Origin of the sequence: Mycobacterium ostraviense (assembly GCF_002705925.1) — a bacterium.
Classification (GTDB): domain Bacteria; phylum Actinomycetota; class Actinomycetes; order Mycobacteriales; family Mycobacteriaceae; genus Mycobacterium; species Mycobacterium ostraviense.
Map to the genome: position 1 here is coordinate 2,788,758 of NZ_NKRE01000001.1, position 57,671 is coordinate 2,846,428.

Sequence of the window (57,671 nt, forward strand, 5' to 3'; positions counted from 1 at the left end):
CGACGGTTGGCGGACTACCGGCCCACATATTGCTCAACCATCTGGTCGTCGTGCTGGGTCCGCTGACGGCGATCCTGGCGATCACGTGCGCGCTGTGGCCAGCTGCCCGCCAACGACTGGTCTGGCTGACTCTGGTCCTGGCCGTCAGCACGCTCATCGTGACCCCGTTGACCGCGGACTCGGGCGAGTGGTTGGCCGGCAAGCTAGGCCAGTCGCCGGCGATCGACAGCCACGCGAACCTCGGCCAAACCCTGTCCTACTTCGCGGCTGCACTGGCGGCGGCGGTGGTCGCGCAGGCGGTCGTCCACCTTCGCTGGGCACGGGGACGCGCGGTCAAACCCGCTGTGCACCTGCTGGTCACACTGCTGGTGGTGGTCGCCGCTGCGGCCACCTTGGTCCAGACATACCGGGTGGGCGACTCCGGCGCGCGAGCCGCGTGGGGTTCGGTCACGTAACCGTCTTACCCGGACCCGCCGAACCGGGTGGCGACCGCGCGACGGTCGAGCGAACCTTTCGCGGTGTGCGGCAGCTCGCTCGCCAGCTCGAAGCTGGCAGGAATCTCGAAGGCCGCCAGGCGTTCCCGACAGAACTCGGCGAGCTCTTCAGGAGTCGGCGCTGGCTGACGAGGCACGATCACCGCCGCGACGGCTTCGCCGTAGAGCGGGTGGGGCACTCCGAAGACGGCTGGTTCCAACACGTTGGGATGGGTGGCCAGCACGTGCTCGACACGCTCCGGCGAAATCTTCTCGCCGCCCCGGTTGATCAGCTCTTTGATCCGGCCACGGATGCTGAGGTCGCCGTCGGCAGACAATGTCCCCAAATCGCCGGTGCGCAACCAACCGTCGATGAAGTTCGCTTCGGTGATCTTCGGGTCGCCGAGGTAGCCACGCACCACCGTGGGGCCGCGCAGCCAAACCTCGCCGACCTCGCCGGGGCCGACGGGCACTCCGCCGGACCCGACGATCCGGATCTCGGGCCCGGTCGACTTGCCCACCAGACCGGTTGACACTGCCGGGTTTTCGTCGTCGTCGGGGCTTGTGGTGGCCACCTGGTGGGTGGCCTCGGTCATCCCGAACGCACACACCACCGGTGCGCTGAACTCTGCGTGCAGCGCCTGCGCCGTCTCCGGGGTGAGTGGGGCGCTGCAGCTGCGGATGAAACGCAGGGCGGCCTTGGTGCCGGACGGTTCAGTTTTGGCACGCTCCAACAGGATCTGGTGAATGGTCGGCACCGCCGTGTACCAGGTGGCCCGCACGGCGTCGGTGTCGTCCCAGAAGCTGTGGGCCGAGAACTTGCCGCGCGCCGGCAGCAACACCGCGCCCCCGGATGCCAGGGTCGACAGCAACGCGGCCATCAAGCCGTGACCGTGGTACAGCGGCATCACCGCGACCGTCGCATCCTGCGGACCCAGCCGATACCCGGCGATGATCGCCCGGATCGAACTGGCGATGGTTCCGTGCGTCCACGGAACCATTTTCGGCAGTCCCGTCGTCCCGCCGGTGAACATGATCATGGCGTCGTCGGGCCGCAGCCCCTCAGGTGCGGACGTGACCGGCTTCGGTTCCCCGGCAGCGTCCAAACGGACCGACAGGGCGCCGTCATCGCGGCCCACGCTCACCGCCACCGGCCACCACCGGATCGCCGGATCTTCGCCGTTGTCGTGGCCGTTGCCGTCAACCAGCACCACGCGCGCTCCGGAAGCCTCGGCGCGGGCGCACTGGTCGCTGACGGGCAATGCCGGATCCAACGGGACCACAACAAGATCGGCGCGCGACGCGGCCAACAGCGCGACAACGAATTCGGCGTTGCTGCCTGAGCGCAGCGCCACCCGGTCGCCCGGCAAGAGACCGGCCCTGGTCAGCTGCCCGGCCAGGTCGTCGGCCAACCGGATCACGTCACGGTAGCTGATCGCGACGCGGTCGGCGGTCACGACGAGCGCGACGGCCTCCGGCCGCCGGGTTGCCGCCACCATCACCAGATCGGCGATCCGCGGACTCGACGACTCGGTGGAACCATCGGCCGCGAACTGTTGCGCCACCGCCTTGGTGATCGATGACATCGCACGCTCCTCTCGGGTGTTGCCGGTGCCGGATCGGCTCCTGATGGCCACCCTGCCGGTGACAACGTTGCTTGTCCAATACCGATCCGCTACCGCTCGATAGCCGGAACCTATTGAATGCACCCCGGCCGTCGCCGACCAGTCGATAGACAACGTAAATCACCGAATAGCGACCCGGTCTTGGACACCGCCCCGGTGCTGGAACAAAGTGATGACCGAGACATCCGCGGCCGGGAGCACTCCGGTCCCCCTCAGACACGAGGAGTCGCCACCATGACCACGCAATCGGCATCTCCCGGCGCAGCGGCGGCTGGACCGGCCACAGATCGCCTGACCGACGGGTTTCACCTGATGGTGGATGCCCTCAAGGCCAACGACGTCGACACCATCTACGGGATCGTCGGCATCCCGATCACCGACCTCGCCCGCACCGCGCAGGCCGCTGGTATCCGTTACCTCGGCTTCCGCCATGAGGGCTCGGCCGGCAATGCGGCTGCGGCCGCCGGTTTCCTTACGGCGCGTCCCGGCGTCTGCCTGACGACGTCGGGCCCCGGTTTTCTCAACGGCCTGCCCGCGCTGGCCAACGCAACCGCAAACTGCTTCCCGATGATCCAGATCTCGGGTTCGAGCCGGCGGTCCATCGTGGATCTGCAGCGCGGCGACTACCAGGAGATCGACCAGCTCAACGCCGCCCGGCCATTCGCCAAGGCGGCCTACCGGATCAACCGGGTCCAGGACATCGGGCTCGGGGTCGCGCGCGCCATTCGCACCGCCATTTCGGGCCGGCCGGGCGGTGTCTACCTCGACATCCCCGGCGAGGTGCTCGGCCAGGCACTGGAGGTCTCCGTTGCCGCCGACAGCATCTGGCGGCTGGTCGACCCGGCACCGCGACAACTTCCCGCGGCCGAGGCGATCGACCGCGCCCTGCAGCTACTCGCCGCGGCCCGGCGGCCGCTGATCGTGCTCGGCAAAGGCGCGGCATATGCCCGGGCCGACAACGTGATTCGCGAGTTCGTCGAGACCACCGGAATTCCGTTCCTGCCCATGTCGATGGCCAAGGGGCTACTGCCGGACTCGCATCCGCAGTCCGCCGGCGCGGCCCGCTCGCTGGCCATCGCGCGCGCCGACACCGTGGTGCTGGTCGGGGCCCGGCTGAATTGGCTGCTGGGCCACGGCGAGTCGCCGCAGTGGGCGGCCGACGCCAAGTTCATCCAGGTCGATATCGCGGCGTCGGAGTTCGACAGCAACCGGCCGGTGGCGGCTCCGCTGACCGGTGACATCGGCTCGGTGATGTCGGCGCTGCTGGACGGTCTGGCCGGACGTCCCATCGTGGCGCCGGCGGAATGGACCGGCGAGCTGTCGGATCGCAAGGCGCGCAACGACGCCAAGATGCGCGAGCGGTTGGCCGAAGACCCGCACCCGATGCGGTTCTACAACGCGCTCGGCGCTATTCGCGCTGTGCTGCAACGCAATCCCGATGTGTATGTGGTCAACGAAGGCGCCAACGCACTGGACTTGGCCCGCAACGTCATCGACATGCAGTTGCCGCGACACCGGCTCGACACCGGAACCTGGGGGGTGATGGGCATCGGCCTGGGCTACTCGATCGCGGCCGCGGTGGAGACCGGGCGACCGGTGATCGCGATCGAAGGTGACAGCGCATTCGGCTTTTCCGGCATGGAAATCGAGACCATCTGCCGGTACCGCCTTCCGGTGACCGTGGTCATCCTCAACAACGGCGGCGTCTACCGCGGTGACGAGACGTCGGCGTCCGGCAGCGATCCGGCGCCTACCGTGCTGAACGCTCGCGCGCGTCACGAGCTGATCGCAGAGGCGTTCAGCGGCAAGGGATATCACGTCACCACCCCGTCGGAGCTGTCCGCGGCACTGACCGAGGCGCTGGCGTCGGGGGGACCGTCGATCATCGACTGCGAGCTCAGCCCGGCCGCCGGTGTGGAGAGCGGACACCTGGCGAGCCTGAACCCCACCAGCGCGGCCACCGCCCCGCCGGCACCGGTCAGCGCCGGCGGCTGATTCCCGACATCCGCGCTTCGAAGAACTCGCCCAGGTCCAACTCCTGCGCGCATGCCACGAGCGCGCGAGCGACGGGCGATCCTGGGCCGGCGGAGTTGGTGGCCAAACCGATCTGAGCCTTGCGAATGGGATCGACCAACGGGACGGGACGAATCTCGCCGCCGGTCGGTGTCGTCCATAACCAGGTGTGCGGAACGATGGATGCCCAGTTGCCGGTGGCCACCTGAGCGATGAGCGAAGCGACGGAGTCCGTCTCGACCTGGGGGCTGACCGTGATTGCGTGCTCGGCGAAGGCGGCATCGATGATCTGGCGGTCCCGCATGTCCGGCGAGAGCAGCGCCAGCGGCAGTTGCGCGGCGTCTGGCCACCGCAGCGTCGACGCGCCTGGGGGCACCATGTCGGGCGGCACGAGCAGCACATAGCGCTCCTCGTAGAGCGGCACCACATCCACGTCGCGGCTGTCTTCCGTTGTCGGATGCACGATGATCGCGTCGAGTTCGAAGTCACGCAGCCGGCGGTACAGCTCGGTTGAGGCCAGCCGGGAGCAGATTTGAGCCTTGACCAATGGGTGCGCCGAGCAGAAACCTGACAGCACCAGCGACGCCGTCGTCGACGCGGACGGAACGGTGCCCAGCCGCAGCGTCCCGGTGACACCGGAGCGCACCGCGTCCACCTCGGCCTTGAACGCGTCGTGCTCGGCCAGAATCCGCTTGGCCCACACCACCAACCGCTCCCCCTCGGGAGTAAGGCCCTCGAAGCTATGGCCGCGGTTGATCAGGGTGACGTTGAGTTCACGTTCGAGCTTGGCGATCGCCGACGACAGCGCGGGTTGTGAGACGTAGCACTTCTCGGCCGCCCGGGCGAAGTGCCGCTCCTGGGCGACCGCCACGAAATACTCCAGCTGACGAAAGAGCACTTACACCTCCTCGGCGGTGGAGCACGATTTCGCTGAGGCTAACGTGTCGTCGGCCGGTCAGCCAGTCTGATCAGGTCGTGGGCCGGCTACTGCGGCGGGTTCCAGCCGCGCCGCGGCTCGGGCAAGACGGACGACGAACCGCTACCATGACCACCGGAGCAAAGCCGGACCGCCAGTCCGAGATGTTTGCTGCAGCACGTAGCGGGTACACAGCCACTAGAATGCGGTTGTGTTGATTGCGCCGTCCCGAAGGGTGACTGTCATGCGCCATGCAGTTCGTTATTTGTTCGTTATGGTTGCAATCACGACGATGGCCCTGGCCGGGTCGGGCGCCCTGGCGAGCGCCGCGGTGCCCCTGCCGCAGCCCGTGCCCGGAGTCGCATCGGTGTTGCCCGCCAGCGGCGCAGTGGTGGGCGTGGCACACCCGGTGGTGGTGACCTTCACGGCGCCGGTCGTCGATCACCGCGCCGCCGAACGGACCATTCGTGTCACCTCTCCCCGCAACATGACCGGACATTTCGAGTGGGTCGACAGCTTCGTCGTGCAGTGGATTCCCGACCACTACTGGCCGGCCCACAGCCACATTTCGGTGGGTGTGCAGGAGCTGACGGACGGCTTCGAAACCGGCGACGAGCTGATCGGGGTGGCCAGCATCTCCGCGCACACGTTCACCGTCAGCCGAAACGGGGAGATCCTGCGCACCATGCCGGCGTCGATGGGCAAGCCCAGCCGTCCGACGCCGATCGGCACCTTCAGCGCGCTGTCGAAAGAGCGCACCGTGGTGATGGATTCACGCACCATCGGTATTCCGCTGAACTCTTCCGACGGCTATCTGATCACCGCCTCCTACGCGGTTCGGGTCACCTGGAGCGGCGTGTACGTGCACTCGGCGCCGTGGTCAGTCAACTCACAGGGCTACGCCAACGTCAGCCATGGCTGCATCAACCTCAGCCCGGACAATGCCGCCTGGTACTTCAACACCGTCAACGTCGGCGATCCGATCGAAGTGGTTGGCTAAGCCGGTGCTGATGTAGTCACCGCGCTGCGCGTAGTCCTAGGTAAGGCAACCACATCTCTCACGCACACCCCAGGCTGAGCCCGGTGCGCCTCGACTCGTGAAAATGCCCGTCTCACTTGGAGATTCATGGTGAATGGGCGGGCCCGCTGGTTTTGGGCCTCGGCGATGCTGACCTGGCGGTTGCGATTCGGCCGGCTGACAACGGCTCCGGAAACTTCTAGGCCCCTTTGCTAAAAACTGTTGTGATGGCAGGTGTTCGGGGACGACGGAGAAGGCTCAGGTGCTCACCGAGTCGGCTGCCATGCCGCCGCATCGAGTGTGCGGTGACGGCTTTGACTGTGTATGTAGGGCGGGAATATCCACGATCGGCCGCCCTGACGGCACACTCGGCGCCACCAACGCACACTCGAAACGGACATCGGAGCGACGTCAGAGTCTCCGATGGGCCCGCGCGGCCCCTATGGCAGGTAGTGAACGCGCGACGGGGTCGCCGAAACACCTTTTCAGCCTCAACCCAGACCACGGCGAACGCAACCACGCAACCAACCGCACCAGCACGCGATTTCCATCCCCCCACACAGTGCCGCGTGTCGTGATCCCGATCAGCCCAGGCCGGCCTCGACGACCTTGACGACGACCAGCACTACGGCCACCACCAGATAGCCGCGCAGGGTGAACAGGCCCGCACGACGGGCCGGTGACATGGTCGGGCGGGTGATGGTGGCCAGATCGGGGGTACGCCAGTTCGCCCGGTCCTGCCGGCGAATAGCACGCCGCTCGGCCCGGGTCAGCAGCGAGCTGTCGTCGAGTTCGTCGACATCTTGCGGATCCAGGCCGCCACCGAATGCCCGCGAAATCGTCTCCGCCTTAAGCCGGTCGCCCGTGCGCCGGCCGGCGATCATCACGGCGGCACCGCCCATGATGCCGGTCGCCGCTCCGGCCGCGAGCCCGGCCACCAGGGTGGTGGTCGACAGGTGCGGGAAGAACGTCGCCACCGTCAACGCGAGCGACAGCAACACCAGACACCACACCGTAGACCAGGCAACGATGTTCTGGCGCAACGTGTTTGCCCATGGCCCCAGAACCGCGCGGTCATTGCACAGCAGGACCAGGAAGACGGTCGCCGAGGGCAACAGGATACCGGCGAGCGCCTGCACGCCCTGGGTCACCAGGCCCAGGACCTGATCAGGACTGAACGCAATTGCGGCCGACACCGCAAGGAGGACGGCGTAGCCGCCGTAGAACAGCGGCGCTTCACTGACTTTCCAGTGCAGCGAGTGGCGCTTGCCCATCGCGTCACCGACGGCATAGGTGGTGGCCAGGCCGATCGCGTTCGCCCCGATCAACGACGCGTCGAGCAGGATGATCGCGAACAGCATGCCCACCGTGCCGCTGAAGTGGTTGGCCAGCCCCGTTGCCACCGCTCCCGCATCGGTGAAGTGCCCGGCGTCCACGGTGCCGGACAATCCGAACGCGGTCACCGCCATCAGCGCTGTCGCGCCGACCATCACGACGACGATGCCGAGCACCAAATCCGCTCGCGCATAAGAGATCCACTGTGTGGTGATGCGCTTGTCGACCACGTTGGACTGCTGGAAGAACAGCTGCCATGGTGCGACGGTGGTGCCGACGATCGCGACGATCAGCAACAGCACGGTGGCGTCGAGTCCGCCTGGGAACTGTGGCCGCAATCCGTCGACGGTCCCGGTGAGGGTCGGGTGCACCAGCAGCGCCATGGGAATGATCACCACGTTCACCGCGATCAGCAGGAACATCATCGCTTCCCAGCGGCGGAACGAGCCGCCGGCCACCACGGCGAACAACAGCACCGCAGCGGCCGGAACGGCAATGACCTTGGGACAACCCAGGAATCCGAGTGCCATTGATAAGCCGATGAATTCGGTGACGATCGTCAGTGCGTTGAGAATCAACAGATCGCCGACGCTGAATGCACCCCAGAACTTGCCGAAGCGTTCGAATATCAACCGCGCGTGCCCAACCCGCGCGACGGCACCGAGTCGCAGCACCATTTCCTGGTTTACATACAACACCGGGATCAGCAACGTCAGCGTCCACAACAGCTTCATCCCGTAGTCCTGCCCGGCCTGTGCGTACGTCGCGACACCGCCGGCGTCGTTGTCGCCAACCATCACGATCAGGCCGGGGCCGCTGATGATCATCAAGGTCCGCAGGCGCGCCCAGCGTCCGCGGGTTGCGCCGTTGCTGTCGCGAGGAATCCGCCCGAAAGCACCGACGATGTCACCACTATGTGCCGTGTCCGCCACCGCGGTGTCGGCTACGACGGGAGTGGGCGGGGTTTGGGCGGGTGCGCGACCGGGCGGGCCGCCGTGGCGCCCGGTGGTGATGGAAGTCATCGGATTACTCGCTATCTCAGTGAAGTTGGCATAGTGGGCGGGCCGACACAGCGGGCGGGCGCCCGATCGGCGCCTGCCCACTGAATGGGCAGTGACACGTTGTCGCTTAGTGCAGGTCGGTGATCACCGCGACGGGCATCCGCGCCAGATACGCGTCGGCTCGCTGCTGCGGGGTCATGGTGAAGGACGCGCTCAGCGTGCCCGACAGCCTACGGCCGGCACGCAGCAGAGACCGGCCCCGACCCTTGGTCACCTGGGTAAACCGTTGTGGCACCGCAAAGTTCGTGGTCATCGTGGTCATTGGTTTCTCCTGCCGGCAGCCCGATCGACTTGCGTCACTTAGCCGGCGATGCGAGCGCCCGGTCATGTGCCGCGTGCAAATGCGCACGCGGCAACAACAGTCCGGGAAAGCTCAGGCGGCAGGAATGCCGGAGCCGGATCGGGACAAGACGGATTTCGGATACGGACTATCGCCCGGACTACTCATCTCGCCCTCACCTCCTCACGGCCAGGACACACGGGGGTGTCACGACAGTCACCTGTACGAGGAGGGCTCGCCCGGCGCCAATCGCTGGGCGCACCCCTCTCGTCGGAGCTTCGGCACTGCACGGCGTATCCGGACCTCGCCGGAAGCCACTTGGGCTCAACCCTTAAGCCGGGAGGAGCTGTCCTGACCCGGGGCGTCTCTCGACGTTCGGGGTCAGTGGCCTGTATCCATGCAGACGCCTCACCTACCGAGGTGCTTGCGAATGTAATGCTTACACCGGTACCGGCGGCGCGTCAAACGAGGTTTCACCGAAGCCCGACAAGGTGAGTTTGTGCGACGTGATCGGGCTTCGCTTAAATGACGATGAAGCTGGAAGCTATGGCGTCGGCGGCGCATGTTCTGGCGAATCAGGCCGACGAGTTGCAAGAGGAGTTGGACAGCATCACCTGTGACTGGTGCGAGCTGTCGTCGACGTGGACCGGTGTTGCGGCCTCGGCTTTCGAACCACCCTGGGAGGAATGGCATGCCGGTGATGTGAAGTCGGCGGAAATCTTGTCGGAACACTCGCAGCTACTGATGCAGTCGCTGGACCTGATGCTTGACCATGAAAGCGCCGCGGTGAAGGCTTTCGAGGCCCTGTATCGGAAGGGGCCAGCGGTTTGAGTCGGCCGCTATACGGTCGATTTGGATGCTCTCTCGGCCTTTGCCGATCGGCTGGCAAAGTTCACTGCGCGTGCTGAACAGATCGCTACCGCCGTAGATCAATGTGTGGCCGAGCTGCATGGCAGCTGGCTTGGCCAGGGCGCGGACGCCGAACTGGAATACCACCAAAGGTGGATGGCTGCCGACAAGCAGATGCGTGGAAGGTCTCGATGACCTACGAAGAAACGCTGAAGTGGCCCACCGCAATTACACCGGGGTGGCGCAGCTCAATACGACGATGTGGCCATGACTCAAGACGTCGATCCTGAGATCGTCGCCGAGGCCGGACGGGTCTATGGCAAGGTCTACGACGCCGCCGCGGCTGCGGTGCACCACCTATCAGGGGTGCTAAAGGGGTCTGCCGGCATGGGCGGCACCGACAATGCCGGCCACTCTTGGAGTCTCAAGTACGACGCGCTAGTTGGCGGACGCGCTGGTGGAGCCGGACTCATGGAAGCGGCGACCGCCACGATCATGGGTGCAGCCCAATGTTCGGACCTATTGGCCACCACGGCGGTTAACCACCAAAATGCTGATCAGCAGTCGGCCATGAATAACGCTGGTGCACCGGCGTTTCCGCCCACCGCCAAGCCGATGTTCTTAGTGCCGGCGATCCCTTCGGCGGAGGGAGGGCACGATGATGTGCCGGGCTGGTGGCACACCATTCAGGCATACGTGCAGGGTGAAATGTGGCCAAACGGCCACCAGGACAAGCTGCGCGCGGCCGCTGACGCCTGGCATGCGGCGGCCCGTGAACTGCGCTCGGCGGCCGATATCGCCAACGACGGTGTTATCGAGTCGGTGCGGGCGCAACAGTCACCCGAGTTCCCGGTAGCGGCCACCAACTGCACCATGGCGCGCGATTCGCTCAAAGCCGTCGCCGACGGGTTTGATGCCGCAGGTAAGGCGTGTTCGGACTACGCGCAAGCAATCGATGACGCGCACTCGAAGATCCTGCACGAGATGGCGGTGCTCGGGGCGACTGTCGCGGTTACCGAGGTCGTTGCGGCGGTCTTGATTCCGTTTACCGCGACCATAAGCGAGGGTGTGTCGAAGGTCGTCGACGTAGCACGTTTGACGGCCACCGGAGCACGGATCGCGACGATCATTCGAGAGTTCCGGGTGGCGGCCGAAGCCTCTAGCCTGCCGACCGTTAGCGCCCTCGGCAACGCCGCGCGGGCTGTGGGTGAACTCTCCCCACTGCTGGCCGCCCGCGCGCAGCTATTCTTGGCCGAGGGAACGGTCCCCGGACTGTTGGGCACCGAGGGACTGGATCTGCTATCGCGCCCCTACATCAGGGTCGGAACGCGACAAGCTGTCGAGGCAGCAGCCAGGAAGACACCTGACGGCAAGTATTACGTCAGTGCCACCGATGAGACAGTACGAGGATGCGATCTTGAACCTACCGAAGAGCGCGGACGGCAAGTATTACCTCGGCGCCGACGGCGTCCGCTATCCGGTCGATCCCACCTACCATCTCGGCCACGTCGGCGGTCAGGAGTGGTGGCGCATTCGCGACATGGCGATCCAGCGGCACTGGACACGCCAGCAGCTCATCGAGTACTGCAACCGTCCCGAGCTTTATCAACTCGAAGACGCACCAGGAAACCTCAGCCACGCATTCGAACTACCAAGGGAGGCAGGATGAACACAAACGATCGTGACCGCGCGGGCCGAACGCCGCTGCACTACGCCGTCATTGACGCGCCGGTGGGCCTGGACCATACGACGGCACTCAAGGATCCCTCGTTGAAAGCCGAAAACCACCGCAAGATAGTGGAATTCATCCTGGCTAACTCTCGCAGGCTGTTAGACGCCGGCGCCGACGTCAACGCCATCGACGAGCAAGGTTGCACACCGCTGCATTTTGCAGCCAAAGGAGAAAGCGACGAAATAGTGCGGCTCTTGCTGGATGCCGGCGCTGATGTCAACGCCAGGAACGACAAGGACGAAACGCCGCTATACAACGCCGTTCGCAACACCACGCCCGCCGCGCTGGACATCATGCGGCTACTCCGCGAGCGCGGGGCCGATCCCACCATCGAAACAGCTAACGGATCGACCGCACTTCGATTCGTCAGCCGCTACGGCAAGCCCGAGGAAAAGGAAGTATTCGCCGATCTGCTCTAGGCCAATCCGCGGCCGGCCCCCATTCACAGATTGCCGGGCCCGACACGTAGGACCTCCGCAACAGCTGCCGCACACCTGACTACCTAAGCGACTCCTCGAGCCAAGGTAACAGCCACTTCACGCCTTCCGGAGTAAGGTGGACGCCGTCGCTGCGCACCTGGATGCCGTCCACCTTGGCGGTGTAAACCCCATCCGGACACAGCTTCTTGTTCAAGTCGATGATCCCCACGTTCGGGTGATCACGAACCGCGTTGCGCAACATGGTGTTCCATTGGTTGACCCGGTCGGGTTGGTCCTCCGGATAGAGGCGGCCGTCGGGCTTTTCACCGCCGCGGCTGTAGGGGACGGTGGCCACCATCACCCGGACACCGCTAGAGCCGACAATATTGAGGGCCCGCTGCAGCTCGAAATTGAGGTATTCGTCGAAGGTCGGGTCACCGATGTGGGTCCATTTTCCTTCGTTGACCCGGTCCACGGTCTCCCACCGGCCGATGATCAGCAGCGCGACATCGGGTTGGTCCTGGCTGATCTGCGTGGACCACCTGCTGGGCCAGCCGTCGCATTCCGGCCTTTGCTCCAGGGTCTGGCCGATGTACCGATACGGCGTGCCGCGCACCAGGCTGCACCCGATGACCGTGTGGTCGACGAATCGGAATCCGGGAGTGGGCGGCAGGTAATGCATCATGGTCCAGCCGATCGAATCACCGAACACCGAAACGGTGAACGGCCGGTTGCGATCCCGCGGGCCCGGATTCGGACCCGAATGGCCCGCGCCCGGCGGCGACGGGGAGACCGCCGCGACCGCCGAAACGCCCGGCGGCAGACCAACTTCGCGCAGACCGGGTCCGGTTGCGACGGGGACGACCAGCATCGTCGCCGCGGCCGCGGTCGCCACGGTCGCCGCGGCCAGCGGCAGCAGCGGAACACCTGAAGGTCGCCAGCGCCGGATGGGTTGTTCGATCAACCACCATGAGGCGGCGGCCAAGGCCACGGTGGCGGCGCAACGCACGCCGAACAGTTGGAATCCGGTCCATCCGGTGCGTTCGCCGTTGAGCGTCAGGAAGATCGGCCAGTGCCACAGATAGATGCCGTACGAGATGGTGCCCAGCCAGACCAACGGCCGCCACGCCAGCAGCCGCGCCACCGCTCCACGTTGCTCGAGCGCCACCGGGGCGACCACCAAGACGGCGGCTACGGCCACGGCCAGCAGCAGACCGTGCCGGAATTCGACGATGCTGCCGGTCGCGAAGTGCGTCATCGCCGCCAGCCCGGCCAACCCGATGACCGGAAGCAGCCGGGCCATTCGCCGCCCCCACCGGCTGCGGACCAGACACCAGCCGCGGTTCAGTGCGGCCCAATCCCCAACCAGCAGAGCCGATGCCGCAGCGCCGATCAACAGGGCCTGGGCGCGCGTATCGGTGCCGAAATAGATCCGGTCACGCGTCGCCGCGGAGACGAAGACAATGGCCGCCGCGGCCGAGACCAACGCACCCAGGGTGGCTATCACGAAGGCGGCGAACCGAACGTGGCCCACCGTGGTCTTGGCGAAGTAGCGTTTGGCCCGGGCCGCCAGCAGCAACGCCACCGCGATCAGCAGCAGCGGCCAGGCGATGTAGTACTGCTCCTCCACCCCCAGTGACCAGGTGTGCTGCAGCGGTGACGGCGGGGCGCCCTGAGTGAAGTAATCGGTCTTCTGCGCCACGAACCGCCAGTTCGCCATCCACAGGAAAGCGGCGATCGCGTCGCTGCGCAGACCGGTAAGCGCTTGGTAGGGAAGGAATTCGCGTACCGCGGTGACGGTGAGCACCATTAAGACCAGGGCCGGCAGCAGCCGCCGGGCACGGCGAATCCAGAACGCGGTCAAGCTGATGCGGCCGGTGTGTCGCAGCTCGTTGAGCAGCAGCGACGTGATCAGGAACCCACTGAGGACGAAAAAGATGTCGACGCCGATGAACCCGCCACCCATGCCGGGAATGCCGCCATGCCCGGCGAGGACCAGTGCAACCGCGATCGCGCGCAACCCGTCCAGCGCCGGGATACCGCCGTGTCGCTCGGGCCGATCCGGGACGGCTCGCCGCCCGGCACGGCGCACCGGGGCCACCCAACGGCGTCGTGCTGCCGAACGTGCCGGTACGGAATGTTTCCCGTCCGGCTCAGTGCTCGCTGTTAGCGCGCCCTGACCGCATTGCCGCCCGGCGCCGTCGTTGCTGCCGATACGTCGCTGCCCCTCCTCTTGATCCCAGCCAGCTTAGCTACGGGTGCGCCGAAATCCTTCGAAGACACGCGAGGACGGGCTCATTCAGCGATGTCGGCCTCGACGACGCCCAGTCCGAGTTCGTCGAGCACCTCGGCGGTATGTGCGCCAAGTTCGGGGGCCGGGCCGGCGACCCGACCGGGCGTTCGGGAAAACCAGGTCGGCACACCGGGAAAGCGCACCGGACCATCGGGCGTGGCCACCGTCTCGAAGAAGCCCACGGCATTGAGGTGCGGGTCGTCGAACAATGCTGCGGGACTGGACAACGGCGACGCCGGTATCTCCAGCTCGCGGAACAGCTCGAGCCATTCCCGGGTGGTGCGCTGGGCAATCGTTTGGGCCAATAGCGCATACACTGTGTCGATCTCGCGCGCGCGTCCTTCCAGGGTGGCGTAACAACTGGCGGCCCAGGGCGGTCGCACCGCGTTGACGAACGCCGCCCAGTGCTTGTCGTTGTAGATCAGCGCGGCGATGTAGCCGTCGCTGGTTCGGTACGGCCGTCGGTTGGGAGCGACCGTGCGTGGATAGACCGCCGGACCCAGTGGCGGATCGAACATGGCGCCGTTGGCATGCTCCACCAGCATGAAGGAGGCGATCGTTTCGAACATGCCGACTTCCACTTCTTGCCCTTCGCCGGTGCGTTCCCGGTGGAACAGCGCCATCATCGTGGCGTAGAGGGCGGTCAGACCCGCGACCTTGTCGGCCAAAATCGTTCCCACATAATTAGCCTCACCGGTCAGCTGCTCCTGGACGAACGGCAATCCGCAGGCGGCCTGGATGGTGTCGTCGTAAGCCGGCAGATCCCGGTTGGGTCCGCGTCGGCCGTATCCATAGCAGTTGGTGTAGACGATGTCGGGATTGATGGCGGCCACCTCGGCGTAGCCGAATCCGAGCCGGGTGATCGCCTTGGCCCGCATCGAGTGGATGAAGACGTCGGCCTGTTCGACCAGCGCCCGCAGCGCGGCCTTGCCGGACTCGGACCGCAAGTCGGCAGTGATGGCACGTTTGCCCCGGTTGACGTTGACGAACACACCGCTCATGCCGTGGGCCGGACCGACCGAAATGTAGCGGGTGTCATCGCCGTCCGGCGGTTCCACCTTGATGACGTCGGCGCCCATGTCGGCCATGATCTGGGTGCAGTAGGGCCCCATCACCATTGCGGTGAGGTCGACGACACGCACCCCGACCAGTGGGCCCGCACTGTTGCTAGGCATCTGGCAGACCTATACTGCGCGTGGCCATTTCGAAGCTGTACCGGAGATGTTCGCCGTGACCGTCGGGCACCACCGGAAACACTAGCGGCTCGGCGACGTCGCGGATGTCGTCGAGGTGTTCGGCCACGTCCTCGATCGACCACGACGGACGGTGCACGCCTGGGGATTCGGCCACCACCGCCCTGGCGACCCGGCCGGCGACGGCGACCAGCATCTCACCGGTGATCGGGCACGATTCGTGAGCCAGCAGCCCGACGACCGGAGCCACCAGCTCGACACCCATCGGCGGGTACGTCGGAATATCCAACCCGTCAGCCATTCTCGTCACCGCTGCGGGGACGATCACGTTGCAGAGCACTCCGTCCGGGGCGCCTTCGAGCGCCACGGCATTGGACAGGCCGACCAGGCCCGCTTTGGCGGCAGCATAATTGGCCACTCCGTAATTGCCGTACAGGCCGCCGATCGATGACGTCAGCACGATGCGGCCGTAGTGCGCTTCGCACATCAGCGGAAACGCCGGCCGGACCACATGGAAGGCTCCGCGCAAGTGCACGTCGATGACCGAATCGAAGTCCCGGTAACTGATCTCCTTCAACGAGGCCCGCCGCACCGTGCCGGCGTTGTGGACGAGAATGTCCATCCGGCCGTGGCGTTCCAACGCCGTCCGGATGATCGCCCGGCCGCCCGCAGCGGTGGCCACCGACTCGACGCACGCGACAGCGTCGCCACCGGCCGCCCGGATCTCGGCCACCACCTCATGTGCCGGGCCGGGGTCCAAACCCACGCCGGTCATGCTGGAGCCGGTATCGTTGACGACGACGGAAGCGCCCCGGGAAGCCAGCAGCAGGGCATAGGCGCGCCCCAGTCCACGGCCGGCCCCGGTGACCACGGCCACCCGGTCGTCGAATCTGAGTTGAGTCATCAGGATTCCAGGGCGAGGCCGTCCAGGCCGCCTTGAGCGCGCCAGGCGGCCAGCAGATCGCTGAACACGTAGAAGCCCGGCCCATACGGCTCGCCCAGATGCGATCGGATCCCTTCGCTGCCGCCGCCCTCGTTGTTGTAATAGCCCGGCGTGCATTCCAGGTCGAACGCACTGTTGTCGATCGCCGTCTCCCGGATGGTCCGGCACCAATTGTTTTGTGCCTCTTGGGTCGGCTCCACTGTCGTCGCACCCCGGGCCAGGGCCTGCGAGATGATGTAGGCAATGTGCTCGCCCTGCAGCTCGTAGTTGGCGGCGATGTTCGCCGAAATACCGACCTGGGTGAAGCCGGTGAAGAACTGGTTGGGAAAGCCACGGCTGGTGAACCCGTGAAAAGTCCGATAGCCGTTGCGCCAGTGGTCGAAAAGCGAACGCCCGTCCCGGCCTTCGATCGTGTCGATCGAATAGCGGCGGCTGATCTCGGTGGTGATCTCGAAGCCGCTGGCATAGATGATGCAGTCGACCCGGTACTCAATATCATTGGCTACCACGCCCTTTTCGGTGGCCAGCTGCACCCCTTTGGTCGTCGACACGTCGACCAGCGTCACATTGGGACGGTTGAAGGTCTGCAGGTATTCGTCGTTGGTGCACGGCCGCTTGCACAGGAACCGGTAATACGGTTTGAGCGCCTCGGCGGTTTCCGGGTCCTCGACGATGCTCGCGACCCGGCGCCGCAGCCGCTCCATGACCTTGTAGTCCTCCTCCTCCCGGATCGCCATGAACTGCTCCGGGGTCATCGACGCCGGGTCCTCGAGCGCGAGCACCCGCGCGGCGGTGTTGCGGCCGAGCTCGGTCCAGAAGTCGCAGACGTAGTCGGGCTGGCCGAGGGCCATTCCCTCGAACGTCCAGGCGTGGAAGTTGCGTTGGCGTTCCTTCTGCCAGCCCGGCTTGAGCGTCTTCACCCACTCCGGATCGGTGGGCAGGTTGTTGCGCGGCCCCACCGACGACGGTGTGCGCTGAAAGACGTAGAGCTGCTTGGCATACCGGCCCAGGTACGGCACGATCTGGACGGCGGTTGCCCCGGTGCCCACCACCGCGACGCGCTTGTCGCTCAGCTTGACCAGGCCACCGTTGCTGTCTCCGCCGGTGTAGTCGTAGTCCCAGCGGGAACTGTGGAAGCTGTGGCCCGTGAAGTCCTTGATGCCCGGAATGCCGGGCAGTTTGGGCCGGTGGAAAGGCCCGGACGCCATGACCACGAACCGGGCCCGCAAGTCGTCGTCGCGGTTGGTGCCGACCCGCCAGCGCTTGATCGACTCATCCCACCGCAAGGCACGCACCTGGGTGGAGAAGATCGCCGAATCGTAGAGCCCGTAGTGCTTTCCGATGCGCCGGCAATGCTCGTAGATCTCGGTGCCGTCGGCGAACTTCTTGCTGGGCATGTAGTTGAGTTCTTCCAGCAACGGTATATAGCAATAGGATTCGTTGTCGCACTGCAGCCCGGGATAACGGTTCCAGTACCAGACACCGCCGAAGTCACCGCCCAACTCGATGATCCGGACGTCGTCGACCCCGGCATTTTTCAGATACGCGCCGCACAGCAGCCCGCCGAAGCCGCCGCCCAGCACGACGACGTCGACGTCCGCCGAGATCGGATCGCGAACCAGCGGCGGCGAATACGGGTCGGTTTCGTAATACCCCGCAAACTCGTCGACGAGTTCGATGTACTGCTGCGAGCCTTCCGGCCGCAGCCGCTTTTCCCGCTCACGGCGGTACCTTTCGCGCAGCGCGGGCAGGTCGATATCCTGCGGCGTCTGCGTCGGCGGGCAGTCGGGTGCCGTCATGCCAGCGCGTTTTCCGGCAGCGCCGCCGGATGCAACGGCGCCGTCATCTCGTGCGCCGCGGGCAGCACCTCCGCAGCGAACAGTCGCGTGCTGGCCATCGCCTCGTCGTAGGGCATGGTGCCGAACTGCGGGACAATGGTCAGCTCGCAGAACGAACACGCCTGCTGAGCGGCGCGCAGCCGCTTGAAGATTTCCTCCGGCGTGCCGATCAGCAGGTTGGAGGCGTGATAGCCGGGCGTCTTGGGAGCGCTCTTGGCGTCGCTCGGCGAGGGGCCGGTCACCGACGAGGCCAACACGGCGGTGGCGCTGGCCTCGCGGGCCGCATAGGCTTCGTAGCCTTTGACGCCCTTGAAGTTCGACGCATCGGCGAATCCGTAGTGCACCGTGACATCCCGGTTCGCCGTCCAGATCCACTCCTCGGACTTGGCGGCGTCTTCGGGCCTGGCAGTGCAGTACATGAACATGACGTTTTTGGGCTGACACGGCGGCAGGCCCTCTTCTTTGCGGAAGATGTTGATCTGCTGGACTTCCCGGCCGGCGTCCTCGATCGGCTTGTTGCCCACGAACAGCGGCACCATGCCTCGGCGCGCGAGGATCTCCAGTGACTCGGCCGTCGACGACGAACTGTAGATCCGGGAGAAAAGATCACGGGTTTGCGGCTCGGGGCGCAGCGACATCTCCGGGACCGTGAAGACCTCGCCTTCGTAGGCGAACCGCTCCCCGGACAATGCCAACTGCAGGATGTCGAGGGTTTCGTTGAAACGCTGGCGGCTTTCCTCACGCGGGACGCCGACGGCGGAGAACTCTCCCTTCGACACCCCGCGCCCGATCCCGATCGTGGTGTAGCGGCCGTTGGAAAGGATGTCGAGATAGGCGATCTGGTGTGCCAGCCGGACCGGATGCCACCAGGGCGCCACGACCACGAAGGTCCCCAGTCCGATCCGCTCGGTGCGTCCGGCGAAGTAGCTGAGCGCCTGAATCGGGTTGGGTGTCATGCCATACGGGGTGCCGCAGTGCTCCGGCAGCCAGATTCCGTCGAACCCGAGCGGTTCGGCCAGATCCCCGAGCGCGAGCGTGGCCTGGACGCACTGCCAGTCCGGGGTGGTGGGTGGCTGGCCGAAATCTCCGGCCAGCACACGTTCCCAGTCGTGGGAGTTGTGCGCTCCCAGCCCGATATTGACTTTCATTGCTTTGTTTCCGTTGGCAATTGGCGTGGCGCACCGGTGCCCATATACATAGCGAGATTGCGGTGCAGGTTGGCGGTGCTGCGCTCCATGTAGGGGTTGGGCTTGGGACCGAGGAAGCCCAGCGATTTCATGCCCTGCTGGACCGCGGCCATGTTGGAGAAGTCCTGCGGCAGCACATTGCGCCATCCCGGGTCGTCGGGCGGCGCATACACCCATTCGGTGTGTGGCTCTGCACCTTTCGGGTACAGCTCGTAGCAGGCCGCTTCGAAAATGCATTGGTCGGGGTGGTAGCCGTGCGGCCGGGCGCTGTAGCACAGCGCCGTCGTAAGGCCCTGCCCGATCTGGAAGTTCGGAAAGATCTGCCAGGCGGTGCCGCTGCCGGCCAGATGTTCGGGATCGATGGCCGGCCAGATCACGCCGCGGGCGGCATCGTCACGTCGCGCGGAGCTCAGCCAGTGATCGAGCACCTGACCGGCGGGCGTGCCCTCGGGTAGTTCGTCGACCAATCGGAGCGCCGCGTCCACCAACGTCTTGGTGGTGGTCGCGTTGGTCTCTTCCAGGGTGTAGCGCTGCATTTCGGCCGTGGACACCCGCGGGTCGGCACCGGTGCCGAGCCGGATCTTGGATTGGGTTTCTTCCAGGCCTTCCGGTGCGTCATAGCCGATGTTGCTGTGCTTTCCGTGCGCCCTGGCCCAGCCGCGGAAGTTGCCGAACTTGTTGAATTGCGGATGGGTGGTCGCGACGTGATAGGTCTCGTTGAAGGCCTCCATCGCGACCTTCCAATTGCACTGGAAATGCAGCCACTTTTGCCATTTGCAGCGCATGTCCTGCAGGTTGAACGGGTCGAGCATGGTGGCGGCGGGCTCGAGATAGTCGCGTAACGGCTCGGCGGCGGGATCCATGTTGATCCAGATCCAGCCGCCCCAGGTGTCGACATGCACGGGCGCAAGATGGGTGTTCTCGGAAGTCAGTGCGCCCTGCCAATCCTGTTGTTCGGGGATGTGGATGCAGTTGCCGTCCCGGTCGTAGGTCCAGCCGTGAAACCCGCAGACGAACGACTTCTTCTGGCCGCATACGCGTTTGGCGCCCGCGGGAACATCCACGAGCCGGCGGCCGCGGTGCATGCAGACGTTGTGGTGTGCTTTGAGGGTGTCGGGTGCGGTGCGCACCACCACGATCGAGTCATCGAGAATGTCGTAGGTGAGGTAGCTGCCGACCTTCGGAAGATCTTCGACACGCCCGACTTGCTGCCATACCTTGCGCCACAGCTTGTCCCGTTCGGCACGGGCGTAGTCTTCGCAGATGTAGGCGTCGACGCCGATCGTGACCGGCGCGCTCAGCTCAGCATCGGTTTCGGCCGGGTCCATCGAAATCTCCATCCAGCTCAGGCCTCCCAGCGCTTGATCGCCGCGCGAAACGAGTCGTCCTTGAGAAACAGCGAAGTGTTGTCGGCGCCCAGATGTCCCCACTTGAGGCTCAGGCCGCCGTCGACCAGCAGTGTTTGTCCGGTGATGTAGCTCGACAGGTCCGACAGCAGAAAGAGGATGGCGCCGGCCACCTCCTCCGGCCGTCCGCGCCGTCCCATCGCAATGGCACGGCGGTCGCGGTCAGGGTCCTCGTCGGTGTAGGTCCGCGACGCCGGCGTCTCGGTGATTCCGGGTGCCACCGCGTTGACGCGGATGGCGGTTCCGCTTGCGTCGCAAGCGAGTTCGAGGGCCATCGTGCGGGTCGCCGCCACGATCGCCGCTTTGGCGGTGCCGTAGGCGATATGGAACGGCGCGGTATTCATTCCGCTGATCGAGGAGAGGGAAACGATTGAACCCGAATGCTTTTGGCGCTTCAACTCCGCGGCCACCGCCTGGCTCATGAAGAACATCGTCTCCAGATTGCGGGTGAACAGCTCGCGCCAGTCACTGCGGGTTACCCGGGTCGAGGGCATCCAGGTCGACGGGTCGGCGCCGCCGACGACATTGACCAGACCGTGCAGATCGCCGTCGGTGCGCCGGACCACCTCCATGGTGGCGTCGATGCCCTCGTCGGTGGAGATATCGGCCGCCACCTTCACCACCGGCAGCCCCTCGGCGATCAACGGGTCCAGGTGTTTGTCGAGATTGTCCTGCCCGCGGCTCACCGCGATCACCGTCGCCCCCGCCTGGGCAACCAGACGCGTCACGGTGGTGCCGATACCGCCGCCCGCCGCACCGGCGATCACCACAACCCGTCCGGCCACACTCAACAGATCGTCACACATCTAATTGTTTGGACAAGGTAACGGCGTGCATCCATAGAAGAACATGATTCTCGCTAGAGGTGAGGCGCGTCAAGGCGGTCTCGGATTGCGGTAGCGATATTGTCTGGACCAGCGAGCAATTGCTATGGTCCGAGCAGTGACAGCCGGAACCGGATCGAGACAACACAGCGGCTCTTCTCAGGGCCGCTACCCGGCCGCGCGGCCGCCGAGCGTCGCCGAAGGCTGGAGCCTGACCCGGCTCACTGCCCCCAGCCGGCTGTACGGCGCCAACGGTCTGCGCACCGGTCCGGATGGCCGGGTGTATATCGCGCAGGTGACCGGCAGCCAGATCAGTGCGCTCGACGTGGCGACCGGGCACCTCGACATCATCGGTCCCAAGGGAGGCGACATCGTCGCACCCGACGACATCGCCTTCGACTCGGACGGCAACCTTTACGCGACCGAGGTGATGGACGGGCGGGTCAGCCTGCGGGACAAGGCCGGCCGCACCCGGGTGCTTCGGGACGACGTGCCGTCCGCGAACGGGATCACCTTTCATCGGGGCCGGTTGTTCGTCGGCGAATGCCGCGAAGCCGGACGCCTGCTGGAACTCGACCTCAACGGTGGTGAGCCGCGGGTCCTGCTGGAAAACGCGCCGTTACCCAACGCCATGGAGGTCGGGCCGGACGGGTTGTTGTACTTCCCGGTCATGGGCGCCAACGAGATTTGGCGCATCGATCCCGACGGCGGCGTCCCGGAATGCGTGGCCGGCGAGCTCGGCGTGCCCGACGCGGTGAAATTCGATCCCGACGGCAACCTCGTCTCCACCCAAGTGCACACCGGTCAGGTGCTGCGAATCGATCCCCGCAGCGGGGACCGCACGGTGCTGGCGACGCTGAAACCCGGCCTGGACAACCTGACGTTCGCCGGTGAGCGGCTGCTCGTCTCGAATTTCACCGGCGCGATCACCGAAATCTGCGGCGACGGAACCACCAGCGCCGTGCTGGACGGTGGGTTGAACTGGCCGCTGGATCTGGCGGTCGGCGCCAACGGCAACCTCTACATCGCCGACGGGACATACTTCTACCTATTGTCAGGGGACGGCACGCTGCGGACCGTTGGAATGCTGTTCACCCCAGGATATCCCGGCTTCCTGCGCGGTGTGACGGCCGTTGGCCCAAGAGAATTCGTGATCACCACGTCCAACGGCGAAGTGGCCCGCTACCGTCCCGCAGACGGCGAAAGCGACGTTATGGCAAGCGGTTTCGACCAACTCTACGGTGTGGCGGTAGCTCCGTCCGGCACCGTGGTGGTGGCCGAACTGGGAACCGGACGGGTGCTGTCGATCGGTGACGACCGGGTCGAGGTGCTGGCATCGGGGCTGAGCGAGCCGGTTGGGGTGGCGATCGCGGCTGACGGCACCTGCCTGGTCTCCGAAGCCGGCGCCGGTCGGGTGCTCGGTATCGGTGGCACCGGCACACTGCTGGACGGGCTGCAACGTCCCCAGGGCATCCTGGCGCTCGACCGGCACGTCTACGTCGTCGACGCCGGCGCTCGGGAACTCGTCCGTTTCGACCTGGACGGCGGCGCCCGGCACACCATCGCGTCCGATCTGCCGGTCGGCGCTCCGCCGGGGGTCATACCCAAACCGCTGCGCGGGATGCCGCCGTTCTCCGGACCACAGGGTCCGTTCGCCGGCATCGCCGCCGGGCCTGACGGCACCCTGTATGTGTCTGCGGACGCCGACGGCAGCGTACTGGCCTTGCGCCCAATGCGCCCGGAATCCTGAAGGGCGCCAACATTGTCCGAACCCAAAGTGATCGACCACCGTTACCTGCAGGTCGCACGCACGTTACGCAAAGAGATCGTCGACGGCGTGTATCCCGTGGGGTCGCAGTTGCCGACCGAGCACGAGCTGTGTGAGCGGTTCGCGGTGAGCCGCTACACCGTGCGCGAGGCTTTGCGCCGCCTGCGCGACGACAACCTGGTGTCGTCGCGGCCACGCACCGGGACGCTCGTCATGCCGCCGCCGTCGGCGGATTCCTATGTCCAGCACGTCATGTCGATCAACGACCTACTCGCGTTCGCCACCGGCACCAGATTCGCGATCGACTCCATCGCCATGGTCACCGTCGACGACGAGTTGGCGGCCGGCACCGGTCTGGCCGCCGGCGAGCAATGGCTGGCCGTCCGCGGATTCCGGCTGAACGAGCCCGCCGAGGCAGCGCTGTGCCGCACCGAGTACTACATCAACCGGGCGTTCGCCGCGGTCGGCAGGCTGCTGCAGCGCCACCACGGTCCCATTTTCCCGCTGATCGAAGACCTGTTCGGGCTCAGCATCGTCGAGGTTCATCAAGAGATTGCCGCGGTCCTCATTTCACCGGCGCTGGCCGACGGTCTCGACGTCGAACCGGGTTCGCCTGCCCTGCGGGTGCGCCGTACCTACACCGCGTCCGACGGGCGGGTCGCCCAGGTCACGCTCAACACCCATCCTGCGTCGCGGTTTCGGCATTCGATGACGATGCGGCGAATGCGCGGCTGACCATGGCCGCAGACCGGAAGCTGCTCGGCGGCCGATGGATCCGCTGGGATGACGAACGCGCCGCCGAGGCGTACGCACGCGGCTGGTGGGTCAGAGAAACGCTGGCCGATGCACTGCGCCGGGCCGCGCGGAACACTCCACACCGGGTGGCGCTGGTCGACGGCGATCAGCGCCTGGATTGCGAAAGCCTGCACCACCGGGCGACCACGCTGGCACACGAGCTAAACGCGCGGCTGCCGCCGCAGAGTGTGGTGTCGTTCATGCTGCCCAACTGGCATGAAGCCGCGGTGATCTACCTGGCCGCAACGCTGGCGGGGATGGTGGCCAACCCGATCCTGCCGTCCCTGCGGGATCGCGAGCTGCGGTTCATCCTCGACGACTCCGGCAGCCGAATGGTCTTCGTCCCTTCGTGTTTCGGACACCAGGACTACCTTTCGATGTTGCGCCGGGTGGCCGCCGAGCTGGCGTCGCCGCCCGATGTCGTGGTGCTGCGCGGCGATTGCGATGCCACTCAGATTCCCTTCCGGTCGCTATTCACCGATTCTGCGCCGGAAACCCGGCTGCCCGAATTGGATCCCGACGCCGTACGGATGATTCTGTACACCTCGGGAACCACCGGACTCGCGAAAGGCGTGCTGCACACTCATAACTCGATCCACGCGCTGATCCGTCAAATCGGTGAGCACTGGCTGATCGAGCAGGGCGACGCGTTCCTGGTTCCGTCACCGATCGCCCACATCGGCGGCTCCATCTATGCGTTCGAATGCCCGCTGCTGCTGGGTACGACCGCGGTATTGATGGACGGCTGGAACGCCGAGCGCGCGCTGCGGCTGCTGCACGCCGAACGCTGCACCCATATGGCCGGCGCCACCCCTTTTGTGGAGCAACTGCTCACTGCCGCGCAACGAGCCGACACCAGGCTGCCCGACCTGAAGCTGTTGGTGTGCGGCGGCGCGTCCGTCTCCCCGTCGCTGATCCGCAGCGCCGCCGCGTATTTCGACCCTGCCGTCGTTACCCGGGTATACGGCTCGACAGAGGCGCCGGTCACCACCGTAGGCTCACCGGATGACCCCGACCACGCCGCCGACACCGACGGCCGGGTCGGCCTCGCCGACGTCAAGCTGGTGTCCGGGGAGATCCTGGTGCGCGGCCCGCAGATGCTGGCCGGCTACCAGCACCCCGACGACGAGGCCAGATCCTTCGACGCCGAGGGCTATTTCCGCACCGGAGACCTCGGACGCTGGGTCGACGACGACTACCTGGTGGTCACCGGGCGGGCCAAGGACATCATCATCCGCAACGGCGAGAACATCTCGCCCAAGGAAATCGAGGACATCCTGGTCAACCATCCCGGCATCGCCGAGATCGCGATCGTCGGACTGCCCGACGAGCGCACTGGGGAACGGGCCTGCGCGGTCGTCGTACCCACCCACGCGCCGGGGCCGGATGTCACCGGATTGCGCAGTTTCCTCGAGGCCGCCGGCGTGGCCCGGTTCAAGGTCCCCGAACAGGTGGTGGTCTGGGATGTCCTGCCGAAGAACGATGCGGGGAAGGTCCTCAAGCATCAGATCAAGGCGGCACTGATGAAAAGCGAGCAGTGAGATGCAGGTGGCCATCGTCACGGGCGCAACAGGCGGAATCGGGTTCGGTTGCGCGACAAGGCTTGCCGAGATCGGTATGGCGGTGGTGGCGACGGGACGCAATGCGGACAAGCTCGCCGCGCTGGCATACACCATCGGCGATCCGGACCGGGTGACCACCTGTGCCGTCGACTTGACCGATGACGACGCCCCCCGGCGGATCACCGACGCCGCGGTAACCCGTTGGGGCCATGTCGATTTCCTGGTCAACGCCGCCGGGGTGGGCAGCCCGAAGCCGCTGCACGAGACGGACGACGAGGCGCTGGACTACTTCCTGAACTTGATGTTGCGCGCGCCGTTCCGGCTGATTCGGGAGGTGCTGCCGCACCTGCCCGCCGGCTCCGGGATCGTCAACATCACCTCGACGTTCGCTGTCGTCGGCGGCATGCGCGGCGGAGCCTATTCGGCGGCCAAGGGTGGCCTCACCGCGTTGACCACCCACATCGCCTGCCAATACGGGGCGCAGGGAATACGTTGCAACGCCGTGGCTCCCGGGGTCATTCAGACACCCATGACCGAGCACCGACTGCAGGACGAGCGGTTCCGGCGGATCAATGTCGAGATGACGCCGCATACCCGGCTGGGGACCGTCGACGACGTCGCCAACACCGTGGCGTTCCTGTGCTCCCAGGGTGGGTCCTTCATCAACGGTCAGACGATCGTCGTCGACGGCGGCTGGAGCTCTACGAAATATCTCTCCGAATCGGCGCTGACCGCGCAGTGGAAAACCGAATAGACTGTCGGGACGTCGGCGATGGCAACCGCCGGATGGGTCAGCACCGGCCCCGGTCATGACCACGGCAGCGCTTCTTGGTCGGCGCCATCGCCGCCGATAAGCCCTCGGTCCACCAGTCATAGCAACCAGACTCGGAAGTGCCCTTCTGTCTTTGGACCTGTTGCGTGTGGTAACCACAGTTTCCCTTGCAACAGAAGGGCTTTCCGTTATTCACAACCTCGCGTCGGGGCGAACTACTCCGAAATACGGACTAGCAGTGAGCTCGTGGCTGACGGAGCTACTCCGTTTCGTCGTCGTCTCCGTCGCGGAGCAGTTTTTCGGGGTGATGGAACGTGTTGGTGTGGGGTTGGCCGCGATCTCGGTGGGCCGGGGGAATCCATTCGGTATCGCCGTGGGTGTTTTTGCGGGTGCTCCAGCCTGGGTCGGCCAGTTTGTGGTGGGGGCCGCAGGCGAAGGTCAGCTGATTGATGTCGGTGGTGGGGAACTCGGCGAACGGAGTCACGTGGTGGACTTCATCGTTGACATCAAGCCGCGCCAGACATAGTGTTAGGCAAGCAGAGTAGTACGTCTGGCGTCGTAAAGCGTTGCCAGAGTGTCTATCTCGAGCGCACTGTGTTGGAAGAAGATCGGGATTGGCCCAGGTCCTTCCCAGCTAGCTCCTTGACTTTCGTCATCATCGACGCCGCCGTGGCCGCAGACTAACCGGGTGCACTGACATTTACGGTTTGCGGCTCTTGAATCCGAGAGCCTTGAAGGCAAGACTCCAAAGCTCGCCAATTCCAATAACCTTCGGCTATTGAGGCAGTCGCGCAAAGCCGGTGAACCAAGAGATGAATGCCGGGGCCTACTTCTAACCTCGGGCGTTGATGAGCGCGCGAGCATCTTTGATCAGTAGCAGCAGGTGTAACGGATCGGTCGGGGACGACTCAAAGTCAAAGTGCATATAGAACGCGCGCGCATCCTCATGCAGCGCGTGCACGAGCAGCGCCCGCACCCCGATCACTTCTGCCGCCCCGACACTTCGCGTGATAGCATCACGCAGCAAGTGCTTGCCCAGCCCCTTGCCCTGCTCCTTGCGGTCAATCGCTAGGCGTGACAACAGGATTACCGGCACCGGGTCAGGCATGTTGCGCCGAACCTTACCTGGAGCAGCGCGCCGTTCCACCGACGCCGACGCGAGCGCGTAGAAACCCACCACTCTCCCGTCACGGCATGTCACGAAGCAGCGCGATGCGCCTTCTAGGTGGTTCGCAAACGCTCGCGTACGGAGGTACTCATCCAGGCTCGGTTCGTCGCTGTCAAAGGTCGCGACATCGTCGCCCTCACTGATCGGTCGCGGGGCGCTGTAACCGCTCACGTCTCAGCGGCGAAAATAGACCGCTCCGCGAATAGCTCTTCCAGATGCGGCTTATGTGACACCGGCCGGTCCAGTACCGCCAGAAACTCGCTCCACGCTGCGTCATCGAGCAGGAACAGTCGGCGATCGGCCAATACGTCGCGCGCATGCGCCAATGTCGCCGTCACCGTGAAATTGGTGAGGTCAGTCCCCTCTACCTCAGCGGCACGACGAATTAGTGCATCCTGCTCAGGTGTCAGACGCACCGCGAAACGCTCGGTCTTCCGCGACATAGATCCCATTGTGTGCCTAATAGGCACACAAGTCAATGCGTCGGCCGAGGCTTCTACTTGGTTGATTGGCACATGTGGTATGAAGGGCCCCTTCGCGGCCCGGGGGCGAACCCCGAGATATGCCGGGCAGAACCGGGCCAGGCCGGTGCGCCGTGTACATGGGTCCCAGGGATAAGGGTCGCCCAGCCAGACATCGTCCGCGCCATACTGAATGATCCGAACTAGCGCACGCACGTGCGCCAATCTCGATTGGCGCCACAGCGTCGACGCCGGCCCTGCGCTGCGTGGGTGATGACCGTTTCTACTACAACGTGCACGCCTGTCATTCCAGCGTCAAGCGAATTGACTTGCCGCAGTTCTACTCTCGTGCGGCTATCTGTTGAGATCAGCTAGTCGTGACGCGCCGTGCTCTGACATCGGGAAGGTGTCGCTGTGCCAGTTCGTAGTCGGCGTCGTCATGAAGGACCACCAGTCCGCTCGCTGCGGCGGTGCCGCAGATGAGCAAATCGACCACTGAAAGGGCCCGTACCGCACCTGCGCCCGCGAGCCGGTACTGCGCTGAATCTATCCATCGCCACACGGATTTCGGTACCGGCACGTCAGGGAAAATGTCACCAAACGTCCGGTTCATCTGATCGAACTCGTCAGTGTTGCGCGCTGATCGACGGAACTCGGCTCGTTGTGGTTCACACGACCCAACGGCCCCGCTGAGTAGCGCCGCGGTCCACGCCGTGGCGAGGTCGGGCTGTCGCATCAGCCGCCAGACCGCGGAGGAATCCGCGAGGAAGCCGATCAAGCTCCCGCAGCCTTCTCATCAGCTCGAGCGTCCAGCCAACCCTCATAATCCCAGCTCTGTGCCTGCTCCCGGGACCTGGCCAGCGCGTCTATCCGCCGGAAGCGAGCGACGTAGTCGCGCATGGCGAGGTTTACGGCCTCTTTCTTGGTGTGTACGCCCGCAATCCGCATCACCTCGGCCAGCGCGTCGTCATCGAGGTCGATCTGAGTCACCGACATGACAAGCCTCCTATGTTGGACATATACATGTTATAGATACGTTGCCAACATTGCCGGAACTAGCGTACGTACATGCGCCGATGTCGATTGGCGCAAAGGTGTCGACGGCGGCAGCGCGGTGCGTAGGTCATGACCGTTTCTGACGTGGTGCGCAAGCCTCTCAATTCAGCGCTAACAGCTAACCCGCCACCGGGTGCTCGCCTATCCCGCCGTGCCGCATTCGAAGTGGCGGCGGATGCCGGCCAGCATTGCCCGATGCGCCTTGACCGCCTCGCGGATGGTGAACGCGGCCAGGGGCCGTGGCGCGGTGATCCGGATCCGCTCGGTGAGCCGGGTGCCCGCGTCAATCGCCTCGAAACTCACGGTTGTGCGTACGTGGACCCCGGGCGACTGGTCGGCCTCGGTGCTCACGTCGCCGTCGTCGGGGACCTGTACCCGCGACCGATAGCGGATCTGGATAGCAAACGGCCCCAATGGAATTCGATCTATTACTCGATAGCTCTGCAGATAACCCTGCGCGGTGTCGCGGCGGGCCGTCGGCTGCACGGACACGATCAGCGGGTGCACGAGCTTGATGTTGTCCAGGTTCACGTAGAAATCGCGGACCCGATCCGGTGGCGCCGGTACCGATTCGGCCAACGTCCGCTCGGCGCACGCAACCCACCAGCTCATGCCGAAAATTCCGCAAGCAGACTGGCGGTGCGCCACCAGATCAGGCTGACCAACACAATCAGCAGGATGACCGTCGCAGCGACTTGGACCGCGTTCCGGTGTTCCCGCGGCGGGTAGACGTAGGCCGCCGCGACCAGCCCACCGGTGACCAGCCCGCCCACGTGTCCCTGCCAGCTGATCAGTTGTGAGCTGACCGCCGGAACGACGAAAGTGAAGACCAAGTTGATCACAATCACCGCGACGACCCAGCGAACGTCGAGGGCCAGCCGTTTTCCCACCACGAAGGTGGCACCGAACAGGCCGAAGATTGCTCCCGATGCGCCCGCGGTCGCCGTGTTCAGCGGCGACAGCAAGTAGACCAGCACCGACCCGCCAAGCCCGCTCAGCGCGTATAGCGCGCCGAAACGCAATCGCCCCAGCCACATTTCGAGTGGTGGGCCTACGACATACAGCGCCCACATGTTCAGCAGCAGATGCGTCGCGCCGTAATGCAGGAACGCCGAGGTCACCAGGCGGTACAGCTGGCCGTCGGCCACCGCGGGCGACCACAGGGTCAGCTGCTTTTCCAAGGCCCCCGACGACATCTGCGCGACGAAGGCCGCCACGTTGATCACCATCAGCGCGTAGGTGACCACCGGCGTGGCCGACCGCTGCCGGCCGCCGAAGCGGGTCTGCGGCTGTCGAACGGTCCGAGCACCCGCCTGAACGCACTGCACACATTGGTGTCCGACGGCGGCGTCGCGCATGCAGTCCGCGCAGATATACCGTTCGCACCGGTTGCAGCGCACGTACGCCCGACGGCCCGGATGCCGGTAACAGGTCGGCGATTCCGGTGCGCTGGGGCTACTCATCGCACCATTCTTGCCCGGGTCGCCGCCGCGGGTGCGGTGGGTTGGGCGAACGCATATTTCTTGGCCCAGCGCGTTGCCTTACCGTTTTTTCGTGGAGTCAAGGGCATGACCGATACCGGCACCGGAGTCGTCGAGCGCTATCTGACCTGTCTGGCCGCTCATGATTGGGACGGCCTGGCCGCCGCCATCGCCGACGACGGCCTGACCCGGGAGGGCCCGTTCTGCGACGTCATCGAGGGCAAACAGCACTACGTCGCCTACCTGCGCAAGGTGCTCACCAGCCTCAAAGACCACCAGCTGCGGGTGCAGCGGGTCTCGAGGGTGGATGCGCGGCTGTCCTACGTCGAATTGACCGAGACCTTCGAGATCGACGGTGCTCAGGCCGAATGGCCCGAATGCATCCTCTTCGAGCAGAACGACGACGGTCTGATCTCCCGCGTCAGCGTGTTCTTCAAGCAACGCCGAACTGACGCCGGCTAGCTTGCCCCAGCAGCACCGTCGGAGCCATAGACGGTGCCGCCCTTGCCGCCGGCACCTCCCGGCCCGCCGAAAATGCCGTCCCCCCCGTCGCCACCGTCGCCGATCCACCGGGCGTTACCGCCATTGCCGCCGGCGGCGGGCTGTCCGATGCTCGTGCCGGCATTACCACCGGCGCCGCCCCAGCCGATGAACCCCGCGGTGCCGCCGTCACCACCGCCCCCTCCGCTGATGCCGCCGAGGCCGGGCCCCCCGGTGCAGCCGGCTCCGCCCTGGCCGAACAGACCGATCGCGTTGCCACCGTTACCGCCTTTGCCGGCCGGGCCACCCATTCCGCCCGTGCCGCCGTTGCCGCCGTTGCCGATGACGATGCCGCCGTTACCGCCGACACCACCGGCCGACGAGGTGCCCGCGGTCCCGAACTGCCCGTCGCCGCCGGCGCCGCCGTTACCGAAGAATCCGGCGTCGCCACCGTTGCCGGCAGGTCCTCCATTCGAGCCGATGCCGCCATCCCCGCCGATGCCGCCATCGCCGAGCAATCCACCGCCCCTTCCGCCGATGCCGCCGGCACCGCCGTCGCCGTTGACACTGCCCGCAAAGCCGCCGATCCCGCCGGCGCCACCGGTATCTATCAGGCCGCCGTTGCCGCCGTTGCCGCCGCCACCGCCGTTGTCGTTACTGCCAAAGCCGCCAGCCCCGCCGTTGCCGATCAGTCCGGCCGACTCTCCGTTGCCGCCAAGCTGACCCGGTCCGCCGGAGCCGCCGTTGCCGCCGTTGCCGTACAGCAGGCCGCCCGGCCCGCCGTCCTGACCGGTGTTGGGTAAACCGTTGGTGCCGTTGCCGATCAGCGGTCGGCCCAGCAGGGCCTGAGCGGGCGCATTGACCGCGTTGAGCAGGCTTTGCTCCAGGGTCTGTAGCGCCTGAAGCGGTGACGCGTTGGCTGCTTCGGCCGCCGCGTAGGAGGCCGCACCCGCGCCGAGCGCCCCGACGAATTGGTCGTGGAAAGCGACCGCCTGCGCACTCAACGCCTGATACGTCTGCGCGTGCGCATCGAACAGCGGCGATGACTGCCGGCACCTCGTCGGCGCCGGCGGCCAACATACCCGTGGTCGGGATGGCGGCGGCGGCGTTGGCCGAGCTGATCGCCGCGCGGATGCCCGCGAGATCCGTCGTGGCCGCGGCAACCATTTCGGGCGACGCGATCACAAAAGCCATCGCTACCTCTCCCGTCGGAGCGCCACCGAGAAAGTCGGCGAGAATTCAGCGTAACGGGGATTCGACAGCCCCCGGGCAGGAATGTTCCGCTCCCATCGATCTGAATCCGCACTGGCTACCAAACTGGATGCCTGGTCCCGCCACGAGCCGGAACGCCGGAACTCAGGGTCGACTGCCCACCGGCACCCGGCCAGGTCCGGACGTCGCGCCAACATTGCGGGTGTTCCCTGGTGAACTGAATTGGCTTACTGTGTGTTGCGTGGAGGCACACGGAACCCCTGAATTGGTGGCCGTCGAAAATTTGCACTCTGGTGACCCGATCACCGATATCAACGGTGGTGGTCAAAGGTACATAGTTCTCGAATCGAAGGCCGTCGGTGATGGCTGCGTGGTTCTCGAACTCGAGTCCAGGGTCGACCATCGGCTGCAGGTCATCGAGAAGTCATTCCCCACCGGCTATCACGTTGGCCGGGCGAACCACCGCATTCTGTAGCGGCGAATTTCGCCCGACTGTCCGAGTCCGTTCGGCGGCTACTGGTTGACTCAGCTGTCGCGCGGCGGCCTTATGTCGTTGGGATCGTCGGGGTCCGGCTCACCGAACCAGCGCGACGGCTCGTGCCGGCCGTATTCGTCATGCCAGTTCCACCACTCGTACGGGGCGGACCGCGGATAGTCTGCCGGGGAGTCCTCCCACTCCTCCTGACGCCCGAGCGCCGTCATGTCGAGGAAGCTCCACGTAGTGCCCAGCGCCTCGTCGCCGCGATTGTTGATGAAGTACGTGCGGAACACCCGGTTGCCGTCATGAATGAAGGCGTTGGTGCCATGCCATTGGTCGACGCCGAAGTCAGCCTGAAAATCTCCGAAGCCGTCGGTGATGGTGTACCACGGCATCTGCCAGCCCATCCGGGCCTTGAGGCGCTCGATATCGGGCTGCGGCGCACGCGAGGCGAACACCAGCGTGGTATCGCGGGCGTTGAGGTGGGCGAGATGGCCGATGTGGTCGGCGATCATCGAGCAGCCGCGGCAGGCATGGTCAGGCCAGCCGTGCACGCCGGGCTCGAAGAAGGCACGGTAGACGATCAGCTGGCGGCGGCCGTCGAACAGGCCCAGCAGGTTCGTCGTGCCCTCGGGCCCGTCGAACCGGTAGTCCTTGTCCACCAGCAGCCACGGCATGCGCCGGCGCATCGCGGCCAACGCATCTCGAGCTCGGGTCAGCTCCTTTTCCTTGACCAGCAGTTGCCGGTGTGCGGCCTGCCATTCCTCGGCCGACACGATCGGGGGTGTTTGCATTGCCATCTCCGCCTTCCTATATCCCAGTCGATCTCTTCAGTCAGCGCAGCGGCGAACGGCCCGCCGCCGTAAGCAAGTACGCATCACAGTCCCGCCGCAGACCGCCGGCGATCTCCAGCACGGATCGCCCGACCTGCGCTTCGGCCAGCACGGGCCCCGACGACCGCACGAAGGTGTCGACGTCGAGGCCCTGCCACCCCGCGTAGGCCGCCACCGCTTCGGCGCCCAGATCGGTCACCGACTGGCCCCGGTCACGACGGCCGTGGTGCCGACGAGACCGTCGACCTGGGTTCACATGGGCTGGTTCATGGAGCCCGAGGACGCCGGGCGCCGCGAATTGCTCGATCGCTACTGCGCGGCGTTCGAGAACGCCGACATGGCCGCTCTCACCGAGCTGTTGCAAGCCGACGTCAAGCTCGAACGGCCGCCGGTGCCCGTGTGGTTCACCGGCCGAGATGCCGTGCTGCGCTTTCTTGCCGCGCTGGCTTTCACCAGAGCCGGCGACATCGCCATGGTCCTGACGGCCGCCAACGGGCAACCTGCGGCCGCGGAGTACCGTCGCGGTGAAGATGACGTGATGCGGGCTCATTCCGTGCATATCCTGACCCTGGGTGCCACCGGGATCGCTGCGATGACCGTCTTTCTCGATCCGAGCCTGTTTAGCTCATTCGGTTTGCCGTCAACTCGGTAGCCGGGCCTACCGCACGCCGTGTGGACAGGTCCTCGACATGCCGCGAGTATTAGGGCGCGCGGTAGGCCCCGGCAAGGCACGGTGGGCCGCGATAAGCACTGAGAGGTGACGGAATGAAGGTTCCGGGTGTGGCCGACGTCGTCGGCGGGATCACCGGGGGGGCGGCCCAGGCGTTGCGGGCCGGGGTGAGTGGTGTGGCCGGCGCTGTGGGCGCGGTGGAGATGCTGGCCAGCCCGATGCTGGAGCTGATCGTTCCGGTGGTGGAGGCGGCGGCTCAGTCGACCGGACATGCGCTCGGCATGAAGAATTCCGCTACCGAAGGGGCCGGGCACCTCGCGCCGCCGATGCGTTGGCACAGCGGGCGGCGAGTACACCTGGACCTGGATCCGTTGCTGCCGTTTCCCCGATGGCACGAACACGCGGCGGTGCTCGAGGAGCCGGTTCGCCGGATTCCCGGAATCGACAAGGCACACGTGGAAGGCGCCTTGGGCCGCTTGGTATTCGAACTCTCACCCGATGCCGACAGCGACGCCGTCGTGGACCAGGTGCGCGAAACGGTGTGTGCCGTCGCCGCGGACCTCACCTCCACGGTGTCGGCGCCTCGCACCGCGCCCTTCGCCGACCCGGGTAACCCGTTGGCCATTCTGGTGCCGCTGACCGCGGCGGCCATGGACGTGGTAGCCCTCGGGGCGTCGGTGACCGGTTGGTTCACCCGCCTTCCCGTGGCGCCGCGAAGCGCGCGCGCGGCGGCCGCGCTGCTGAACAACCAGCCGCGCGTGGTGGCGGTGCTGGAGTCGCGGCTGGGTCGGGTCGGCACCGACCTTGCGCTGAGCGCCTCGACAGCGGTGGCGTCCGGGTTGAGCCAATCGGTCGGTACCCCGCTGTTGAACCTGGCCCAGCGCGGCCTGCAACTGTCCGAGGCGGCGGCGCATCGGCAACGATGGCGTGCCCGCGAGCCCGAGCTCGCCTCACCCGGCCGGCCCCAGGCGCCGGTGGTCCCGGTCATCTCGTCGTCGGGTCCCGATTCGCACGCGCCCCGGCACAACTGGGCCGCCACGGCCGCCGGCGATGCCTCGCACATCGTCGTCGACGGTGCGATCGATGCCGCGATCGACACCGCCAAGGGCTCGATGGCCGGGCCGGTCGAAACCTACGTGGACCAAGCCGCCAACGGCTCGGCGATCGCCGCGGTGGGCGCGCTACTGGCCGGCGGCGGACCCGCCGAGGCCGGCGAGGCGATCCTGGCCGGAGTGCCGAAGGCGGCCCACCTGGGCCGGCAGGCGTTCGCCGCGATCCTGGGTCGCGGCCTGGCCAACTCCGGGCAACTGATCCTCGACCCGGGTGCGCTGCGGCGCCTCGACCGGGTGAAAGTGGTTGTCATCGACGGCGCCGCGCTGCGCGGTGATCACCGTGCCGTCTTGCGGGCGCGCGGCGACGAGCCCGGCTGGGATGACGACCGCGTCTACGAGGTGGCCGACGCGCTGCTGCACGGCGAGGAGGCACCCGAGCCTGACCCCGATGAACTGCCCGCGACCGGCGCACGGTTGAAATGGGTTCGGGCGCAAGGGCCGTCGGCGGCTCCGGCGCAGGGCCTCGAACGTGCCGACCTGCTGGTCGACGGCGAGTCCGTGGGCAGCGTCGACGTCGGATGGGAGGTCGACCCCTACGCGATCGCGTTGCTGCAGACCGCGCACCGAACCGGAGCGCGGGTGGTCTTGCGTCATGTCGCCGGCACCGAGGATCTGGCCGCCAGCGTCGGCGCGACACATCCGCCCGGTACGCCGCTGCTGAGGTTGGTGCGCGAACTGCGCGCAGATCGCGGCCCGGTGCTGCTGATCACCGCATTGCACCGGGATTTCGCCTCCACCGATACGTTGGCCGCGCTGGCCATCGCCGACGTCGGGGTGGCCCTCGATGATCCCCGCGCGGCCACACCATGGACAGCGGACATCATCACCGGCACCGATCTGGCCGACGCGGTGCGAATCCTGTCGGCGCTGCCGGTGGCGCGGTCGGCCAGCGAATCCGCGGTGCGCCTCGCTCAGGGCGGCACCACCCTGGCCGGCCTGCTGCTGGTCACCGGTGATCCACGCCGGACCACCAATCCACTTTCGTTGCGACGCTGGTTCAACCCCGTCAATGCCGCTGCCACAACCGCTTTGGTGTCGGGCGTGCTTTCGGCCGGCAAGGTGCTGCGGCTGCCCGACCCCACCCCGCAACCGTTGACCGCCTGGCATGCCCTGGACCCCGAGATCGTCTATTCACGCCTGGCCGGCGGATCCCGGCCGTTGGCGGCCGAGCCTGGAACCCCGGAATGGCGGCGCCGGCTGGCCGACCTGTCCTACAGCCCGGTGCTGGCGCCGCTGCGCACACCGGCCAGGAACCTGGTGAAGCTGGCGACCGCCACCCGGCACGAGCTCGCCGATCCGCTGACGCCGATCCTGGCCGTCGGCGCGGCGGCCTCGGCGATCGTCGGCAGCAACGTCGATGCGCTGCTGGTCGCGGGCGTCATGACGATCAACGCGATCACCGGTGGGGCGCAACGGTTGCGGGCCGAGGCCGCGGCCGCAGAGCTGTTCGCCGAGCAGGACCAATTGGTGCGCCGCGTCGTGGTCCCGGCGGTCGCGACGACCCGGCGCCGGCTGGAGGCGGCCCGCACCGCGACCCGGACCGTCACGGTGTCGGCGAAGTCGCTGCGCCCCGGCGATGTCATCGACCTGGCCGCGCCGGAGGTGGTCCCGGCGGACGCCCGGGTCTTGGTCGCCGAGGACCTCGAAGTCGACGAATCCCTGCTCACCGGGGAGTCATTGCCGGTGGGAAAGCAGGTGGATCCGGTCGCCGTCAACGACGACGACCGGGCCAGCATGCTGTTCGAGGGCAGCACCATCGTGGCCGGGCGCGCCCGGGCCATAGTGGTGGCAACCGGTGTCGGGACCGCCGCGCACCGGGCAATCTCGGCGGTCGCCGACGTCGAGACCTCGGCCGGGGTGCAGGCCCGGCTAAGGGAGCTGACCAGCAAGGTTCTTCCGATGACGCTCGCCGGCGGCGCCGCGGTGACCGGCTTGGCGCTGCTGCGGCGAGCTTCACTACGTCAGGCGGTCGCCGACGGCGTCGCGATCGCGGTCGCCGCCGTCCCCGAGGGCCTACCATTGGTCGCCACCCTCTCACAGCTGGCCGCCGCGCAACGACTGACCGCGCGCGGCGCGCTGGTGCGTGCGCCGCGCACCATCGAAGCGCTGGGCCGGGTCGACACCATCTGCTTCGACAAGACCGGCACCTTGACCGAGAACCGGCTGCGGGTGGTGTGCGCCATTCCGGGTTCGGCCAGCCCGGAACAGGCGTTCCCCGACGCCGCCGACCCGCGCTCGGCGGCGGTGCTGCGGGCCGCCGCGCGCGCGTCCACCCAGCCCCACGACGGGCAAGGACACGCTCACGCCACCGACGAGGCGATCCTCGTTGCGGCGAATTCCCTTGAGGTTCAAGATGATTCGGAATGGACTTTGGTGGCCGAGGTACCGTTCGAATCCAGTCGCGGCTATGCGGCGGCCATCGGCAAGACAGCTGACGACGACGCCCAGCCGGTGCTCATACTCAAGGGCGCCCCGGAGACGATTTTGCCGCGCTGCCGGTTCGCCGACCCTTCAAAGGAGCAGGCCGACCTCGAACATGCCGAGTCGCTGGTGCACAGCCTCGCCGAGCAGGGTTTGCGGGTGCTGGCAGTCGCCCGACGCCCGTGGGAGCACGACACCGCCGCCGACGACGACACCGACGCCGACGCCGTCGACGCCGCCGCCCACGATCTGGAACTGCTGGGCTATGTCGGCCTGGCCGACACCGCGCGCCCCTCGGCGCGGCCGTTGATCGAGGCGCTGCTGGACGCCGAGCGCCACGTGGTGCTGATCACCGGCGACCATCCGGTCACCGCCCGGGCGATCGCCCGCCAGCTGGGCCTGCCGGCGGACGTGCGGGTGGTGACCGGAGCCGAACTGGCCAACCTCGACGAGGACGGCTGCGCCAAAGTCGCCGCGGATGTGCAGGTATTCGCCCGGGTCAGCCCGGAACAAAAGGTACAGATCGTGGCCGCCCTGCAGCGCTGCGGCCGGGTGACCGCGATGGTCGGCGACGGCGCCAACGACGCCGCCGCCATCCGGATGGCCGACGTGGGTATCGGGGTGAGCGGTCGCGGTTCGTCGGCCGCCCGTGGTGCGGCCGACATCGTCTTGACCGACGACGACCTCAGCGTGCTGCTCGACGCGCTGGTCGAAGGCCGCAGCATGTGGGCAGGGGTACGCGACGCGGTCACCATCCTGGTCGGCGGCAACGTCGGCGAGGTGCTGTTCACCATCATCGGGACCGCGTTCGGAGCCGGCCGCGCGCCGGTGGGCACGCGCCAACTGCTGCTGGTCAACCTGCTCACCGACATGTTCCCGGCCCTTGCCGTGGCCGTCACGTCGCAACACGCCGAACCCGACGAGGCCGAATACGAGTCCGAGGAAGAGGCCGAAGAGGCCCGTCGCGCCCATCGGCGGGCGGTGCTGACCGGCCCGACGCCCTCCCTCGACGCGCCGCTGATGCGCCAGATCGTCACCCGCGGCGCGGTCACGGCCGCCGGCGCGACGGCCGCCTGGGCCATCGGCCGCTGGACACCGGGAACCGAACGCCGCACCGCGACAATGGGTTTGACCGCGCTGGTGACCACCCAGCTGGCGCAGACCCTGCTGACCCGACGGCACAGCCCCCTGGTCGTGGCAACCGCGCTGGGCAGCGCGGCCGTCTTGGTGGGCATCATCCAAACCCCGGTTGTCAGCCACTTTTTCGGATGCACACCGCTGGGGCCGGTCGCCTGGACGGGCGTGTTCGGCGCCACCACCGGAGCCACCGTCGTCTCGGTGCTCGCGCCGAAATGGTTGGCCGACACCATCGGCATCGCCGAAGACGACGATCAGGACTGAGTTTCGGGGCGGGCGAGGGTCATCAGCTCCTTGCGCAGCACCTTGCCGGTCGTATTGCGCGGGATGCGGTCGACGACGTGAATGTCTCTGGGCTGCTCGAATCGAGAAACCTTGCCCTTCACGTACTCCCGGATCTCCTCCGGGTCGATCTCGCGGTCCGGCCGGGCAACGATGAACGCGGCCAACCGATGACCGAACCGTTCGTCGGGAACACCGACGACCGCGTTCTCGGCGATGTCGGGGTGTTGGGCGAGAGCATTTTCCAGGGCACGCGGATAGACGTTCTCGCCACCCGAGAGGATCATGTCGTCTTCCCGCCCGACGATGTACAGCCGGCCTGACTCGTCGAGGTAACCCATGTCGCCGGTGCTGGTCATGCCGTCGATGACGGCTTTGGCACCGCCACCGGTATAGCCGTCGGATTTCAGTTCACCGCCGACGAAGATCCGCCCGGTGACCCGGGGCCCGACCGGGCGGCCGTTTCGGTCGAAGATGCGGACCGGGCAACCCGCGACGGGCCTGCCCACCGTCTCCGGGGCAGCCCGTAACTCCGCCGGGGTGGCCAAGGATCCGATGCCGACCTCGGTGGAGCCGTAAAGGTTGTAGAGGATGTCACCGTAGGTATCCATGAACCGTCGCGCCAGGCCGGGATCGAGCCGGTCTCCGCTGGAGATCACCACCCGCAGGCACGGAACCGGGTTTCGCGCCCGTACCCGCTGGGGCAGATCCAGGATGCGGGCCAGCATGACCGGGACCGCGCTCAGCGCGTCGGCCCGATGCAGCGACGCTTGCGCCAGCGCGGCTTCGGCATCGAAGCGTCGCCGGGTCAGCACCGTGCCGCCGAGACCGATGGTCAGCATCAGCATGCCGAAGCCCAGCCCGTGAAACATCGGCGTGGCCAAGGCCATCCGCGAGCCGACGCGCAGCCGGGTGCGCTCCAGAACTGTCACCCCGACGCCCAGCCCCGAGCTCACCCTGGGGGTGCGCGGCACCCCCTTGGGCACACCCGTCGTACCCGAAGTCAACAGGATGATCCGGCCCGACGCGACAACCTCGGGCCGCGCGCCACTGCGCATGGTGGTGACCGTCTGCGGATCGATTACCGTTGCCGACCCCCCGGTTTCGAAGATTTGGTCGGCGAATTCCTTGTCGCACAGCATTATTCGGATTTGGTGGGCACTCAGCGCGACCGCCAGCGCAGTGCTGCGGAATTCGGTGTTCACCAACACCACATCGGCGCCCACCAGGCTCGCGGCAAATACCGCCGTGACGAAACTGCGTCCGTTGCGGCACATCACGCCCACCGCCTGCCCGGCCCCGGCGCCGGCATCCGAGAGCTCGTGGGCAATCGATTCGGTCATCGACTGCAGTTCGCGGTAACTCAGCGCGCCGTCGTCGTCGATGATCGCGGTGCGGTCCGGCCATCGCGCCGCGGCGACGGCGAGCAGGGTGTAGAGATTCATCCCACCCCGATACAGCTCGCGGACCAGGCGCAACAGCGCAACCGGGGCCGGCGGACCGAGCAGTCCGGAAAACAGCACCGCCCGAGCCGCCGTGCTGACCACGCTGCTGACCATCGTCACCTTTCCGTCCGGGCCGAGCCGGCGAAGAACCGCCGGTGCCACAACCCTGCGGCCCGTTCGGCCGGTCCGGCCAGCAACACCGAGGCAAGTTCGGCGGGCCAGAGCCAGAGTGGCTCGATGGTTCGGGGCCGCTCGATGATCGCTTTGGCGATGGCATCGGCGGCCTCATCGGGATACAGGCCGGGAAGTCGCCCCAGGATGGGTGTGGGTTCGATCATCCGGGTGCGCACCAGTGCAAAGTAGACCGACGTCACATCCACACCATCGACGTGCAACTCCGGTGAAACGCTGCGCAACCAGCGATCGAAAGCTCCTTTGGAGGCCTGGTAGGCGCCCCATTGCGGGCCGGGCGCCACGCGTACCCCGACGCTGGAGACGTTGACGATGTGCCCGCGGCCGGTCTCACGCATCGCCGGCAGCAGTCCCAGCAATAGCCAGATCGGCCCCAGGTAATTGATGTCGATGGTGCGCTGAAAGTCGTGCGGCCGGTCGTACTGGTCGTGCAGCGACCGGCGCAGCGACTTGCCCGCGTTGCTCACCACGATGTCCAGCGGCCCGTGGTTCTCGTTGATGTGCTTGGTCAGCACGCTGACGGCTGCCTCGTCGCTGAGATCGGCCGGATAGGCGACCGCTGCGCCGCCGCCGGCGTTGATGGCCGCCGCAACATCGTCGAGCCTCTCGACCGATCGGGCCACGATCAGCACGGTCGCTCCGGCCGCGGCCAGCTTGCGCGCGGTGGCCTCGCCGATACCGTAGGACGCGCCGGTCACCAACACGGTCTTGCCGGAGACGGCGCCGCGCAGTTTGTCGGGATCCGATAGGCGCGCCGGGTTGGCCAGTCTGGTGCCGGCCTGTTCAAAGGCCTTTTCACAGGCCTCCATCACCGTCCGTGCTGCCAAATTCATTGGACCGGATCCCTTGATTGCGTTTTCACTATCTTGCCTATCTTGGCAATCTTGGCCCACGGCCGCCATCGCGGTGCAAGGGGCTCCCGCCTGTTGCGTTTTACCCTGTCCCGCGGCGGTTGTGCAGCTTGCGCGGGTCGACGCCGCAGCGGCCCCACGCGTCGGCGGCCCACGGGGCGTAGACCAGCCTCAGCGGTAGCCGATTGATCAGCGGATTCACCGCCCGGACTACCGCCGCGAACCGCTGGAATCGCCTCTCCTTCCTGGCATCCCAGTCCAGGTCGCAGACGCCGCGCATTTGCGGCGGCAATGTCCCCACGATGACCAGCCGCGCGTAGGCGTTCAGTGGCGCGGACAGGACCGTCCAGATCCGGCCGGGAACCTTGCGCGGACCCGGGATCCCTTTGCGGAGGTAACCGGTGCCGTACCGGACCGTCTGGTGCGGGACGAACCGGTCGAGCATGCCCTCCCAGTAGGTGCGGAACTCGTCGTAGGTCTGCGGCTGGCCGCGATCGCTGACGCCGTAAAGGCGGTACCAGGTCTTGCTTTCCTCGAAGATCTGCTCCTTTTCCGCGTGGGACAGCCGTCGGATGAACATGTCCGCCGTGTAGAGGATCTGGTCGACGAAGGTGGCATGGGCCCAGTAGAACAACTCCGGGTTAAGCGCGTGATACCTCGAGCCGTCGCTGATGGTGCCTTTGATCGACTTGTGGAAGTCACGCACCGTGCGGCCCCAGGCGACGGGATCCTCGGAGTACACCGTTTTCATCAGTGGCGGTGCCGTCCGCTTGGCCCGGCCCACGGTGTCGCTGAAAATCACCGAATGATCGAAGACCCCCTGAGCGAGCTGCTCGATGCAGTTTTCGGTGCCCGCGACCCGCTGGAAGCCGAAGATTTGGGTGCGGTAGTCGCCGTAGAACTTCCAGATCAGCGAATCCGGGCCCAGCCGCGGCGACGCCGTGTGGTCATCGGGTTGGTCGGAGAGCACCGGCACCGCTTCCCGCACACCGGTGTCGAATCTCGCGCCAGCGGTCAATTCAGCCGTCATCGAACCTCCGCGCCGCAGCCTGACGAAGCAGTGACACAATTCTGTTTCTTTGTATCAACGCTAGCCGGCTAGGTGAACGTCGGCAACGCTGCGTCCACAACGCGAGCCGGCCGGATGGACGTCGGCAATCTCGATGGCAGGGCAGAACTATCATGCAGTCCAGGATGGGCGCCGAAACGAGCACCGACAGGGCCGAGTCGATCACCGGCCTGGACCGAACCATCCTGGACACCGCCCGCACGGTGTTCGAAACCTACGGCCTGCGCCGGGCCAACATCGAAGACGTCGCGGCGCGCGCCGGAGTGAGCCGCAGCACCATCTATCGACGCTTCCCCACCAAGGACGAGCTCTTCGAACGCGTCGTGCGCCGCGAGGCCGAACTGTTCTTCACCACGCTCGACAACGCCACCGACGGCCTCGATCCGCAGCAGGCGGTGATCGAGGCGTTCACCCTCGGGGTGCGACTGATCAAAGACTCGCCGCTGTATGCGCGCATCGCCGAGAGCGAACCCGAGCTGTTCGGCATGTTCTCCCGGTCGCATGTGTTCCCGATCGGCCAATTCGCCGACGGGATCGCCCGCACGCTGCGGCGCTGCGGTGCCGGCATTCCCGACGCCGACCTCGCCAACATCGCCGACATCCTGCTGCGCGTGGCCGTCGGCATCATCATGTTCCCCACCGACCGCCTCGACACCTCCGACGACGCGGCCGTCCGCGACTACGCCGCCCGCTATCTCGTCCCGATCGTCAGCGGGTAGCCGTGTCGCAGGTGCCCCCCACTCCCAGGACCCGCTACGCCAGATGCGGGGACCTGGACATCGCCTACCAGGTGCTCGGCGACGGTCCGATCGACCTGCTCGTCGTGCCGGGGCCGACCATTCCGGTCGACACGATCGACACCGAGCCGTCGATGTACCGCTTTCACCGGCGGCTGGCCTCGTTCAGCCGGATGATCCGATTCGACCATCGCGGGGTCGGCCTGTCGTCTCGCGTTCCGTCGGCGGAGATGCTCGGCCCCAAGTTCTGGGCCGCGGACGCGGTCGCGGTCATGGATGCCGTGGGATGCGAGCGGGCCACGGTCTTCGCGTCCGGCTTCACCGCGACGACGGCGCTGCTCGACAACCATGACACCCTGGTCCGTCACGAAATCCAGCGATTCGGCGGGCAGGAGGTGAATACCGCCGGCGACGGGTTCGTCGCGACGTTCAACAGCCCCAGCGCGGCGATCGCCTGCGCGGCCGACGTTGTCGGCGCGGTCCGGGTGCTCGGCATCGAGGTCAGAGTCGGCATCCACGCCGGTGAAGTCGAGGTGCGCGGCGCCCGCAAAGGCCACCACGGCGACGTCGCCGGCATGGCCGTGCACATCGGCGCGCGGGTCATGGCGCTCGCCGAACCCGGCGAAGTGCTGGTGTCCTCGACGGTGCGCGACATCGTCACCGGCTCCAAGCACACCTTCGCCGAGCGCGGTGACCACGATCTCAAAGGTGTGCCGGGCCGGTGGCGGCTGTACGCACTGGTCAGCGAGCATTCCCGGTAGCGGGAACCGATTGGCGCCGGTGTCCGACTTGTAGGCTGACAAGTGCACTAACACCAATCCAAGCCAATCCAAGCCGATTCGAGCCGATCCGAGGAGGGCCGTGGCGGCTCCAGTTGTGGGGGACTCCGACCTCGGTTCCGTGCGGCCGTCGCCGACGTATATCCAGCTCGATATTGGCGGAATGTCCTGCGCCGCCTGCGCGAGCCGGGTCGAATCGAAGCTGAACAAGGTTCCCGGGGTGCGGGCATCGGTCAACTTCGCCACCCGGGTCGCGACGATCGATGCCGTCGGCCTGGCGGCCGACGAGCTGTGCCAGGTGGTCGAGAGCGCCGGATACCACGCGGTGCCGCATACGGAGTCGGCCACCGACGAGCGTGATCCTGACGCCGAGCATGCCCGCAAACTGTTATGGCGGCTGCTGGTGGCAGCGGTGCTCTTCGTGCCGCTGGCCGATTTGTCGACCATGTGCGCGCTCGTGCCGTCCACCAGGTTCCCCGGCTGGGGGTATGTGCTGACCGCGCTGGCCGCCCCCATCGTGACGTGGGCCGCCTGGCCCTTCCACTCGGCGGCGCTGCGGAACGCGCGGCACCGGACCGCGTCGATGGAAACGCTCATCTCGGTGGGCATCACGGCGGCCACCGCCTGGTCGCTGTCGACCGTGTTCATCGACAAGCATCCGCGGGAAAGCAGCGGAATCTGGCAGGCGATCCTCAACAGCGACTCCATCTATCTCGAGGTCGCCGCCGGAGTCACGGTCTTCGTCCTGGCCGGCCGGTACTTCGAGGCCCGCGCCAAATCCAAGGCTGGCAGCGCGTTGCGCGCGCTGGCCGCGCTGGGCGCCAAGGATGTGACGGTGCTGTTGCCCGATGGAGCCGAACTGGTGATCCCGGCCGGCGAACTCAAGAGGCAGCAGCGCTTCGTGACCCGTCCCGGCGAAACCATCGCCGCCGACGGGGTCGTCGTCGACGGCACCGCGGCAATCGACATGAGCGCGATGACCGGCGAGGCCAAGCCGGTCCGGGCGGCTCCGGACTCCCCGGTCCTGGGCGGCACCGTCGTGCTGGACGGCCGCCTGGTCATCGAGGCCACCGCCGTGGGCGCCGATACCCAGTTCGCCGCAATGGTTCGCCTCGTCGAGGAAGCACAGGCGCAGAAGGCCGGCGCGCAGCGCCTGGCCGACCGGATTTCGGCGGTGTTCGTGCCGGTGGTCTTTGCCATCGCGATCGTGGCCGGTGGGTGCTGGCTCCTCAGCGGGGCCGGTGCGGACCGGGCATTCTCGGTGACGCTCGGGGTGCTGGTAATCGCCTGCCCGTGTGCGCTGGGGCTGGCCACCCCGACGGCGATGATGGTGGCCTCCGGGCGGGGTGCGCAGCTGGGAATTTTCATCAAGGGATATCGGGCGCTGGAAACCATCCACGGCATCGACACCGTGGTGTTCGACAAGACCGGCACCTTGACCGTAGGCCAGTTGCGGGTGAGCACGGTGACGACGACCGGCGGGCGGGATTGCGCGGAGGTCCTGGAGCTTGCCGCCGCCGTGGAAGCGGCCTCCGAGCATGCGGTGGCGACCGCCATTGTCGCGGCGTCGCCGGCGCCGGCTCCAGTCGCCGAGTTCGCCGCGGTGGCCGGATGCGGCGTGTCGGGAATTGTCGACGGCCACCGCGTCGAAGTCGGCAAGCCATGCTGGATCACCCGCGAGACACCGTCCGACGCCTCGCTGGACGGTGCCCGCCGCGAAGGCGAGTCACGCGGCGAGACAGTAGTTTTCGTGTCGGTGGACGGCGTGGCCTGCGCCGCCGTCACCATCGCCGACACGGTCAAGGAGTCGGCGGCCGACGCGGTCCGCGCACTACGCAGCCGAGGGCTGCAGACCATCCTGCTCACCGGCGACAATCAGGCCGTGGGCGATGCGGTCGCCGCCCGGGTCGGCATCGACACCGCCATCGCCGATGTGCTGCCCGAGGGCAAAGTCAGCGTGATCCAGCGGCTGCGCGACCAGGGACATGCCGTCGCCATGGTCGGCGACGGCATCAACGACGGTCCGGCCCTGGCAGGTGCCGACCTGGGACTGGCGATCGGGCGTGGCACCGACGTGGCGATCGGTGCGGCCGACATCATCCTGGTTCGCGACGACCTGCACATCGTCCCGCAGACACTGGATCTGGCGCGCGCCACCTTGCGGACCATCCGGATGAACATGATCTGGGCGTTCGGCTACAACGTCGCCGCCATCCCAATCGCCGCCGCCGGCCTGCTCAACCCGCTGATCGCCGGTGCGGCCATGGCGTTCTCGTCGTTCTTCGTGGTGTCAAACAGCCTGCGGCTACGTAACTTTGGGAGTCAATGATGGCCGAACAGACATTCTCCGTCGACGGACTGCGGTGTGCGGGGTGCGTCGACACCGTCACCAGCGCGCTAACATCCCTGGAGCCCGTCACTTCCGTCGCCGTCGATCTGGATGCCGACGGCCCGTCGACAGTGCGGATTTCGGCCGAGGTGGAACTCACCCGCGAGCAGGTGCAAGCGGCACTGTCGGGGAGTGGCGACTTTTCCGTCTTGGGCCAGGGGTAGCGCCCATGCTGATCTAGTCACCGCGCTGCGCGGAGTCCCGGACCAGGCGACCACATCATTCACATGGAACCCAAGCCGATCCGGTGCGCATTTTGCTCGCCTCACTCGGAATTCATGGTGACCACGAATGCTGCTGGTCAGCGATGTCCTGTAGCGCAGCCTTGGATGCCTGGCTCTGTTTTCGGCATACCTTGGCTCTGTTTTCGGCACGCCAATACCGCACCTTCGCTCAAACCTCTTGTGATGGGAGGCGTTCGGGGGATGTCTCACGTGCTCACCGAGTCGGCTGCCATGCCGCCGTATCGAGTGTGCGGTGACGGCTTTGACCGTGTATGTAGGGCGGGAACATCCACGATCGGGCCGCCCTGACGGCACCGTCGGCGCCATCAGCGCGCACTCGGCGCCATCACCGCACACTCGGCGCCGTCAGCGCGAACCACCAGCACCAGCACGCGATTTCCATCTCCTCACACCGGGTCGCAGCCCCACGACCGGCTTTAGCTTTAGCGACAAGCCAAGGAGCGCAACGAATTTGTCGCGGACAGGCGGGCAGAAGGAGACATCCCGAACCCGGGAGACTGATGTGGCTGATGGGAAAGCCGCAGTTGGGTCCTATCACCAGGGCACCAGATCAGCGCCGCACTAGGCCAGTCCTAGGCACGTCCACCGCGGCCGCGCTCAGCGAGGAGGATGTGCGGGTTCCGCGCTGATCTCCAAAGCATCAGCAGCGGAACGAATTTCGGGCAATCGAGCGGGATCCGCCAGCAACGCGACCAAGGTGAACTCCACGATCTCAGCGGGATCGACCGCGAGATCCGGGAACGTCACCGCGTCGAACATCGCCTCGATCAGCCTGGCTGCCGAAACCGGATTCAGTTCGCGCACATCGCCTTCGTCCTGGCCCGCCCGGATGAGATCCACGATCACCGGCTCGATCTTCGAAACCAGCGCCTGTTCGGCCGCGAAAGCGTCGTTCTGCTGCAGTTCCGGGGTGATGATGATGGCGGCCAGTACGTTGGGTGAGCGATTGACATACTCGTAGGCCTCCTGGAGCCAGCGGTGCAGCTTGACCACCGCCGGGGCGCGCACCGCCGCAAGCTCGTCGGCCACCGCCACTGGACGCTCCAGAGCGAGCCGCACCAGCGCCGCGAGGATTTCTTTCTTCGAGGAGAAGTGCTTGTAGAGGGCCGGTTGCTCGACGCCGACAGCGGCGGCGATCTCCCGGGTCGAGGTGGCGGAGTAGCCCCGCAAAGAGATGAGCTCAGCGGCCGCGCGCAAGATGCGATCCGCCGTTGGGCTGCGTCGTGCGGCTTCCCCGGACATGCACCTAAGGTAAGCCATCAGCCACCAGCGCAACTGTGCGGTTCCGGTACGACACGAGCAGCATCGCGGCCCGGCCTCTCAGGCTTCTGCCGCGAGCCGTTGCGTCGGATGCGACCGTGACCGCGGCGCGGTCGCGGGATGTTGGTTACGGGGCGCGACACCGGCACCCTGACCGCGGTGGGCTTTGGCAGGCCTATCGGTCCTGGCCGGGTGGAATACCCCTACGTGGTAGGAACTGCTGGCATATTCCTTGGCGCCCACTAGTTGCGACAGCGGCGTCCGAACCGGTTCGTTTTCGGCCACCCGGGCGGCGACGGCATTCAGATCGAAGCGTGGATTCCATCCCAATTCCTGGCGAGCCCGGGTGTTGACGTACACGCGGTCCAGCCGGTCGGGGAACCGCCAGCCACGTTCGGCCCACACCGCCGCGGCATCCGGCACCCGACGCGCCAGCACCGCGGCTGCGTCGGTGCGCAGCTCGGCCATGTCCTCCCGAGCGAACGGTGTGGTGGCGCTGATGATGTACCGGGCGAATCCAAGGCTCGGCGCCAGCTGCGCCGCCCGCAGATGCGCATCGACCGCGTCCTCGAGCGCGACGCGCCGGCACGCATATTCGTTGGCCTTGATGTTGTCGTCGCTGCGCCCGTCGTAATCGTCGGGCATGTCATCGAACTCGGCGAAAAACCGCGCCACCCGCAACACCACACAGGCCAGGCCGTCGTTACGATGCGCCAGCTGGCACAGGTCCTCGGCGGCGGCCTTGGTCACGCCGTAGATGTTTTTCGGAATCGGCACCACCGATTCGTCGATCCAGGCCGCGGGCGCACCCGGCGGCGGCACCAGCGCGTCACCGAAAACCGTTGTCGAGGACGTCATCACGAAAGAGCGGACGTTCGCCGCGACCGCGGCGTCGAGCAGATGATGGGTGCCGCTGATATTCGTCTCCACAAATTCATGACTCGGCACGAAAGCCAGCTGCGGCTTGTGCAGGGTAGCCGTGTGGAATACCACCTCCACGCCGGCCATCACCTCGCGCAGCAAAGCCGGGTCAGTCACGGACCCGACAACATCGGTCCACTTCGACGGCCGGCTGTCCAGGCCGATGACGTCGGCTCCGCGCGCCCGCAGGGTGCGCACCAGGGCCTCGCCCAGGTGGCCGGAGCTGCCGGTCACCAGGGTGCGCATGTTGAGTTCCGGCGTCCGAGCCCGCGAGTTCGTCGCGATCCCGGCTTCGCCTTGCTGGTTATCAGTGGATAACATGGCCCAATGGTATCGGCTGATAACCGATTGTCAAGACACCCCGTTGACATGGCTCCATGCGGAATCAGCCGTTCCCATAACGCCGGCTTTTCGCCGGCGCTCACCCCTTGACCGTCGTGGATATCAATTGATAACTTAGGTTATCAGTCGATACCGCCGTCAACTGCACCGCCCTCACTGGCGCCGGGCAGTTAGCCCAGCACTCCAAGGAGGGTCCAAAAAGACAATGTCTATGTCCGTGGTGAAACCCAAGCCGGCCAGCCGACGGCTAGTGGGCCCCAAATGATCTCGGTGCCAGCGATGTTGATGCGAGGCGGCACCTCCAAAGGGGTCTACCTGCTCAAGTCGGATCTCGATCGCGTCAGCGCAGACCCGAATGTGTTGCTGCCTGCCGTCATGGGGTCGCCGGATCACCGGCAGATCGACGGCCTCGGCGGCGGCAGCTCAACGACCAGCAAGGTCGCGATAGTGGGGCCGGCGACCCGTGCCGGCTGCGACATCGACTATCTCTTCGCGCAGGTGGATGTCGAATCCATGCGGGTGGATTGGACACCGACGTGCGGGAACATCCTCGCCGGGGTGGGACCGTTCGCGATCGAGCGCGGACTTGTCGCAACGGTTGACGGTTACACCCCGATCCGGGTCCACCTGGTCAACACCGGCGCTACCGTCACGGTTTCGGTGCCCACCCCGGGCGGGCAGCTCAGGTATGCCGGCGGATTCGAAATCAGCGGTGTGCCAGGCCGCGCGGCGGCGATCGACATGGTGTTCAGCGAGTTCTGCGGCGGGAGCACCGGGACGTTGTTCCCGACGGGAAATCCCGTCGACGATGTCGACGGAGTCGCGGTCACCGCGATCGACGCCGGGGTGTGCGCCATCATCGCCCACGCGGAAGCGTTCGGGATCGCGGGCGACGAATCGCCGCAGCAGCTCACCGGCGATCGCGAATTGCTGCGCAATATCGAATCCGTCCGGCTGCGTGCGGCGGTCGCGATGGGCCTCGGCGACGTCACCGGACGCGTTCTGCCAAAGGTCATGCTGGTCACCAAGTCGCACCGTGGCGATCTCCGGTCACGTTACTTCGTACCGAGCAGCTGCCATCCAACCCACGCGGTTTCCGGAGCGCTATGTCTGGCGACGGCAGCAACCTTCTGCGACACGGTCGTCGGAAGACTTCTCCCCCAACGCTTCACCGCCGGGCCGTTGGTGATCGAACATCCAGCCGGCGCGATGGACGTGGAAGTCATTGGTGGCGGCCGGGCCGACGGGATTTCCGCGGTGCTGCGCAGCACGGCGCGAAAGCTGTTCGACGGCTATGTATTTGCCGACCTGGACAAGATGGTTGCCTGAACGATGAATATGCGACAAAAGTGGCGAACCGCCGGCTACTGGTTGTGCTGTGTGCTACTCACGATGACACTGGGGCTACTGCTCTCGGCATGTCACATGCCGATCGGATGGCTGATCGCCGCGCTAGCCAGTGCCGGATGCATAGCGGTGTTGGCGGGCCGGGAGTTTGTGCCGCACAAGTTCCTGCTTCGGCCGGCGCAAGGATGCATCGGCATGGCGGTCGCCGTGCCGCTGAGCGGCCTGGCCAGTACCACGATCGCCGGCTACCTCGGAATCTCCGCGGTGTGCTCCGCAGCGACGCTGATCCTATGCCTAGTCTGCGGACTTGCCTTGACCCGCGCCGCGAAAACGCTGTCGCCGGCAACCGCGTTGCTGTCGACATTGGCGGGTGGGGCCAGCGGAATATGCACCATGGCACCGGAATTGCGCGTCGATCATCGTTACGTGGCGCTATCGCAATACCTTCGGGTGGTCGTGGTCGCGCTGACGGTTCCGCTGGTCCTGCACTGTGTCGGCGCGCCAGCGGCCCGGCCGCATCCAGCCGGGAGTCACGTCACGCTGATCTCCAGTGCGGCCGCGATCGCGGTCATCGTCGCGGCCGGTTACGCCGGGTTGAGGTGGAAATGGCCGGCGCCGTTTCTGATCGCTCCCATGCTGGTCGCGCTGGTGACTCAATTCCCCGGCCCGGGGCAATTCGTGCTGGCCCTGCCGTCCGAACTCAATGCCGTCGCATACGTGGTGATCGGGTGGCAGGCCGGAGGTGCCCTCACCCTGTGCGCCCTCCGTCAATGCCTTCGGCTACTGCCACTGACATGCGCCTTCATTGGCGTGGCGATCGGTGGATGTTTGGTATTGACAGTCGTGGTGTCGGCTTGGACCGGCGTGACCTTTTCGCAGGCATATCTGGCGACCACACCGGGCGGAATCTATGTAGCGCTGGCAGCCAGCGACTCGGCGGCCGAGCCGCTGGTGGCGACCATGCAGGTGTTACGTCTGCTGATGATGAACGTCGCCGCCATTATCGCCAGCAAACTGCTTACCACCCAAAAGGATTCGCACCCCGACGAACCGCGAGAAGATCCGGCACTACCGGGTGTAGTGCGTGCCGGGGTCGGTCGGCCATGGCGACTGGCCCGCGCTGGCCGGTCAACGAGCCCGGCTTTCGATCACCGGCAACGACGGTTGCTTTCCGCCTGCGCCACCGCGTCACCGTCGGCAATAGCCCCGGCTGCCGACACGCCACGGAGCCCGACTCGGGTGATGTGACGATGGGAATAGTTGCTCACTTCCGCAGCTTCAATCATCCCAGCCGCGTCCTGATGGTCAACCAGTTCGCCATCAATGTGGGCTTCTACATGCTGATGCCGTACTTGGCCGGCTATCTGGCGGGCCCGCTGGGGCTGGCGGCGTGGGCGGTGGGCCTGGTGCTGGGTGTGCGCAACTTCGCCCAACAGGGCATGTTCTTCGTGGGAGGCACGTTGGCCGACCGGTTCGGCTACAAGCCGATGATCGTGGCCGGATGTCTGGTGCGTACCGGCGGATTCGTGCTGCTGGTGCTCGCGCAGTCACTGCCGATTGTGGTGATCGCCTCGGCGGCAATGGGTTTCGCGGGCGCCCTGTTCAATCCCGCAGCGCGCGCCTACCTCGCGGCCGACGCCGAAAACCGCAGGATCGAAGCGTTTGCGATGTTCAACGTCTTCTACCAGTCAGGGATTCTCCTCGGCCCGCTGATTGGATTGGCGTTGGTGGCAATGGATTTCCGGATTTCAGTCATGGCCGCTGCGGTCGTTTTCGCGGCCCTCAGTGTCGCACAGCTGCTGGCGCTACCCCCGGACAAAGCCGGCCGGGCCGCGGGCAAGGCACGGAAAGCGGAGAAGAGCTCGGTCATCGAGGACTGGCGCGTCGTGTTGGGCAACCGAGCGGTATTGTGGTTCGCCGCAGCCATGATCGGCGCGTACGTGCTGGAATTCCAGATCAATCTCGCCCTTCCGCTGCATGCGTCGCGGCTGGCACCGCGCTCCCAGACATCGCTGGTGGCAGTGCTTTTCCTGATATCGAGTTTGGTCACGGTCGCCGGCCAGCGCCACCTCACCCGCTGGTTCGGGGCGCGGTGGGAGCCGGGGCGCAGCCTCCCCATCGGAGTCATGTTGCTGACGGGATCGTTCGTGCCCCTTGCGGTCGTTCCCAACGAGCAACGGTTCGGTACTGCCGCCGCGGTGCTGGCGCTGTTGCTGTCGGCGAGCCTGCTCGCGCTTGCCGCTGCGGTGGTGTTTCCCTTCGAGCTGGACAGGGTGGTGTCGTTGGCCGGAGACCGGCTGGTGGCCACCCATTACGGCTTTTACAAGACCGTTGTCGGAATCGGTCTGCTCATCGGCAATCTGGCGACCGGGGCGCTGCTCAGTGCGGCACACCGCTTCAACGTCGACGAATTTGCCTGGGGGGCATTGATTGTCGTGGGATTGGTCGCTGTGGCGGGCCTGTCTCGGCACAGCAGGCACACCGCACCGGCGAGCGGGCCGAGGCGGGCCCTGGGAGTCGCGGCCGGGTGATCAGCCCTCGGCCTTCGCGTGAGCGCTTCGGGCGATTATCGAAGCCACTCCAGGCCCGAGCCAAGTCTTTTCGACGGCGACCTTGACATCAAGTTATCCGCTGATAACCTGGCTGGTGGTGGCGGTTATCGCCTGATAACTTCGCCGCCTTCCGGGCTGACTTAAGGAGCAACCTCCATGTCTTCGATGAACTTTGGAGCCGAAACGCTTCGTGCACACTGGCCATTGGTCGCGCCACGGCGCCTTGTCGAAGCTGTCGGCGGTTAGCCATGCTGGATTTCGCAGCGTTGCCCCCGGAGATCAATTCGGGTCGGATGTACGCCGGCGGCGGCTCGGGGTCGTTGCGGGCCGCAGCCGCGGCGTGGGAGGTGCTGGCCGCCGACTTGTACGCGACGGCGGTCGACTACCTGTCGGTGGTGTCGGGACTGACCGAGGGACCATGGCGGGGTTCCGTATCGGCGTCCATGGCTGCGGCGGCGGCACCGTATGTGTCCTGGCTTGCCACCACCGCTTCCCAGGCACAGCACGCGGCGAGCCAGGCCAGGGCGGCAGCGCAGGCCTTTGAGGTGGCGTTTCACATGACGGTTCCGCCGGCGGAGGTGGCGGCCAACAGGACGATGTTGTGCTGGCTGGTCGCGACCAATGCTCTTGGCCAAAACATCACGGCGATCGCGACTACCGAGACGCAGTACGCCGAAATGTGGGCGCAGGACGCTGCCGCGATGTACGCGTATGCGGCCGCCTCCGCGGCTGCATCCCGGGTGGCGCCTTTCGCCGACCCGCCGCCAACCACCAACGAAGCAGGATTGACCGCTCAGGCCGCAGCGGTGGCCAGGGCCGCCGAGTCGAACGCGCAAATGACCACGCTGTCGCAACTGCTGTCCCGGGTGCCCCGGGCCCTGCAGGAACTCGCATCACCGATGTTGTCCATGGACCCCCCGGACTGGCTGGACTTCATCTTTGTCACCGCCGCGCCGCTGATCCTGAGCTCGGTCAGTTCGTGTTTGGGGCTGACCCAGTCGCTGGCGTCGCTCTCGCTGGTGGCGGGGTCGGCGGCGCAGGTCGCCACCGGCGACGCGGCGTCGTTGGGTTCGGCGCTGGCGGGTGGGCTTGGTTCGATGGCCGGTATGTCGTCGGCCGGTGCGGCGATGTCGGCGAGTATGGGCGGAGCGGGATCGATCGGCGCGTTGTCGGTGCCGGCAAGCTGGGCCGCACTTCCCGCGGCCGGCTCTGCCGCCGCGGCGCTCCCGACCAGCTGGGGTGTGGTGCCCGAAAGCGCGGCGGGCGTGCCGGGAATGCCGGGGGTTCCGATCGCCGGGACGGCCGGCCAGGGCATGGGCGGTGCGGTGCCGCGATACGGGTTCCGTCCCGCGGTCGTGCCACGTCCGCCGGCGGCCGGATAGCGCAAATCACGTGGGCGAGCGCTGTTGCCAGCGCTAAGAAGCGCTGGTCTCGGTTGGCGGCTCGCCGCCATGGCGGTGCTGCTCTGCAGCGTTTGGATGGTCGGCGGGGTAGGCGTGGATTAGGGCCGTGGTGAGTTTGGGGACGGCGCGGATGAGGTCGTGTTCCCCGTCGTGGGCAATGCGGTGGGCGTCAGCCAGGCTCAGGGTTGACTCGATGTCGAGTTCGGCGTCGGCGTGCACGCGGTGGCCGATCCAGCGCATCCGTAGGCTGCGAACTGATCGGACCCCTGGCCGGGCGGCCAGGGCGGCTTCAGCGGCGTCGATGAGGGCCGGGTCCAGACCGTCCAGCAGGCGGTGGAACACGTCGCGCACTGCGGTCCGCAGCACAGCCAGAATGGCCACGGTGATCACCAGACCGATGATCGGGTCGGCCAGCGGGAAGCCCAGGGCGACAGCGCCGGCGGCAAAAAGGACGGCCAGGGAGGTGAAGCCGTCGGTACGGGCGTGCAGGCCGTCGGCGACCAGGGCGGCTGAGCCGATGCGTCGGCCGACGCCGATCCGGTACAGCGCGAACCATTCGTTGCCGATGAATCCCATTAGTCCGGCCAGGGCAACCCAGCCGACGTTTTCGACGGGCTGGGGTGGATGAGCCGCACAACGGCCTCGTAGCCGGCGATGATGGCCGACATCGTGATCATCGCTACGACGAATAGGCCGGCCAGATCCTCGACACGGCCGAAGCCGTAGGTGTAGCGGCGGGTGGCAGCCTTGGTGCTCAGTGCGAATGCGATCCACAACGGCACCGCGGTGAGCGCGTCGGAGAAGTTGTGGATGGTGTCGGCCGCAAGGGCAATCGACCCGGAGATGATCACGACGGCAATCTGGGCGACCGCGGTGATTCCCAGCACCAACAGGCTGATCTTGACCGCACTGATCCCGGCCGCACTGGATTCCAGCGCATCGTCGATGCTGTCGGCGGCGTCGTGAGAGTGCGGGGCGAAGATCTCTCTTACCATGGCCCGCCACCCCTTAGGATGGTCGTGGCCGTGGTCGTGATTGTGGGAATGCCCGGGGCCACTGTGGCCGTGGTGGCCGTGGTGGCCGCCATAAGTGGCTGCGGCACCGAAGGTTTCGATGTGGTGGTCGCTCATTTCCGACGTGCCTTTCGCGACGGAAGATTGACGGTGATGCCCCGACCGGCGCCGGGCCGGCCCGCCCGCTCGGCGAGCTCGTCCAAGACGACTCGTCGTCGGCCGACGTCCGGAACTTGGTGCGACACGCTTGAAGGCCAAACACCTGCGTTCATGCGCAGGTACTAAACCACGGCACGAGGCGGTGCCATCGCTCGCTATCCCGTCGTCATGCGAGCGAACTGACGGCCGTCCAAGCCCGCCGAGCCCGCCGAGCCCGCAGCCCAACGTCGATGGTGAAGCGGCCACGTAGCCGTGATAACGTGAACCGATTGCTTTCGGAGTCGTAAAAGAACCGCAGTGTTCGAACCGGGAAATATCCCAGCATGAGAACGGCACGACTCTTGACGCCGTGCGCCTTTGTGGTCCTGGTATAACGCGTGGCATATCGAAAAAAGTCGAGCGGTGAACATTCCACCCGGCGGCCAGACGCGCCCACCACCATCGTGGATTCGTATGCGATCTCGAAATTATTCTTGAACAGCGTCAGTGCAAGATCGATGTCTTCGTGCAGTCGGTCTTCCAGATCCAGCTGCGTGAGATGACGCACCGCCTGCCACGCCGAGGTCCGGATTGCCATGTTGGCACCCAAGAGGAACCGTTGATCGGTTGCCGTGCGATGCAGGTTGCGGCGGACCATGTGGTCGATCCTGAATATCGACCCACGCAGCGGAATATCGTAATAGTGGACCGGGCCGGTGACCGCGTCAACGGCGGAGTCTTGAAAGCACTGCCGAATCGTCTCGACCCAGTCGGTGTCAATGATGGAATCGGCATCAATCCGGCCGATGATCTGACTGCGAGCATGGTCGAATCCACAGTTGCGCGTCGGCGCGATACCTAGATGCTCATTTTGGTCGAGCAGCCGTATGTCGATATGTGGGTTCTCTTCTTGATACCGACGCACGATCGATACGGTGTTGTCACTCGATTTGTTATTGACAACGATTATCTCGTCCGGTGCCGACGTTTGACCGAGGCATGCGTCAAGACATTTGCCGATAAATCGTTCTTCATTACGCGCAGGGACAACGATTGCCACGGACGGCTGCTGAGACATCGCCATGACCACGCTAGATCGCAATGTCGCGCCGAGCCGGCCTGATGCCACAAGCATCAGCGGTGCAACGGATTTCGGCTAACGAATTGTGGTTAGACACGTGTCGGTCCGGCGGGTCGCCGAAACCTTCGAGCCCACGCAGGTTATCGCCCGATAGCAGCACGGTGCGATGTTATCACATGATAACCACCGGTCAAGGGCGCGCCGCCCCCCGGCTCCGAGCGAGCGCCCACGGTTGCCAACATCCGACGATCAACGACCCTTGACACGTCGGGTATCAAACGATAACCTAGGTATCACTCGATAACCCCGCGGCGAGTGGCGGCGTCGAAGCGTCGGCCGCGGCACTGGTACAGCGGTTATCGGCAGCGCTCCGTCACGCCAACGCAGCCCGCGGCGGAGGTCCCGCGAGCTTTCAGACCGCTTGATTCGCAACAACTTTGATCACCCGTGCGACTGCTCGGGCTTCGCTGAACTGAGGAGGAAGCGGATGGTCGTTGCGCCGCAACCGGCAATGCTGCCGACGTCCACGAGAACCCATGCATGCGGTGGGCCCGGCGCAGCGCGATATCGGGTGGTCAGTGCTTTGGCCGGCTTCGGGACCGGCTCCGGTTCGTACACCGCCGCTGCGGCCGCCGACGCGATGACAGCCCGCTAAGTCAGCTGAGCCAGGACGAGGGCACACACATGATGGATTTCGGAGCACTGCCACCGGAGATCAACTCCGCCAGGATGTACGCCGGTCCGGGTGCGGGCTCGCTGCTGGCCGCGGTGGCGGCGTGGGAATGTCTGGCCGCCGATCTGTACTCGCTGGCCG

The 57,671-nt window shown here is 66.2% G+C and carries 46 protein-coding genes, 7 pseudogenes and 1 riboswitch (2 of these 54 cut by a window edge); of the genes and pseudogenes, 25 read left to right on the forward strand and 28 right to left on the reverse strand.

The genetic code is table 11. From position 1 onward, the window contains the following. Positions 1–455: the 3' portion of a DUF2231 domain-containing protein gene (locus tag CDN38_RS12725; RefSeq protein ID WP_075512582.1), read on the forward strand. Its footprint begins 4 nt before the window's first position; only the last 455 of its 459 coding nucleotides appear in the window; the start codon falls outside the window, past its left edge; its stop codon occupies positions 453–455. Between the two features lie 5 nt (positions 456–460). Here CDN38_RS12725 and CDN38_RS12730 read toward each other — a convergent pair whose 3' ends face one another. Beyond that, complete coding sequence (locus CDN38_RS12730) at positions 461–2,059, reverse strand: FadD7 family fatty acid--CoA ligase (RefSeq protein ID WP_075512600.1); 1,599 nt, start codon at positions 2,057–2,059, stop codon at positions 461–463. Between the two features lie 273 nt (positions 2,060–2,332). Here CDN38_RS12730 and oxc point away from each other — a divergent pair, with 273 nt between their 5' ends. Continuing rightward, on the forward strand, positions 2,333–4,093 hold the full coding sequence (gene oxc / locus CDN38_RS12735) for an oxalyl-CoA decarboxylase (protein WP_075511902.1): 1,761 nt from the start codon (positions 2,333–2,335) through the stop codon (positions 4,091–4,093). Here the strand turns inward: oxc and CDN38_RS12740 are convergent. Further along, on the reverse strand, positions 4,077–5,009 hold the full coding sequence (locus CDN38_RS12740) for a LysR family transcriptional regulator (RefSeq protein ID WP_075511903.1): 933 nt from the start codon (positions 5,007–5,009) through the stop codon (positions 4,077–4,079). The genes oxc and CDN38_RS12740 overlap by 17 nt on opposite strands. A gap of 262 nt (positions 5,010–5,271) precedes the next feature. On the opposite strand from CDN38_RS12740, the gene CDN38_RS12745 reads away from it, so the two are divergent. Then, complete coding sequence (locus CDN38_RS12745) at positions 5,272–6,027, forward strand: L,D-transpeptidase (RefSeq protein ID WP_075511904.1); 756 nt, start codon at positions 5,272–5,274, stop codon at positions 6,025–6,027. A 602-nt stretch (positions 6,028–6,629) separates the two neighbouring features. Here CDN38_RS12745 and CDN38_RS12750 read toward each other — a convergent pair. Further along, positions 6,630–8,402, reverse strand: a complete 1,773-nt coding sequence (locus tag CDN38_RS12750) for an NRAMP family divalent metal transporter (protein WP_099318987.1) — start codon at positions 8,400–8,402, stop codon at positions 6,630–6,632. A 106-nt stretch (positions 8,403–8,508) separates the two neighbouring features. After that, on the reverse strand, positions 8,509–8,703 hold the full coding sequence (locus CDN38_RS12755) for a hypothetical protein (protein WP_075511906.1): 195 nt from the start codon (positions 8,701–8,703) through the stop codon (positions 8,509–8,511). A 273-nt stretch (positions 8,704–8,976) separates the two neighbouring features. Continuing rightward, a riboswitch (M-box (ykoK) riboswitch) is annotated at positions 8,977–9,148 on the reverse strand. Between the two features lie 104 nt (positions 9,149–9,252). Between CDN38_RS12755 and CDN38_RS12765 the strand changes: the two genes are divergently transcribed. The 5 genes and pseudogenes from CDN38_RS12765 to CDN38_RS32405 all read left to right on the forward strand — a co-directional run bounded on the left by CDN38_RS12765 (position 9,253) and on the right by CDN38_RS32405 (position 11,721). Next, a complete protein-coding gene (locus tag CDN38_RS12765) occupies positions 9,253–9,552 on the forward strand; it encodes a WXG100 family type VII secretion target (protein ID WP_233026857.1) in 300 nt (99 codons plus the stop codon). Between the two features lie 21 nt (positions 9,553–9,573). Continuing rightward, on the forward strand, positions 9,574–9,765 hold the full coding sequence (locus tag CDN38_RS12770; RefSeq protein WP_233026858.1) for a WXG100 family type VII secretion target: 192 nt from the start codon (positions 9,574–9,576) through the stop codon (positions 9,763–9,765). Between the two features lie 420 nt (positions 9,766–10,185). Beyond that, positions 10,186–10,596: pseudogene (locus CDN38_RS33555) on the forward strand (WXG100-like domain-containing protein); the annotation flags it as partial. Between the two features lie 367 nt (positions 10,597–10,963). Next, positions 10,964–11,239, forward strand: a complete 276-nt coding sequence (locus tag CDN38_RS33000) for a GH-E family nuclease (protein WP_082277251.1) — start codon at positions 10,964–10,966, stop codon at positions 11,237–11,239. Beyond that, positions 11,236–11,721, forward strand: a complete 486-nt coding sequence (locus CDN38_RS32405; protein ID WP_075511908.1) for an ankyrin repeat domain-containing protein — start codon at positions 11,236–11,238, stop codon at positions 11,719–11,721. Before CDN38_RS33000 ends, CDN38_RS32405 begins: the two co-directional genes overlap by 4 nt. Positions 11,722–11,800: 79 nt before the next feature. Here CDN38_RS32405 and CDN38_RS12790 read toward each other — a convergent pair whose 3' ends face one another. The 7 genes from CDN38_RS12790 to CDN38_RS12820 form a co-directional block, all read right to left on the reverse strand. Then, positions 11,801–13,813, reverse strand: a complete 2,013-nt coding sequence (locus CDN38_RS12790; protein ID WP_075511936.1) for an SGNH/GDSL hydrolase family protein — start codon at positions 13,811–13,813, stop codon at positions 11,801–11,803. A gap of 203 nt (positions 13,814–14,016) precedes the next feature. After that, positions 14,017–15,189 carry a CaiB/BaiF CoA transferase family protein gene (locus CDN38_RS12795; protein ID WP_075511909.1) on the reverse strand — a complete coding sequence of 391 codons (1,173 nt, stop codon included), beginning with the start codon at positions 15,187–15,189 and terminating at the stop codon, positions 14,017–14,019. Continuing rightward, complete coding sequence (locus CDN38_RS12800) at positions 15,182–16,111, reverse strand: SDR family NAD(P)-dependent oxidoreductase (RefSeq protein ID WP_075511910.1); 930 nt, start codon at positions 16,109–16,111, stop codon at positions 15,182–15,184. Before CDN38_RS12800 ends, CDN38_RS12795 begins: the two co-directional genes overlap by 8 nt. Beyond that, positions 16,111–17,949, reverse strand: a complete 1,839-nt coding sequence (locus CDN38_RS12805) for a flavin-containing monooxygenase (protein WP_075511911.1) — start codon at positions 17,947–17,949, stop codon at positions 16,111–16,113. The genes CDN38_RS12800 and CDN38_RS12805 overlap by 1 nt, the downstream gene beginning before the upstream one ends. Continuing rightward, positions 17,946–19,136, reverse strand: a complete 1,191-nt coding sequence (locus CDN38_RS12810; protein ID WP_075511912.1) for an LLM class flavin-dependent oxidoreductase — start codon at positions 19,134–19,136, stop codon at positions 17,946–17,948. The genes CDN38_RS12805 and CDN38_RS12810 overlap by 4 nt, the downstream gene beginning before the upstream one ends. Further along, complete coding sequence (locus CDN38_RS12815; RefSeq protein WP_075511937.1) at positions 19,133–20,503, reverse strand: aromatic ring-hydroxylating oxygenase subunit alpha; 1,371 nt, start codon at positions 20,501–20,503, stop codon at positions 19,133–19,135. The genes CDN38_RS12810 and CDN38_RS12815 overlap by 4 nt, the downstream gene beginning before the upstream one ends. Positions 20,504–20,520: 17 nt before the next feature. Further along, complete coding sequence (locus CDN38_RS12820; protein ID WP_075511913.1) at positions 20,521–21,387, reverse strand: SDR family NAD(P)-dependent oxidoreductase; 867 nt, start codon at positions 21,385–21,387, stop codon at positions 20,521–20,523. A 124-nt stretch (positions 21,388–21,511) separates the two neighbouring features. On the opposite strand from CDN38_RS12820, the gene CDN38_RS12825 reads away from it, so the two are divergent. The 4 genes from CDN38_RS12825 to CDN38_RS12840 are packed head-to-tail and all read left to right on the forward strand — an operon-like array spanning position 21,512 to position 26,284. Next, positions 21,512–23,155, forward strand: coding sequence for an NHL repeat-containing protein (locus tag CDN38_RS12825; protein ID WP_075511914.1), 1,644 nt, complete (start codon positions 21,512–21,514; stop codon positions 23,153–23,155). Positions 23,156–23,167: 12 nt separating this feature from the next. Next, positions 23,168–23,908 (forward strand): GntR family transcriptional regulator, encoded by a 741-nt coding sequence (locus CDN38_RS12830; protein WP_075511915.1) that lies wholly within the window; start codon positions 23,168–23,170, stop codon positions 23,906–23,908. Positions 23,909–23,910: 2 nt separating this feature from the next. Continuing rightward, positions 23,911–25,509, forward strand: a complete 1,599-nt coding sequence (locus tag CDN38_RS12835; protein ID WP_099318988.1) for an AMP-binding protein — start codon at positions 23,911–23,913, stop codon at positions 25,507–25,509. A 1-nt stretch (position 25,510) separates the two neighbouring features. Next, a complete protein-coding gene (locus CDN38_RS12840) occupies positions 25,511–26,284 on the forward strand; it encodes an SDR family NAD(P)-dependent oxidoreductase (protein WP_075511917.1) in 774 nt (257 codons plus the stop codon). Positions 26,285–26,561: 277 nt separating this feature from the next. On the opposite strand, the pseudogene CDN38_RS12845 reads toward CDN38_RS12840, so the two are convergent. From CDN38_RS12845 to CDN38_RS12875, 7 genes and pseudogenes are all read right to left on the reverse strand, one after another. Further along, a pseudogene (locus CDN38_RS12845) lies at positions 26,562–26,798 on the reverse strand (HNH endonuclease signature motif containing protein); the annotation flags it as partial. A 336-nt stretch (positions 26,799–27,134) separates the two neighbouring features. Further along, entirely contained in the window at positions 27,135–27,641 is a 507-nt protein-coding gene (locus tag CDN38_RS12850; protein ID WP_075511919.1) for a GNAT family N-acetyltransferase, read from the reverse strand. Next, positions 27,638–27,952 (reverse strand): annotated as a pseudogene (locus tag CDN38_RS12855) (type II toxin-antitoxin system TacA family antitoxin); the annotation flags it as partial. The gene CDN38_RS12850 and the pseudogene CDN38_RS12855, both read right to left, overlap by 4 nt. A gap of 346 nt (positions 27,953–28,298) precedes the next feature. Then, a pseudogene (locus CDN38_RS12860) lies at positions 28,299–28,677 on the reverse strand (PIN domain-containing protein). A gap of 97 nt (positions 28,678–28,774) precedes the next feature. After that, positions 28,775–28,927: pseudogene (locus tag CDN38_RS12865) on the reverse strand (type II toxin-antitoxin system VapB family antitoxin); the annotation flags it as partial. Positions 28,928–29,128: 201 nt separating this feature from the next. Then, entirely contained in the window at positions 29,129–29,599 is a 471-nt protein-coding gene (locus CDN38_RS12870; protein ID WP_075511923.1) for an SRPBCC family protein, read from the reverse strand. Next, on the reverse strand, positions 29,596–30,450 hold the full coding sequence (locus CDN38_RS12875; RefSeq protein ID WP_082277252.1) for a rhomboid family intramembrane serine protease: 855 nt from the start codon (positions 30,448–30,450) through the stop codon (positions 29,596–29,598). The genes CDN38_RS12870 and CDN38_RS12875 overlap by 4 nt, the downstream gene beginning before the upstream one ends. A gap of 105 nt (positions 30,451–30,555) precedes the next feature. Here CDN38_RS12875 and CDN38_RS12880 point away from each other — a divergent pair, with 105 nt between their 5' ends. Next, entirely contained in the window at positions 30,556–30,930 is a 375-nt protein-coding gene (locus CDN38_RS12880) for a nuclear transport factor 2 family protein (protein WP_075511925.1), read from the forward strand. A gap of 5 nt (positions 30,931–30,935) precedes the next feature. Here CDN38_RS12880 and CDN38_RS31795 read toward each other — a convergent pair. Next, positions 30,936–32,142 (reverse strand): annotated as a pseudogene (locus tag CDN38_RS31795) (PE family protein); the annotation flags it as partial. A gap of 259 nt (positions 32,143–32,401) precedes the next feature. Here CDN38_RS31795 and CDN38_RS12890 point away from each other — a divergent pair. Then, complete coding sequence (locus tag CDN38_RS12890) at positions 32,402–32,635, forward strand: hypothetical protein (protein ID WP_036415147.1); 234 nt, start codon at positions 32,402–32,404, stop codon at positions 32,633–32,635. A 50-nt stretch (positions 32,636–32,685) separates the two neighbouring features. On the opposite strand, the gene CDN38_RS12895 is transcribed toward CDN38_RS12890, so the two are convergent. Further along, positions 32,686–33,432, reverse strand: coding sequence for a DUF899 domain-containing protein (locus tag CDN38_RS12895; RefSeq protein ID WP_075511926.1), 747 nt, complete (start codon positions 33,430–33,432; stop codon positions 32,686–32,688). A gap of 40 nt (positions 33,433–33,472) precedes the next feature. Then, positions 33,473–33,670 carry a hypothetical protein gene (locus CDN38_RS12900; protein ID WP_075511927.1) on the reverse strand — a complete coding sequence of 66 codons (198 nt, stop codon included), beginning with the start codon at positions 33,668–33,670 and terminating at the stop codon, positions 33,473–33,475. Between the two features lie 27 nt (positions 33,671–33,697). Here CDN38_RS12900 and CDN38_RS12905 point away from each other — a divergent pair, with 27 nt between their 5' ends. Both CDN38_RS12905 and CDN38_RS12910 read left to right on the forward strand, forming a co-directional pair. Continuing rightward, positions 33,698–34,123, forward strand: a complete 426-nt coding sequence (locus CDN38_RS12905) for a nuclear transport factor 2 family protein (RefSeq protein ID WP_233026860.1) — start codon at positions 33,698–33,700, stop codon at positions 34,121–34,123. A gap of 113 nt (positions 34,124–34,236) precedes the next feature. Further along, on the forward strand, positions 34,237–39,075 hold the full coding sequence (locus tag CDN38_RS12910; RefSeq protein ID WP_075511928.1) for a cation-translocating P-type ATPase: 4,839 nt from the start codon (positions 34,237–34,239) through the stop codon (positions 39,073–39,075). Here the strand turns inward: CDN38_RS12910 and CDN38_RS12915 are convergent. The 3 genes from CDN38_RS12915 to CDN38_RS12925 form a co-directional block, all read right to left on the reverse strand. Beyond that, on the reverse strand, positions 39,066–40,652 hold the full coding sequence (locus CDN38_RS12915) for an AMP-binding protein (protein WP_075511938.1): 1,587 nt from the start codon (positions 40,650–40,652) through the stop codon (positions 39,066–39,068). The genes CDN38_RS12910 and CDN38_RS12915 overlap by 10 nt on opposite strands. A gap of 2 nt (positions 40,653–40,654) precedes the next feature. Beyond that, positions 40,655–41,539: an SDR family NAD(P)-dependent oxidoreductase gene (locus tag CDN38_RS12920; protein ID WP_233027186.1), complete on the reverse strand. Its 885-nt coding sequence runs from the start codon at positions 41,537–41,539 to the stop codon at positions 40,655–40,657. A 124-nt stretch (positions 41,540–41,663) separates the two neighbouring features. Next, the gene (locus CDN38_RS12925) at positions 41,664–42,611 is read right to left on the reverse strand and encodes an oxygenase MpaB family protein (RefSeq protein WP_075511930.1); all 948 of its coding nucleotides are present in this window, start codon (positions 42,609–42,611) and stop codon (positions 41,664–41,666) included. 152 nt (positions 42,612–42,763) lie between these two features. On the opposite strand from CDN38_RS12925, the gene CDN38_RS12930 reads away from it, so the two are divergent. The 4 genes from CDN38_RS12930 (at position 42,764) to CDN38_RS12945 (ending at position 46,719) form a co-directional block, all read left to right on the forward strand. Continuing rightward, complete coding sequence (locus CDN38_RS12930; protein ID WP_075511931.1) at positions 42,764–43,369, forward strand: TetR/AcrR family transcriptional regulator; 606 nt, start codon at positions 42,764–42,766, stop codon at positions 43,367–43,369. Positions 43,370–43,371: 2 nt separating this feature from the next. Continuing rightward, positions 43,372–44,148: an adenylate/guanylate cyclase domain-containing protein gene (locus CDN38_RS12935; protein ID WP_075511932.1), complete on the forward strand. Its 777-nt coding sequence runs from the start codon at positions 43,372–43,374 to the stop codon at positions 44,146–44,148. 100 nt (positions 44,149–44,248) lie between these two features. Then, complete coding sequence (locus CDN38_RS12940) at positions 44,249–46,495, forward strand: heavy metal translocating P-type ATPase (protein ID WP_075511933.1); 2,247 nt, start codon at positions 44,249–44,251, stop codon at positions 46,493–46,495. Beyond that, positions 46,495–46,719, forward strand: coding sequence for a heavy-metal-associated domain-containing protein (locus CDN38_RS12945; protein WP_075511934.1), 225 nt, complete (start codon positions 46,495–46,497; stop codon positions 46,717–46,719). The genes CDN38_RS12940 and CDN38_RS12945 overlap by 1 nt, the downstream gene beginning before the upstream one ends. Before the next feature lie 678 nt (positions 46,720–47,397). Here the strand turns inward: CDN38_RS12945 and CDN38_RS12950 are convergent. Continuing rightward, positions 47,398–48,042, reverse strand: coding sequence for a TetR/AcrR family transcriptional regulator (locus CDN38_RS12950; RefSeq protein ID WP_075511935.1), 645 nt, complete (start codon positions 48,040–48,042; stop codon positions 47,398–47,400). A 78-nt stretch (positions 48,043–48,120) separates the two neighbouring features. Beyond that, complete coding sequence (locus CDN38_RS12955) at positions 48,121–49,227, reverse strand: NAD-dependent epimerase/dehydratase family protein (RefSeq protein WP_082277292.1); 1,107 nt, start codon at positions 49,225–49,227, stop codon at positions 48,121–48,123. A gap of 357 nt (positions 49,228–49,584) precedes the next feature. Here CDN38_RS12955 and CDN38_RS12960 point away from each other — a divergent pair, with 357 nt between their 5' ends. The 4 genes from CDN38_RS12960 to CDN38_RS12975 all read left to right on the forward strand — a co-directional run bounded on the left by CDN38_RS12960 (position 49,585) and on the right by CDN38_RS12975 (position 54,604). Continuing rightward, positions 49,585–50,652 carry a PrpF domain-containing protein gene (locus tag CDN38_RS12960; RefSeq protein WP_075512189.1) on the forward strand — a complete coding sequence of 356 codons (1,068 nt, stop codon included), beginning with the start codon at positions 49,585–49,587 and terminating at the stop codon, positions 50,650–50,652. 63 nt (positions 50,653–50,715) lie between these two features. Continuing rightward, positions 50,716–51,918, forward strand: a complete 1,203-nt coding sequence (locus tag CDN38_RS12965; protein WP_161951669.1) for an AbrB family transcriptional regulator — start codon at positions 50,716–50,718, stop codon at positions 51,916–51,918. Positions 51,919–51,920: 2 nt separating this feature from the next. Next, positions 51,921–53,201, forward strand: a complete 1,281-nt coding sequence (locus tag CDN38_RS12970; protein ID WP_036418620.1) for an MFS transporter — start codon at positions 51,921–51,923, stop codon at positions 53,199–53,201. 269 nt (positions 53,202–53,470) lie between these two features. Continuing rightward, positions 53,471–54,604, forward strand: a complete 1,134-nt coding sequence (locus tag CDN38_RS12975) for a PPE family protein (RefSeq protein ID WP_036412049.1) — start codon at positions 53,471–53,473, stop codon at positions 54,602–54,604. A 33-nt stretch (positions 54,605–54,637) separates the two neighbouring features. Here CDN38_RS12975 and CDN38_RS12980 read toward each other — a convergent pair. Together CDN38_RS12980 and CDN38_RS12985 are read right to left on the reverse strand one after the other, a co-directional pair. Further along, positions 54,638–55,620 (reverse strand): annotated as a pseudogene (locus CDN38_RS12980) (cation diffusion facilitator family transporter). Positions 55,621–55,963: 343 nt separating this feature from the next. After that, positions 55,964–56,911, reverse strand: a complete 948-nt coding sequence (locus CDN38_RS12985; RefSeq protein WP_082277289.1) for a glycosyltransferase family 2 protein — start codon at positions 56,909–56,911, stop codon at positions 55,964–55,966. A 630-nt stretch (positions 56,912–57,541) separates the two neighbouring features. Here CDN38_RS12985 and CDN38_RS12990 point away from each other — a divergent pair. Further along, a protein-coding gene (locus CDN38_RS12990) for a PPE family protein (protein ID WP_036412047.1) crosses the window boundary here: on the forward strand, positions 57,542–57,671 show its beginning. The gene runs 1,022 nt beyond the window's last position; the window shows 130 of its 1,152 coding nt (coding positions 1–130); it begins with the start codon at positions 57,542–57,544; its stop codon lies beyond the right edge, outside the window.

Coding starts and splice junctions, on each gene's coding strand:
- CDN38_RS12730 (WP_075512600.1), bottom strand. CDS start 2,059: ATGTCATCGATCACCAAGGCGGTGGCGCAACAGTTCGCGGCCGATGGT.
- oxc (WP_075511902.1), top strand. CDS start 2,333: ATGACCACGCAATCGGCATCTCCCGGCGCAGCGGCGGCTGGACCGGCC.
- CDN38_RS12745 (WP_075511904.1), top strand. CDS start 5,272: ATGCGCCATGCAGTTCGTTATTTGTTCGTTATGGTTGCAATCACGACG.
- CDN38_RS12750 (WP_099318987.1), bottom strand. CDS start 8,402: ATGACTTCCATCACCACCGGGCGCCACGGCGGCCCGCCCGGTCGCGCA.
- CDN38_RS12755 (WP_075511906.1), bottom strand. CDS start 8,703: ATGACCACGATGACCACGAACTTTGCGGTGCCACAACGGTTTACCCAG.
- CDN38_RS12765 (WP_233026857.1), top strand. CDS start 9,253: ATGAAGCTGGAAGCTATGGCGTCGGCGGCGCATGTTCTGGCGAATCAG.
- CDN38_RS33000 (WP_082277251.1), top strand. CDS start 10,964: ATGAGACAGTACGAGGATGCGATCTTGAACCTACCGAAGAGCGCGGAC.
- CDN38_RS32405 (WP_075511908.1), top strand. CDS start 11,236: ATGAACACAAACGATCGTGACCGCGCGGGCCGAACGCCGCTGCACTAC.
- CDN38_RS12795 (WP_075511909.1), bottom strand. CDS start 15,189: ATGCCTAGCAACAGTGCGGGCCCACTGGTCGGGGTGCGTGTCGTCGAC.
- CDN38_RS12800 (WP_075511910.1), bottom strand. CDS start 16,111: ATGACTCAACTCAGATTCGACGACCGGGTGGCCGTGGTCACCGGGGCC.
- CDN38_RS12805 (WP_075511911.1), bottom strand. CDS start 17,949: ATGACGGCACCCGACTGCCCGCCGACGCAGACGCCGCAGGATATCGAC.
- CDN38_RS12810 (WP_075511912.1), bottom strand. CDS start 19,136: ATGAAAGTCAATATCGGGCTGGGAGCGCACAACTCCCACGACTGGGAA.
- CDN38_RS12815 (WP_075511937.1), bottom strand. CDS start 20,503: ATGGACCCGGCCGAAACCGATGCTGAGCTGAGCGCGCCGGTCACGATC.
- CDN38_RS12820 (WP_075511913.1), bottom strand. CDS start 21,387: ATGTGTGACGATCTGTTGAGTGTGGCCGGACGGGTTGTGGTGATCGCC.
- CDN38_RS12825 (WP_075511914.1), top strand. CDS start 21,512: ATGGTCCGAGCAGTGACAGCCGGAACCGGATCGAGACAACACAGCGGC.
- CDN38_RS12835 (WP_099318988.1), top strand. CDS start 23,911: ATGGCCGCAGACCGGAAGCTGCTCGGCGGCCGATGGATCCGCTGGGAT.
- CDN38_RS12840 (WP_075511917.1), top strand. CDS start 25,511: ATGCAGGTGGCCATCGTCACGGGCGCAACAGGCGGAATCGGGTTCGGT.
- CDN38_RS12870 (WP_075511923.1), bottom strand. CDS start 29,599: ATGAGCTGGTGGGTTGCGTGCGCCGAGCGGACGTTGGCCGAATCGGTA.
- CDN38_RS12875 (WP_082277252.1), bottom strand. CDS start 30,450: ATGAGTAGCCCCAGCGCACCGGAATCGCCGACCTGTTACCGGCATCCG.
- CDN38_RS12880 (WP_075511925.1), top strand. CDS start 30,556: ATGACCGATACCGGCACCGGAGTCGTCGAGCGCTATCTGACCTGTCTG.
- CDN38_RS12895 (WP_075511926.1), bottom strand. CDS start 33,432: ATGCAAACACCCCCGATCGTGTCGGCCGAGGAATGGCAGGCCGCACAC.
- CDN38_RS12910 (WP_075511928.1), top strand. CDS start 34,237: ATGAAGGTTCCGGGTGTGGCCGACGTCGTCGGCGGGATCACCGGGGGG.
- CDN38_RS12915 (WP_075511938.1), bottom strand. CDS start 40,652: ATGGTCAGCAGCGTGGTCAGCACGGCGGCTCGGGCGGTGCTGTTTTCC.
- CDN38_RS12920 (WP_233027186.1), bottom strand. CDS start 41,539: ATGGAGGCCTGTGAAAAGGCCTTTGAACAGGCCGGCACCAGACTGGCC.
- CDN38_RS12925 (WP_075511930.1), bottom strand. CDS start 42,611: ATGACGGCTGAATTGACCGCTGGCGCGAGATTCGACACCGGTGTGCGG.
- CDN38_RS12930 (WP_075511931.1), top strand. CDS start 42,764: ATGCAGTCCAGGATGGGCGCCGAAACGAGCACCGACAGGGCCGAGTCG.
- CDN38_RS12945 (WP_075511934.1), top strand. CDS start 46,495: ATGGCCGAACAGACATTCTCCGTCGACGGACTGCGGTGTGCGGGGTGC.
- CDN38_RS12950 (WP_075511935.1), bottom strand. CDS start 48,042: ATGTCCGGGGAAGCCGCACGACGCAGCCCAACGGCGGATCGCATCTTG.
- CDN38_RS12955 (WP_082277292.1), bottom strand. CDS start 49,227: ATGCGCACCCTGGTGACCGGCAGCTCCGGCCACCTGGGCGAGGCCCTG.
- CDN38_RS12960 (WP_075512189.1), top strand. CDS start 49,585: ATGATCTCGGTGCCAGCGATGTTGATGCGAGGCGGCACCTCCAAAGGG.
- CDN38_RS12965 (WP_161951669.1), top strand. CDS start 50,716: ATGACACTGGGGCTACTGCTCTCGGCATGTCACATGCCGATCGGATGG.
- CDN38_RS12970 (WP_036418620.1), top strand. CDS start 51,921: ATGGGAATAGTTGCTCACTTCCGCAGCTTCAATCATCCCAGCCGCGTC.
- CDN38_RS12975 (WP_036412049.1), top strand. CDS start 53,471: ATGCTGGATTTCGCAGCGTTGCCCCCGGAGATCAATTCGGGTCGGATG.
- CDN38_RS12985 (WP_082277289.1), bottom strand. CDS start 56,911: ATGCTTGTGGCATCAGGCCGGCTCGGCGCGACATTGCGATCTAGCGTG.